Source organism: Sulfitobacter sp. THAF37 (genome assembly GCF_009363555.1).
Lineage (GTDB): Bacteria > Pseudomonadota > Alphaproteobacteria > Rhodobacterales > Rhodobacteraceae > Sulfitobacter.
This window is the reverse complement of sequence record NZ_CP045374.1, coordinates 113,927-170,377: the sequence shown is the minus strand read 5'-3', so window position 1 is coordinate 170,377 and position 56,451 is coordinate 113,927. Positions and strand designations below refer to the sequence as shown.

General features: G+C 60.7%; 50 protein-coding genes, 3 tRNA genes, 3 rRNA genes and 3 pseudogenes (2 of these 59 only partly in view). 24 read left to right on the top strand and 35 right to left on the bottom strand.

From position 1 onward, the window contains the following. The 6 genes in view from FIU94_RS18755 to FIU94_RS18730 are tightly spaced (at most 27 nt apart) and all read right to left on the bottom strand, a layout consistent with a single transcriptional unit that may run on beyond the window. On the bottom strand, nucleotides 1-564 hold the 5' portion of the coding sequence (locus FIU94_RS18755; protein WP_172975960.1) for a fumarate hydratase C-terminal domain-containing protein. Its footprint begins 102 nt before the window's first position; the window shows 564 of its 666 coding nt (coding positions 1-564); the start codon lies at nucleotides 562-564; its stop codon lies beyond the left edge, outside the window. Between the two features lie 27 nt (nucleotides 565-591). Further along, on the bottom strand, nucleotides 592-1,551 hold the full coding sequence (locus FIU94_RS18750; protein WP_152467340.1) for a fumarate hydratase: 960 nt from the start codon (nucleotides 1,549-1,551) through the stop codon (nucleotides 592-594). Then, nucleotides 1,548-3,302: an L-aspartate oxidase gene (locus FIU94_RS18745; RefSeq protein WP_152467339.1), complete on the bottom strand. Its 1,755-nt coding sequence runs from the start codon at nucleotides 3,300-3,302 to the stop codon at nucleotides 1,548-1,550. Before FIU94_RS18745 ends, FIU94_RS18750 begins: the two co-directional genes overlap by 4 nt. After that, nucleotides 3,302-3,643 carry a succinate dehydrogenase, cytochrome b556 subunit gene (gene sdhC / locus FIU94_RS18740; RefSeq protein ID WP_152467338.1) on the bottom strand — a complete coding sequence of 114 codons (342 nt, stop codon included), beginning with the start codon at nucleotides 3,641-3,643 and terminating at the stop codon, nucleotides 3,302-3,304. The genes FIU94_RS18745 and sdhC overlap by 1 nt, the downstream gene beginning before the upstream one ends. Beyond that, entirely contained in the window at nucleotides 3,640-3,972 is a 333-nt protein-coding gene (locus FIU94_RS18735; RefSeq protein WP_152467337.1) for a succinate dehydrogenase, read from the bottom strand. The genes sdhC and FIU94_RS18735 overlap by 4 nt, the downstream gene beginning before the upstream one ends. Next, nucleotides 3,969-4,673 (bottom strand): succinate dehydrogenase/fumarate reductase iron-sulfur subunit, encoded by a 705-nt coding sequence (locus tag FIU94_RS18730; RefSeq protein ID WP_152467370.1) that lies wholly within the window; start codon nucleotides 4,671-4,673, stop codon nucleotides 3,969-3,971. Before FIU94_RS18730 ends, FIU94_RS18735 begins: the two co-directional genes overlap by 4 nt. A 187-nt stretch (nucleotides 4,674-4,860) precedes the next feature. Between FIU94_RS18730 and FIU94_RS18725 the strand changes: the two genes are divergently transcribed. Both FIU94_RS18725 and FIU94_RS18720 read left to right on the top strand, forming a co-directional pair. Then, a complete protein-coding gene (locus FIU94_RS18725; RefSeq protein ID WP_152467336.1) occupies nucleotides 4,861-5,475 on the top strand; it encodes a glutathione S-transferase family protein in 615 nt (204 codons plus the stop codon). Further along, nucleotides 5,468-6,295, top strand: a complete 828-nt coding sequence (locus FIU94_RS18720; protein ID WP_152467335.1) for a nitroreductase family protein — start codon at nucleotides 5,468-5,470, stop codon at nucleotides 6,293-6,295. The genes FIU94_RS18725 and FIU94_RS18720 overlap by 8 nt, the downstream gene beginning before the upstream one ends. Here FIU94_RS18720 and FIU94_RS18715 read toward each other — a convergent pair. The 3 genes from FIU94_RS18715 to FIU94_RS18710 all read right to left on the bottom strand — a co-directional run bounded on the left by FIU94_RS18715 (nucleotide 6,292) and on the right by FIU94_RS18710 (nucleotide 9,705). Beyond that, on the bottom strand, nucleotides 6,292-7,896 hold the full coding sequence (locus FIU94_RS18715) for a thiamine pyrophosphate-binding protein (protein WP_368407148.1): 1,605 nt from the start codon (nucleotides 7,894-7,896) through the stop codon (nucleotides 6,292-6,294). The genes FIU94_RS18720 and FIU94_RS18715 overlap by 4 nt on opposite strands. A gap of 168 nt (nucleotides 7,897-8,064) precedes the next feature. After that, nucleotides 8,065-8,436 carry a zinc-binding dehydrogenase gene (locus FIU94_RS21205; protein WP_368407152.1) on the bottom strand — a complete coding sequence of 124 codons (372 nt, stop codon included), beginning with the start codon at nucleotides 8,434-8,436 and terminating at the stop codon, nucleotides 8,065-8,067. A 363-nt stretch (nucleotides 8,437-8,799) separates the two neighbouring features. Then, on the bottom strand, nucleotides 8,800-9,705 hold the full coding sequence (locus tag FIU94_RS18710) for a LysR family transcriptional regulator (RefSeq protein WP_152467334.1): 906 nt from the start codon (nucleotides 9,703-9,705) through the stop codon (nucleotides 8,800-8,802). 91 nt (nucleotides 9,706-9,796) lie between these two features. Here FIU94_RS18710 and FIU94_RS18705 point away from each other — a divergent pair, with 91 nt between their 5' ends. Both FIU94_RS18705 and FIU94_RS18700 read left to right on the top strand, forming a co-directional pair. Next, nucleotides 9,797-10,996, top strand: a complete 1,200-nt coding sequence (locus FIU94_RS18705) for a pyridoxal phosphate-dependent aminotransferase (protein ID WP_152467333.1) — start codon at nucleotides 9,797-9,799, stop codon at nucleotides 10,994-10,996. Further along, nucleotides 10,993-11,223, top strand: a pseudogene (locus FIU94_RS18700) (aldehyde dehydrogenase family protein); the annotation flags it as partial. The gene FIU94_RS18705 and the pseudogene FIU94_RS18700, both read left to right, overlap by 4 nt. Before the next feature lie 47 nt (nucleotides 11,224-11,270). On the opposite strand, the gene FIU94_RS18695 reads toward FIU94_RS18700, so the two are convergent. Further along, the gene (locus FIU94_RS18695) at nucleotides 11,271-11,981 is read right to left on the bottom strand and encodes an IS6 family transposase (protein WP_152467325.1); all 711 of its coding nucleotides are present in this window, start codon (nucleotides 11,979-11,981) and stop codon (nucleotides 11,271-11,273) included. A gap of 36 nt (nucleotides 11,982-12,017) precedes the next feature. On the opposite strand from FIU94_RS18695, the pseudogene FIU94_RS18690 reads away from it, so the two are divergent. The 9 genes and pseudogenes from FIU94_RS18690 to FIU94_RS18650 form a co-directional block, all read left to right on the top strand. After that, nucleotides 12,018-13,067, top strand: a pseudogene (locus tag FIU94_RS18690) (IS3 family transposase); the annotation flags it as partial. A gap of 610 nt (nucleotides 13,068-13,677) precedes the next feature. Continuing rightward, nucleotides 13,678-15,137: ribosomal RNA gene (locus FIU94_RS18685) — 16S ribosomal RNA — on the top strand. Between the two features lie 291 nt (nucleotides 15,138-15,428). Further along, a tRNA-Ile gene (locus FIU94_RS18680) sits at nucleotides 15,429-15,505 on the top strand. A 21-nt stretch (nucleotides 15,506-15,526) separates the two neighbouring features. After that, nucleotides 15,527-15,602: transfer RNA gene (locus FIU94_RS18675), tRNA-Ala, on the top strand. A 43-nt stretch (nucleotides 15,603-15,645) separates the two neighbouring features. Then, a complete protein-coding gene (locus tag FIU94_RS18670) occupies nucleotides 15,646-16,503 on the top strand; it encodes a glycosyltransferase family 2 protein (RefSeq protein ID WP_152467331.1) in 858 nt (285 codons plus the stop codon). Nucleotides 16,504-16,923: 420 nt separating this feature from the next. Continuing rightward, nucleotides 16,924-19,757 (top strand): 23S ribosomal RNA (locus FIU94_RS18665). A gap of 88 nt (nucleotides 19,758-19,845) precedes the next feature. Next, nucleotides 19,846-19,960, top strand: a 5S ribosomal RNA gene (gene rrf, locus FIU94_RS18660). Together the 16S, 23S and 5S rRNA genes with 3 tRNA genes alongside form the textbook arrangement of a ribosomal RNA operon. A 57-nt stretch (nucleotides 19,961-20,017) precedes the next feature. Continuing rightward, nucleotides 20,018-20,094, top strand: a tRNA-Met gene (locus tag FIU94_RS18655). A gap of 190 nt (nucleotides 20,095-20,284) precedes the next feature. Beyond that, nucleotides 20,285-20,419, top strand: a pseudogene (locus tag FIU94_RS18650) (integrase core domain-containing protein); the annotation flags it as partial. A gap of 88 nt (nucleotides 20,420-20,507) precedes the next feature. Here FIU94_RS18650 and FIU94_RS18645 read toward each other — a convergent pair. The 5 genes from FIU94_RS18645 to FIU94_RS18625 are packed head-to-tail and all read right to left on the bottom strand — an operon-like array spanning nucleotide 20,508 to nucleotide 24,158. Next, nucleotides 20,508-21,296 (bottom strand): SDR family NAD(P)-dependent oxidoreductase, encoded by a 789-nt coding sequence (locus tag FIU94_RS18645; RefSeq protein ID WP_152467330.1) that lies wholly within the window; start codon nucleotides 21,294-21,296, stop codon nucleotides 20,508-20,510. A 14-nt stretch (nucleotides 21,297-21,310) separates the two neighbouring features. Continuing rightward, on the bottom strand, nucleotides 21,311-22,132 hold the full coding sequence (locus FIU94_RS18640) for an SDR family NAD(P)-dependent oxidoreductase (RefSeq protein ID WP_152467329.1): 822 nt from the start codon (nucleotides 22,130-22,132) through the stop codon (nucleotides 21,311-21,313). Nucleotides 22,133-22,135: 3 nt separating this feature from the next. Next, complete coding sequence (locus FIU94_RS18635) at nucleotides 22,136-23,416, bottom strand: TRAP transporter large permease (protein ID WP_152467328.1); 1,281 nt, start codon at nucleotides 23,414-23,416, stop codon at nucleotides 22,136-22,138. 14 nt (nucleotides 23,417-23,430) lie between these two features. Then, nucleotides 23,431-23,904 carry a TRAP transporter small permease gene (locus tag FIU94_RS18630; protein ID WP_172975958.1) on the bottom strand — a complete coding sequence of 158 codons (474 nt, stop codon included), beginning with the start codon at nucleotides 23,902-23,904 and terminating at the stop codon, nucleotides 23,431-23,433. A 29-nt stretch (nucleotides 23,905-23,933) separates the two neighbouring features. After that, on the bottom strand, nucleotides 23,934-24,158 hold the full coding sequence (locus FIU94_RS18625) for a hypothetical protein (protein ID WP_152467326.1): 225 nt from the start codon (nucleotides 24,156-24,158) through the stop codon (nucleotides 23,934-23,936). A gap of 122 nt (nucleotides 24,159-24,280) precedes the next feature. On the opposite strand from FIU94_RS18625, the gene FIU94_RS18620 reads away from it, so the two are divergent. Beyond that, a complete protein-coding gene (locus tag FIU94_RS18620; RefSeq protein WP_152467325.1) occupies nucleotides 24,281-24,991 on the top strand; it encodes an IS6 family transposase in 711 nt (236 codons plus the stop codon). A gap of 234 nt (nucleotides 24,992-25,225) precedes the next feature. Beyond that, nucleotides 25,226-26,407, top strand: a complete 1,182-nt coding sequence (locus FIU94_RS18615) for a mandelate racemase/muconate lactonizing enzyme family protein (protein ID WP_152467368.1) — start codon at nucleotides 25,226-25,228, stop codon at nucleotides 26,405-26,407. Nucleotides 26,408-26,797: 390 nt separating this feature from the next. On the opposite strand, the gene FIU94_RS18610 is transcribed toward FIU94_RS18615, so the two are convergent. The 7 genes from FIU94_RS18610 to dctP all read right to left on the bottom strand — a co-directional run bounded on the left by FIU94_RS18610 (nucleotide 26,798) and on the right by dctP (nucleotide 35,959). Then, nucleotides 26,798-27,445, bottom strand: a complete 648-nt coding sequence (locus FIU94_RS18610; protein WP_152467324.1) for a DUF1629 domain-containing protein — start codon at nucleotides 27,443-27,445, stop codon at nucleotides 26,798-26,800. A gap of 410 nt (nucleotides 27,446-27,855) precedes the next feature. Beyond that, nucleotides 27,856-28,443, bottom strand: a complete 588-nt coding sequence (locus FIU94_RS18605) for a peroxidase-related enzyme (RefSeq protein ID WP_152467323.1) — start codon at nucleotides 28,441-28,443, stop codon at nucleotides 27,856-27,858. A gap of 69 nt (nucleotides 28,444-28,512) precedes the next feature. Then, nucleotides 28,513-30,813 carry a molybdopterin-dependent oxidoreductase gene (locus tag FIU94_RS18600; protein ID WP_152467322.1) on the bottom strand — a complete coding sequence of 767 codons (2,301 nt, stop codon included), beginning with the start codon at nucleotides 30,811-30,813 and terminating at the stop codon, nucleotides 28,513-28,515. A gap of 64 nt (nucleotides 30,814-30,877) precedes the next feature. Then, complete coding sequence (locus FIU94_RS18595) at nucleotides 30,878-31,618, bottom strand: GntR family transcriptional regulator (protein WP_152467321.1); 741 nt, start codon at nucleotides 31,616-31,618, stop codon at nucleotides 30,878-30,880. 60 nt (nucleotides 31,619-31,678) lie between these two features. Then, nucleotides 31,679-32,854 carry an NAD(P)/FAD-dependent oxidoreductase gene (locus FIU94_RS18590; protein WP_152467320.1) on the bottom strand — a complete coding sequence of 392 codons (1,176 nt, stop codon included), beginning with the start codon at nucleotides 32,852-32,854 and terminating at the stop codon, nucleotides 31,679-31,681. A gap of 46 nt (nucleotides 32,855-32,900) precedes the next feature. After that, nucleotides 32,901-34,862, bottom strand: coding sequence for a TRAP transporter large permease subunit (locus tag FIU94_RS18585; RefSeq protein WP_152467319.1), 1,962 nt, complete (start codon nucleotides 34,860-34,862; stop codon nucleotides 32,901-32,903). 11 nt (nucleotides 34,863-34,873) lie between these two features. Further along, the gene (gene dctP / locus FIU94_RS18580; RefSeq protein WP_152467318.1) at nucleotides 34,874-35,959 is read right to left on the bottom strand and encodes a TRAP transporter substrate-binding protein DctP; all 1,086 of its coding nucleotides are present in this window, start codon (nucleotides 35,957-35,959) and stop codon (nucleotides 34,874-34,876) included. Nucleotides 35,960-36,273: 314 nt separating this feature from the next. Between dctP and FIU94_RS18575 the strand changes: the two genes are divergently transcribed. The 4 genes from FIU94_RS18575 (at nucleotide 36,274) to FIU94_RS18560 (ending at nucleotide 39,925) form a co-directional block, all read left to right on the top strand. Continuing rightward, a complete protein-coding gene (locus FIU94_RS18575; RefSeq protein ID WP_152467317.1) occupies nucleotides 36,274-37,029 on the top strand; it encodes an IclR family transcriptional regulator in 756 nt (251 codons plus the stop codon). Between the two features lie 114 nt (nucleotides 37,030-37,143). After that, a complete protein-coding gene (locus FIU94_RS18570) occupies nucleotides 37,144-37,953 on the top strand; it encodes a CoA transferase subunit A (RefSeq protein WP_152467316.1) in 810 nt (269 codons plus the stop codon). Beyond that, a complete protein-coding gene (locus tag FIU94_RS18565; RefSeq protein ID WP_254702687.1) occupies nucleotides 37,950-38,732 on the top strand; it encodes a CoA-transferase in 783 nt (260 codons plus the stop codon). The genes FIU94_RS18570 and FIU94_RS18565 overlap by 4 nt, the downstream gene beginning before the upstream one ends. Then, nucleotides 38,729-39,925, top strand: coding sequence for a CaiB/BaiF CoA-transferase family protein (locus tag FIU94_RS18560; RefSeq protein ID WP_152467315.1), 1,197 nt, complete (start codon nucleotides 38,729-38,731; stop codon nucleotides 39,923-39,925). The genes FIU94_RS18565 and FIU94_RS18560 overlap by 4 nt, the downstream gene beginning before the upstream one ends. 331 nt (nucleotides 39,926-40,256) lie before the next feature. Here the strand turns inward: FIU94_RS18560 and FIU94_RS18555 are convergent, their stop codons facing one another. From FIU94_RS18555 to FIU94_RS18540, 4 genes are all read right to left on the bottom strand, one after another. After that, a complete protein-coding gene (locus FIU94_RS18555) occupies nucleotides 40,257-41,219 on the bottom strand; it encodes an AbrB family transcriptional regulator (RefSeq protein WP_254702686.1) in 963 nt (320 codons plus the stop codon). A gap of 62 nt (nucleotides 41,220-41,281) precedes the next feature. Further along, a complete protein-coding gene (locus FIU94_RS18550) occupies nucleotides 41,282-42,799 on the bottom strand; it encodes a tripartite tricarboxylate transporter permease (RefSeq protein ID WP_152467313.1) in 1,518 nt (505 codons plus the stop codon). Continuing rightward, nucleotides 42,799-43,272: a tripartite tricarboxylate transporter TctB family protein gene (locus FIU94_RS18545; RefSeq protein WP_152467312.1), complete on the bottom strand. Its 474-nt coding sequence runs from the start codon at nucleotides 43,270-43,272 to the stop codon at nucleotides 42,799-42,801. The genes FIU94_RS18550 and FIU94_RS18545 overlap by 1 nt, the downstream gene beginning before the upstream one ends. 83 nt (nucleotides 43,273-43,355) lie before the next feature. After that, nucleotides 43,356-44,333: a tripartite tricarboxylate transporter substrate binding protein gene (locus tag FIU94_RS18540; RefSeq protein WP_152467311.1), complete on the bottom strand. Its 978-nt coding sequence runs from the start codon at nucleotides 44,331-44,333 to the stop codon at nucleotides 43,356-43,358. 164 nt (nucleotides 44,334-44,497) lie between these two features. On the opposite strand from FIU94_RS18540, the gene FIU94_RS18535 reads away from it, so the two are divergent. Next, nucleotides 44,498-45,172: a response regulator transcription factor gene (locus tag FIU94_RS18535; RefSeq protein WP_152467310.1), complete on the top strand. Its 675-nt coding sequence runs from the start codon at nucleotides 44,498-44,500 to the stop codon at nucleotides 45,170-45,172. Continuing rightward, nucleotides 45,165-47,564: an extracellular solute-binding protein gene (locus tag FIU94_RS18530; protein WP_254702685.1), complete on the top strand. Its 2,400-nt coding sequence runs from the start codon at nucleotides 45,165-45,167 to the stop codon at nucleotides 47,562-47,564. The genes FIU94_RS18535 and FIU94_RS18530 overlap by 8 nt, the downstream gene beginning before the upstream one ends. 43 nt (nucleotides 47,565-47,607) lie before the next feature. On the opposite strand, the gene FIU94_RS18525 is transcribed toward FIU94_RS18530, so the two are convergent. The 4 genes from FIU94_RS18525 to FIU94_RS18510 all read right to left on the bottom strand — a co-directional run bounded on the left by FIU94_RS18525 (nucleotide 47,608) and on the right by FIU94_RS18510 (nucleotide 51,685). Next, nucleotides 47,608-47,868, bottom strand: a complete 261-nt coding sequence (locus FIU94_RS18525) for a hypothetical protein (protein ID WP_152467309.1) — start codon at nucleotides 47,866-47,868, stop codon at nucleotides 47,608-47,610. Then, nucleotides 47,865-48,911, bottom strand: coding sequence for an FIST N-terminal domain-containing protein (locus FIU94_RS18520; protein WP_254702684.1), 1,047 nt, complete (start codon nucleotides 48,909-48,911; stop codon nucleotides 47,865-47,867). Before FIU94_RS18520 ends, FIU94_RS18525 begins: the two co-directional genes overlap by 4 nt. Nucleotides 48,912-49,097: 186 nt before the next feature. Then, nucleotides 49,098-49,799 carry a response regulator transcription factor gene (locus FIU94_RS18515; RefSeq protein WP_152467307.1) on the bottom strand — a complete coding sequence of 234 codons (702 nt, stop codon included), beginning with the start codon at nucleotides 49,797-49,799 and terminating at the stop codon, nucleotides 49,098-49,100. A gap of 110 nt (nucleotides 49,800-49,909) precedes the next feature. Further along, a complete protein-coding gene (locus FIU94_RS18510; RefSeq protein WP_152467306.1) occupies nucleotides 49,910-51,685 on the bottom strand; it encodes a PQQ-dependent methanol/ethanol family dehydrogenase in 1,776 nt (591 codons plus the stop codon). 200 nt (nucleotides 51,686-51,885) lie between these two features. Here FIU94_RS18510 and FIU94_RS20955 point away from each other — a divergent pair, with 200 nt between their 5' ends. Genes FIU94_RS20955 through FIU94_RS18500 form a run of 3 tightly spaced genes read left to right on the top strand, consistent with a single transcriptional unit; the run spans nucleotide 51,886 to nucleotide 53,684 of the window. Further along, on the top strand, nucleotides 51,886-52,029 hold the full coding sequence (locus tag FIU94_RS20955; protein ID WP_172975957.1) for a hypothetical protein: 144 nt from the start codon (nucleotides 51,886-51,888) through the stop codon (nucleotides 52,027-52,029). Beyond that, entirely contained in the window at nucleotides 52,026-53,003 is a 978-nt protein-coding gene (locus FIU94_RS18505; RefSeq protein WP_152467305.1) for an ABC transporter substrate-binding protein, read from the top strand. The genes FIU94_RS20955 and FIU94_RS18505 overlap by 4 nt, the downstream gene beginning before the upstream one ends. A gap of 6 nt (nucleotides 53,004-53,009) precedes the next feature. Next, nucleotides 53,010-53,684, top strand: a complete 675-nt coding sequence (locus FIU94_RS18500) for an ABC transporter ATP-binding protein (protein ID WP_254702683.1) — start codon at nucleotides 53,010-53,012, stop codon at nucleotides 53,682-53,684. On the opposite strand, the gene FIU94_RS18495 is transcribed toward FIU94_RS18500, so the two are convergent. The 5 genes in view from FIU94_RS18495 to FIU94_RS18475 are tightly spaced (at most 34 nt apart) and all read right to left on the bottom strand, a layout consistent with a single transcriptional unit that may run on beyond the window. Next, nucleotides 53,624-54,160 carry a tetratricopeptide repeat protein gene (locus tag FIU94_RS18495; protein ID WP_152467304.1) on the bottom strand — a complete coding sequence of 179 codons (537 nt, stop codon included), beginning with the start codon at nucleotides 54,158-54,160 and terminating at the stop codon, nucleotides 53,624-53,626. The two genes, FIU94_RS18500 and FIU94_RS18495, sit on opposite strands and share 61 nt — an antisense overlap. Nucleotides 54,161-54,194: 34 nt before the next feature. Continuing rightward, nucleotides 54,195-54,986, bottom strand: coding sequence for an ABC transporter permease (locus FIU94_RS18490; protein WP_152467303.1), 792 nt, complete (start codon nucleotides 54,984-54,986; stop codon nucleotides 54,195-54,197). Further along, entirely contained in the window at nucleotides 54,983-55,699 is a 717-nt protein-coding gene (locus tag FIU94_RS18485; RefSeq protein WP_152467302.1) for an ATP-binding cassette domain-containing protein, read from the bottom strand. The genes FIU94_RS18490 and FIU94_RS18485 overlap by 4 nt, the downstream gene beginning before the upstream one ends. Then, entirely contained in the window at nucleotides 55,696-56,145 is a 450-nt protein-coding gene (locus FIU94_RS18480) for a hypothetical protein (protein ID WP_152467301.1), read from the bottom strand. Before FIU94_RS18480 ends, FIU94_RS18485 begins: the two co-directional genes overlap by 4 nt. A 17-nt stretch (nucleotides 56,146-56,162) precedes the next feature. Then, nucleotides 56,163-56,451, bottom strand: partial view of a YVTN family beta-propeller repeat protein gene (locus FIU94_RS18475; protein WP_152467300.1) — the 3' portion only. 671 nt of this gene lie beyond the right edge of the window; only the last 289 of its 960 coding nucleotides appear in the window; its start codon lies off the right edge, out of view; its stop codon occupies nucleotides 56,163-56,165.

Below are 56,451 nucleotides of genomic sequence, written 5' to 3'. Positions count from 1 at the left end.
ATTTTCCCGCTCGAACAGGCAGTCGCCATTCTTGTCCGACGCGACGATGAAGGGGCCCATCTGGTTGCATTTGATGACCCACATGGCCTGTGCAAGACCCAGTTCCTCGTTCCAGTGGACCGCTTCGACGTTTTCGACCCCGCGGCCCAGCAGGGCACCGGTGCCGTAGCCCACCGTGGACAGGTAGATCGCGCCATTGGGAACAAAGTAGGACTTGTAGTCCTTAGACGACATCCCGCCCTTGCCGATGATCAGCTTGGCGCCTGATTTCTCCATCCACTCCGGCAGCCATTTGGAAAAGCGGAAGGACGCGGTAGCGGTCACTGCTCCCATCTCGAAGCTGCCGTCGGCGTTGATCCGGGCGGCGGGCGAACAGTGAAAATTCGCCGCCGAGTCGCCCGGCAATTCCATGGGGATGTTGGCCTTTTCCTCCAGCGCGCGTTTGTAGACGCCTTCGCGGCCGGTATACATCAACCCGTCGAGATAGACGATGTCGCCCAGTTGCAGGTCATCGAGTTCCTCTTGCGTCGGCGTGGTGCTCAGGCGGATCTTACGTGGGCTCATGATGGGCCTCCGGTGTCAGGTTTTCGGTCATTCCGCAGCCTCCATCGCCGGGGCGTCCCATTCCACCGTTTCACGACGCTGGTAGTCGGTGAACCAGTCCGGGTCGGTGCGGTACTCCACCCGCCCGTCGGGAAACACGCGGGCCACGGCCCGGCGCGAGGACAGGCAAAAGGCGTGTACCGACATCTGCATCCCGCCGGTGTGGCAATAGCCCACCTCGATGTTGCAATCGACGACCATGGATTTGCCGACGAAACCCATCGCGCCCATGCCGATGGAATTGCCCAGCTCCTTGAACTCGCGCTCCAGCTCGGCAATCTTCGGGTCCGAGTTTTCGCTGCCCACCGTGCGCAGGCAGGCGGCGCGCTTGCCCAATACCATGCAGGTATCTTTGCAGCCGCCCAGCCCGATGCCGATGATGGCGGGCTGGCAGGCCAGCCCCCGCTTGCCAAAGGCCACGAGACTGTCGAGGTAGAACCGCTTGATCCCCTCGATCCCGTCCGACGGGAAAAGCATCCGGTAGTCGGTGCCAAAGAGCCCGCCCTTGTGGACGGTGATCAGGTCGATCCACTCGCCACCCGGCTCATACCCGTATTCGATTTCGGGGGCGCCGATACCGACGTTGTTGTTGTGATCGGTGCGCCACAGTGGATGCACCCGATTGGGCCGCAGCGGCACGCCGTTGGTCGCGTTCGCCGTGGCACGTCGCAGGGCTGCCTCCAGCGCGATGGGTCCGCCCTCAATCCGGGTGTCGTTGCCCATCTTGACGTACCAGCGCGGCGTGCCGGTATCGCCACACATGGCGCGGCGGTCCTCCTTCGCCGCCTCGTAATTCTCAAGCATCGCCTGCAGGACGAAGGACGACAGATCGCCGTCCTCGGCATCGGCGGCGGCCTTGAGACCGTCGAGGTAATCCTGCGGGATTTCGATGGCGGCCTTGTCCATCAGGGTTTCCGCGGTCTTCTGGATGATGTCTATCGGGATCATTCGGCAGCCTCCACCAGGGATAGGGGTTCGTTTTCGGGCAATATCGTCTCGCCCGGTCTGACGATCGTGAATTGGACCGCTTCACGGCTGACATCGAGCGTGCCGCCGGTCTGCCGTGCCACGGTGAAATAGCTGCTCTCCATCGCGCCGCTGTCGGGAAAGTCCTCCCGGAAATGCGCGCCGCGCGAATTTTCGCGCGCCAGCCCCGCCTTCGCGATCACCTCCGACACTTCGCAGAGCGAGGCCATGTTCAGCCAGTCATGCCAGGTCAGGTTGAAAGCCAGATTGTCACCCGCCACCCCGGCCTGCAACAGCGCGTCGTGGATTTCCGCGATCCGGGTCAATCCGCGTGCCAGGCCGGTTTGCGTGCGCATGACGCCCACGTCTTCCCACATGGCGTCCTGCAACTTGTCGCGCAGCGGCTGGATCGGGGCGATCCTGTTCGTCAGGGGCCGCATGGCACGGGCGATTTCTGCCTCCAGCACAGCCTCGTCCGGGTCACGAAGCGCGCCCATGCGCCTGATGTCCGCCCCCATCACATCGCCCGCGACACCGCCGTAGACTGTTGAATTCGCCACCCCGTTGCCGCCAAGACGGTTCGAGCCATGCGCGCCGCCTGCGTCCTCTCCCGCGACATAGAGCCCTTCCAGGTCCGTGCGCGTGTCCGGGTCGACCACGACGCCGCCCATGAAGTAATGCGCGGTCGGCACCACCTCCACCTTGCCTGCTGCGAGGTCGAAACCGCTGTCGGCGCAGCGTTTGACCATACCGGGAAACTTTGCGCGGACGTTTTCCGGGCCAAGATGCGCCATTGAGATATAGACGCCCCCGTGTTCGCTGGTGTTCGACTTGCGCATCTCGGCAAAGATGCCGCGGCTGACCACATCGCGGGTGGCACGCTCGCCCTTGGCATCGTAGTCGAACATAAAACGGTTCTCTGCCCCGTTGAGCAGTTGCCCCCCCGCACCGCGCAGCCCTTCCTCCAGCACGGTGCCGGTCATCTTGGTGTGGTTCCCGGCCAGCAGGCCGGTGGGGTGGAATTGCACCATTTCCATATCCCGCAGGGGCAGTCCCACGCGCAGGGCCATGGCAAGACCGTCCATCGTCTTGTCCCCGCTGGGGGTGTGATACTTGTACATGGTCGGCCCGCCGCCGGTGCCCATCAACACCGTCTTGGCCCGCACGAAGCGGAACTTGCCGCTGCGCATGTCGATCATCAGAACACCCGCAAGCGCGCTGCCATCGGTGGTCGGGATCAGACCGATGGCCCGATGCTCCTGCAACTTCTCCACCGGGCGGGACAGGACCTGCTCCATCAGCCGGTTGATGATCTCGATCCCCGTCAGGTCGCCCTTGTGCACGGTGCGGTCCGCCGTCTGCCCGGCAAAGGCCTTCTGGTGCAGCGACCCGTCCGGGTTACGGTCAAAGAAGCAACCGATCTCGTTCTCCAGCTCGCGGATGCGCACCACCGCCTGTTCGCACAGCTTCCACGCCATGTCCTGATTGGGCAGCCATTTGCCGCCGTTGATCGTGTCCATGAAATGCCGCTCAACGGTATCGCCACCGCCCAGAGCGACGTTGTAGCCGCCCTGCACCATGCGCGTGCATCCGCATTTCCCGATCACGCCCTTCACCGCGATCGTGATCTTCGTGCCCGGCGGTGCGCTTTGCTGGGCGTGCAGGGCGGCGAACATGCCCGCGCCCCCCGTGCCCAGAATGAGGATGTCGGTATCGTGTCTTTCGATCTGCATCAGATGGCCCTCATCAGGAAAACGCCCGCGATCAGGGTCGAGGCGGCAACCGCACCGGCGGCGGCGGTCTTCTGGCCCGATGTCCAGGGCAGCCATTCCAGCGCCATCAGGCGCAAACCGCCGGACATATGCGCGGCCAGCAGGAAGACCAGACCGAATTCGGCAAGCTTGACGATGCCCATGTCGGTCCATCGCAGAAACCCATCAAGATGTTCAGGCTGGTTCAGCGCGTAGGACAGCACCCAGAAATGCACCGGCAGGAACAATACCAGCGCCACGCCGGACAGGCGGTGCAGCAGATAGGCGGCCCATAGCGTATGGTTGCGATATCCACGCCTCATGCCGCTGTCACCCCGTAGACCGCCTGCATGCCAAGGACCATCAGCAGGGCGAAGACGCCCCAGGCCACCGCGTTCAGCGCCCCGCCCCGCAGGCCGGCCCATTCCGACAGCACGGTGCGCAGACCGATCGCCCCGTGTACCGACACCGCGGCGACGAATGTGCCATAGACCGCGAACCACAGAATACTGCCCCTGGTCCGGCCAAGGATCTCGGCGGCGGACAGCCCGCCCTGGATGGCATAGATCATCACGCCGATATGCAGCAGCACCAGCGGCGCCATGATCAGCGCAGAAATCCGCTGCGCCATATAAAGGCCAAGCGTCATCACGAGCGCCTCTTGAAGAAGTTGCGCGCGGTCTCCCGCTTCAGACCCGCAATGGCGTTCATCGGGTTCAAATCGTTCGGGCAATGCACCGCGCAGCTGCCCTGGCTGTGGCAATTGTGGCAACCGCCAGCACCCGACACGGCGTCCAGAATCGTCTGTTTGTCCGCATTCTTGCTGTCGTTGTAGACGGTCCAGGCCCGTTGCAGCGCAGCGGGGCCCAGGAAATCGGGATTGTTCGCGACCGTATCGCAGGCGGCGTAACAGACCGAACAGTTGATGCATTCGATGCCCGCCGCGCTTTCGACCCGCGCGGCTTCTGCGGGGTCGATTGCCTCGATCGGGTCGTTGCGGGTCAGGGTTGGGTGATGGACCCCTTCCGCCGCGACCCATTTGTCAAAGAACGGGTCCATATCGGTCGCCAAATCCTTGATCACCGGCAGATTGCGCAGCGGCGCGATTTCAATGTGACCGTCCACCAGCACCTTCTTGACATGGGTACGGCAGGTCCAGCGCGGCGTGCCGTTCACCATCATCGCACAGGAACCGCACATGCCCACGCGACAGGCGTAGCGATAGCTCAGCGTCGGGTCGGCGTACTGCTGGATCCAGGCGACGACGTCCAGCACGGTCTGGTTGTCCTCGACCTTGACGTCAAAGGGCTGAAACGACCCCACGGCGTCGCCGCGCCAGACCGAGACAGACATATGCGTTTCATCGGCCAAGCGTCTCTCCATCGGTTATTGGGTGATTTCGCTGCAATATAGATGATTGATTTTCTAACAAAAAGGAATAAAGGCTTACCCGTTTCTTAAGTACAGTTTACAGTACGCTGACCTTTCCAATCGCCTTTCAAAGACTATGATCACCCCAGATGTCCGGGGAGGAACACAAATGCTGACGCTGTACTTTGCAAAGGGAACCGCCGCGTTGCCGGTCCATATCGCGCTGGAGGAAGCAGGGGCGGACTACGATCTGCGCCAGCTGGACTTTTCGAAGAACGAGCAGACAGAGGCGGCATTTCTCGACGTCAATCCCAAGGGGCGGGTGCCTGCGCTGATCACCGAAAAGGGGGTCCTGACAGAGGCGGCGGCGATCCTCGTCTACATCGGCCAGACCTTCGATGCCGCGGGGCTGCTTCCCGCTGATCCGTTTGAACTGGCGCAGGCTCAGTCCTTCAACATGTATCTGGCCTCCACCGTCCACGTTGCCCATGCGCACAAACAACGCGGGGCACGCTGGGCGGACGACCCCGCGACCATAGAGGCGATGAAGGCGAAGGTGACGCAGAACATGACTGACTGCGCCGAACTGGTGGAGACCCGCTATCTCAAAGGTCCCTGGGTGATGGGAGAACGCTATAGCATCTGCGATCCCTACCTGTTCCTCATGGCGCGCTGGCTGGAGGTCGACGGTGTCGATACGGCGGCCTTTCCGGGCATCAGGGCGCACCGCGAGATGATGGAGGCGCGCCCGGCTGTCCGGGCGGTCCTGAAATATCATGAGTGACCGGCTTTCCACCCTCCTTGCCGCACGTTTTTCGGATGCACCCCAGGCCCCGGAGGACCTGGAGCGGGTCGCGTCCCTTCGGGCCATCGCCGGGCGGGGGTCGTGCCGGTCGTTCGAACCCGATCCGATCCCGCGCGATACGCTCAGAACGCTCGGCGCCATCGCGCTTGCGTCGCCATCGAAAAGCGACCTACAACAGCGCGATATCGTGATCGTCGATGATGCGGAACAAAAGACGCGGCTGCTGGATCTTGTCGCGGACCAGGCCTGGACGGCCGGGGTGCCCTCCCTTGTCGTCTTCTGTGCCAACAACCGCCGCCAGCGCCACCTGCACGACATGCAAGGGCTCGACTTTGCCAACGATCATCTCGATGCGTTCTTCAACGCCAGTGTGGACGCGGGCATCGCGCTGGCAAGCTTCGTCATCGCAGCGGAAGCGGCGGGCCTTGGTTGCTGCCCGATCAGCACGATCCGAAATCGCGCGGCAGAGGCAAGCGATATTCTGGGGCTGCCGGATTATGTTTTTCCCGTCGCCGCACTGGCCATCGGTCGCCCGGCCGCTGCCCCCCCGATCAGCCCCCGCCTGCCGCTGCGGGCCACACTGCATCTGGACCGTTTCAATGAAACGACGGTCGAGGACATCGCGGCCTACGACGCGGACCGCGCCGCCGTGCAACCCTATTCAAAGCAACGTCGGACCGATCTTTACGGCAGCAGCGAAAACTACACATGGTCGATGGACAAGGCCCGCCAGTACAGCCTGCCGGAACGCACCGATTTCGCGCGGTTCATCCGCGGCAAGGGCTTCCGCCTTGATTAATGCGCGGACCCGCTCGGGGCCGGCAGGCCCTCGATCAATACATTGACGCAAGCAGGCTTGCCGCTTTGCACCGCGCGGTCCAATGCCGCATCAAGCTCGTCGAGTGATGTCACGTACTCCCCATGCGCGCCAAGCCCCCGGGCGGCCAGGTCATACCGCGCCCCGCTGAGCCCGCATCCGATCAGCCGTTCGGGGCCGTAATCGCGCAGCTGGATCTGGTGTTCGGCGTTCCAGCGTTGGTCATTGCCGATCACCGCGACAAAAGGCAGACCCGCCCGCGCCGCCGTCTCGAACTCGGCAAAGTGGAAGCCGACCGTGCCGTCCCCCATAAGCGCAAAGATCGCGGCATCCGGCGCCGCAGCCCGGGCGCCCAGAGCGTAACACAGGCCACCCCCGATGGCCCCGGACATTCCGTTCACCACCCGGCGGTCCGCCCGCGTGGCGGCCTGCGCCCACTGGCCGAACTCGCCGCCATCGCAAATCATCACGGAATGTGCCGCCCGGTCGATCTGCCGCTGCACGGCGGCGCACAATTGCGCGGGTGTGATCCGCCCGGACGGCACCGTGTCGGTGGCGCTGAACCCGCGCCGCTGCACATGCGCCGCCACCTCGGTTCGCCACTGGTCGTGCCCCCCCTGCCCGGCCTCTATCAGAACACCGAGACTGTCACGGGGGTCGGCGGCAAGACAGGCGGAAAGCCGATTGCCAAGGTTGCGATGCGCCCGGTCCCGCTCGGCCATGCTGGCCTGAACAACCATCCACCGACAATCAGCGTCGAACACAGCCGCGCTGCCAAACCCGAGGGTAAAGTCGATCCGTTTACCAAGGCAGACGACAAGGTCCGCCTGCCCCAGCGCCTTGCCGATATCGCCAAGCGCCGGGTCCTTCAGGCCACGCGGGCTTTGCATCACGATGACCGGCGCGCCCATCGCCACCTCCAGCGCGGCCAGCCTGTCTGGGGTGCGCGTGGCATTCATGGCGGGGCCGCAAATGATGACGGGCCGCGCCGCACCAGCGATAGCCGCAGCAATTGCCGCCGCATCGGGCACCGACAGGGCCATCGGCTCTTTCGTGACCGCGCGGGGCATGTCGCCATCCCCCACGTCCGCCTCGACCAGGTCGAAAGGCAACGCCATATGCACCGGTCCCGACCGCCCCGACAGCGCCACCCGCATCGCGCGGGCAGTCTCAACTCCGAAATCCGCCGCGCGGGTCGGACGGAACGACAGCTTGGTCACTGGCGCTGTCATCGGCACCTGGTCAAGCTCCTGGAAAGCGCCCCTGCCATCCTGCCCGATGGGAGAATCGCCGGTCAGCAGCAGCACCGGCGTCTCTGACTCAGAGCAGGTGAACAGCGGCCCCAGCGCATTCGCCGCCCCTGCCCCGGCAGTCACCAAAGCCACGCCCACCGTCCCGGTCAGCTGCGCATAGGCTTCCGCCATGAACACCGCCGCCGCTTCGTGGCGGGTGTGGACGATATCTATCCCGGCATCGAAACAGGCGTCGAAGATCGGCATGATCTGGTTCCCCGACAAAGCGAAAATGCGGGTGATCCCAGCGGATGCCAGCGTTTTTACCAATAGATCCGCGCCGCGCATCATGTTCTCTTTCCGTGATCCATACTGCAGCGAACTGACCCGATCCTAACCGTCCCGTCCATCCCCTTTCTGGCAGGGACACCACCGCGGCATGGAGAGGGCAATACGTACACCAACAATCCCGCAATCGGCCCCCGCGCGCTTTATGGATTGATAAGAACCTTGCAGGCTTCAGTTTTGGTGTGAAGCGCGGCAAACGACTGCGGCACGTCTTCGAGGGTCACTGTGTCGGTGACAAGCAGTTGGCGTCGGGGGAAGGGTTGTGCGTTCATGCTGTCGCAGTACGGTCTCGAACTGGGGCATCGTAAAGAAGGCGGACATCTTTATGGTCACTTCCTTGTGCAGGGCGGTAAAGCTTCCGAATGTGTTCGGTTCCACACAGAGGCCGACCCCGACGATCACATCGCGCAGAGCGGCAAGCGCCACGGACAGATCCATCAGCCCAGGCTTGCCCACGCATTCATAAACGACGTCAGGCAGGCCGCCATTGTTCTCAAGTCTCGCGGCGAGGCCGTCATCGGATATCTCAAACCTCGCCGCCATCAGGCACTTTGCCTTCAATGTGCGCACAAATACCTCCGCCAATATCCTGTGAATCAAGGGTGGCGGACGTGTTCTTTTTCATCGACCACTACAACAAGTACTGCGAAGAACACGGCCTGGAGATCGACAAGACCATGTTCGTCTGACGCCGAAAGGGGTGTCCGAAGCTGGCGCTTGTGGAAGCGCGCCTGGCGCAGGTTCGGACCCCCGCACGCGCGCCGCCGCCGCGCTGAAAGGAGATCAGGCAGCGGCGGCGGCGTCTCGTGATCTGTCACGTCAACGAAAACCGTTTGCGAGTTGTGGCGCAACCCAGGTTGATTGAACTGTGCCGTGCTGGCGGGCCCAACCTCAAGGGTCGAAATCTCACGGTGACGCCGCGCAACCGCTCTCGTCCTGTCGCAACCAATCCAGGAAAAATTCCCTTGGTTGATATTTCGCCTCATCCTTTGGCCAGACAAAATAATAGGTTCCGATGCTGGCCTTGCTTTCAGACCAAAGCGCCACCAAACGACCGTCCTCCAACTCGTTTTCGACAAGATAGGTGGGCAGAAGCGCCGCTCCCATGCCGTGGATGGCCGCCTGGACCATCGACGCAAACTGATCGAACAGCATTCCCACAGGGTAATGAATCTCCTGACCAAGCGCCTGCGCCCACCGTTCCCAGGCATCGGGGCGTGTATCCAGATGCAGGAGCGGAAGAGCGAAAATGTCGCTCAGGCTGTTGCTCCGAAGGCTGGCGGCGACTTTGGGTGATGCCACGGGTACGACGTATTCCCGCATGAGTTCGTGATAGGCGACGTCGGTCCAATCCTTCTGACCAAAGTGGATGGCGCCGTGAAAAGGCTCGTTGGCAAAATCGAAGGGCTTCAACCGCGTGCTCAGGTTCACGGTGACTTCGGGATGCCGCGCCAGAAAGTCAGGCAGCTTCGGTGCCAGCCAGCGCACCCCGAACGCCGGGAGCATGGCGATATTCAGCTGTCCCCCTCTGGGGTTCGCCTTCAGGCGCAGGCTCGCGGTTCCGATCTGCTCCAGCGCGGCCCTGACCTGCGTGCAGTAATCGCGTGCGGCGGAGGTCAGCGTGATGCTCTTTTTGTCCCGCGTGAAAAGCGGCGTATCCAGGTAGTCCTCCAGTACCTTGAGCTGACGACTCACCGCGCTTTGCGACACGCCCAGTTCAAGACCGGTTTGCGTCACATTGCCTGTCCGCTCGAACGATTCCAGTGCCCGCAGCGCCGTCATCGGCGGCAGAAACCGCTTCGGATGCGGCATAGGTATGATCCTTTTGCATGATTAATGCGATAATTGTGTTTCACACGGAACCGAACAGCATGTCAAACACCCCCAACATTAGGAGCGTGTAATGCTGACAAAGGCCCATAGAATAGACGGAATGGCGCTTTCCGAGATCGTTGCAATCACGGAAGAGGCCGCGCGGCTGCGGGCTGCGGGTCATGATGTTTTGGCATTAAGCACGGGGGAGCCTGATTTTGCGACGCCTGCGCATATCTGCGAGGCGGCCCAAAGGGCGATGCAAACCGGGCAGACGCGGTACCCCGCTACGGCTGGCACGCCCGCGCTGCGGTCCGCGATAGCTCAGCAGGCCGGGGTCGAACCCGGCAACGTCATCGTCTCGACCGGCGCCAAGCAGGTGTTGTCGAATATCTTCCTGGCCACGCTGAACCCAGGCGACGAGGTGATCGTGCCCGCGCCCTACTGGACGAGCTATTCCGACATCGTCGCGCTGTCCGGCGGGAAAACAACTGTGCTGCCCTGCGGTGCCGACGCGGGCTTCAAACTGACACCCGCGCAGCTGGAGGCCGCGATCACGCCCCGCACGCGCTGGGTCTTGCTGAACTCGCCGTCCAACCCCTCGGGCGCGGTCTACAGCGCCGACGAACTGGCGGCGCTCGGAACGGTTCTGGCGTGCCACCCGCATGTCTGGATCGCCTCGGACGAGATCTACGACCTGATCTGTTATGCGCCCTTCACCTCCTTCCGCGTGGCCTGCCCCGATCTGGCAGAGCGTACCATCGTGATCAACGGCGTCTCCAAGGCCCATGCGATGACCGGCTGGCGCATCGGCTGGGGCATTGCCCCGGCAGAGCTGATCAAGGCCATGATCGCGGTGCAGGGGCAGATCACCTCGGGGGCCTGTTCAATCTCGCAGGCCGCCGCGCTGGAGGCCGTCACCGGGGAACAGGGCCATATTGCCGAACGGCTGGACGCGTTCCGCGACCGCCGCGACTTCGTCGTGGAGGCCCTGAACGCCATTCCCGGCATCACCTGCCCCGTCCCGGACGGCGCCTTCTACGTCTTCCCGTCCTGTGCGGCGGTGCTGGGACAAAGAACACCGGACGGTACGACGCTCGACACAGACGCCGATTTCTGCACCTACGTGCTTGCCGCGACGGGCCTTGCCATCGTGCCCGGTCGTGCCTTCGGGCTGCCGGGGCATTTCCGACTTTCCTACGCCTACGCGCGCGCCGATCTCGAAGATGGCTGCGCGCGCCTGAACCGGGCCGTGCAAGGCCTGACCTCGAACCAAAGGACGACTTCATGAAATACCAGGACATTCTCGACGCCTGCGGCCTGACCGCCGCAGACACCACCGGCGGCACCTTGGCCGTCACCACCCCGGTGGATGGCAGCGAAATCGGCCAGGTTCCGATGCACACGGTCGCCGACGCCAAAGCCGCGATTGCCAGGGGCGTCGATGCGTTTGCCGCGTGGCGCAAGGTACCGGCCCCGCGCCGGGGCGAACTGGTGCGCCTTCTGGGCGAAGGGCTTTGTCAGGTTGTTTCCCAACGGTTGGATCATAAGCTGATGCGGCAGCATCAGGCAACGATTTCGCGGACGTAGCGCGCCCAGAGGCCAAGGGCCTCTGTTCTTGTTTGGCGGTAATCGGCGGCGGTGAGGCGGTGGCGTTTCGGGCGAAAGAGAACGGCAGTTTGATCATGGACGGACAGGAACATCTGGGCGTGTCTGGCTGATTTGAACCGGCCGAATATCTTCTCTCGTCGACGGGTGTGCCGATGTGATGCCTCGCTGCGGTTGTTCAGTCCCTTGTGTGACCGATGATCAGCGCCAGGACAAAGCTCGCGGATCGCAACGCCGTAACTGCGCAATTTATCCGTCACTATGACCCGAGGAGTGCCCCAACGCTTCATGAGTTTCCGGAGAAACTGCTTTGCTGCGTTAGCGTTTCGGCGCGATTGCATAAGGATTTCAAGCGTATCTCCGTTGCCATCGACCGCGCGCCAGAGCCAGTGCTTCTTCCCGCGGATCGGGATCACAACTTCGTCCAAGTGCCACTTGTCAGCGGGCTGATCGCGATCACGTCGGATCTTGGCCGCAATCTGCGTTCCAAATTTCGCCACCCAATCTCGGATCGTCTCATGGCTGACCGTGATGCCGCGTTCTGCCAAAAGATCCTCAACGTCCCGCAGGCTGAGGGCGAAACGGTGGTAGGCCCAAACGGCATAGCCAATGACCGAGCGTGGAAAGCGATACCCCTTCAGGGCCGACGACGGAACAGACAATATCATCGATTTGCGTTAGACTCACAGCCTGCGACAGACAACCTGACAAAGCCCCTCGGGGTGAGCACGAAGTCGATCTACACGTGGAAGGCGCAGTTCTCGCGGCCGGGCAAAGCTCGGGAACGTGAGGACGAACAAGCTGCGGAGATCCGCCAGTTGAAGCGGGAACTGGCGCGGGTCACCGAAGAGCGCGACATCCTAAATTGAAGCCGGATCAGAAAAGGCCTCAGTGGGGCGCATCGCGCGAAGTACGCCGTCCGGGCCATGTGCCGGGTGCTGCGGGTTCATTTCTCCGGCTTCTACGCATGGCTTAAGGAACTGTTAAGCCACCGTGCGCAGCAGGATGCGCGCCAGACCGAGCTGATCCGATGGGCCTGGGCGGACAGCGGCAAGGTGTATGGCTATCGCAAGTTGACGGACGATCTGCGTGATCAGGGCGAACAAATTTCAGAGAATCGTGTGGCGCGCCTGGCGTCTCTGGCCGGGATCTCTGCCCAGGTGGGCTACAGGCGCCGTCCGGGCCGATACGGCGGCAAACCTGCGGTGGTTGCCGAGAACAGGCTGGAGCGACAGTTCAGAACGACCGCACCCGATCAGGTCTGGGTAACCGACATCACCTACATCAAGACCCACGAAGGTTGGCTGTATCTGTGTGTCGTCATCGACCTGTTCTCGCGTCGTGTGGTCGGCTGGTCTGCACAATCCCGCATGACCACGGACCTCGCCCTGCAAGCCCTGTTGATGGCCGTTTGGCGACGAAAGTCCGCCGGCCAAGTCATGGTGCATTCCGATCAAGGTTCCCGGTTCACCAGCCGGGAGTGGCAGACGTTTCTCTGCCGGCACCATCTGGAACCCGGCATGAGCCGGCGCGGGAACTGCCACGACAATGCCGTGGCAGAAAGCTTCTTCCAGCTGTTGAAGCGCGAGCGGATCAGGCGGAAAACCTGTCCAACCCGCGATGACGCGCGGCGGGACATGCTCGAATACATCGAGCTGTCCTACAACCCGAAACGCAAGCACACGAGCAACGGCATGCTGTCGCCCGTTGACTTCGAAACCAGACAGCAGAAACTGAGCGAGGCAGGCGTCTAGGAAGCCAGGGGCACCTCAAACTGCGTAGGACACGATCTCTCAGGGGAGGCGGAAGCCTTTCAGGCGCGGCATCGAAGTAGATGTCCTCATGTCGACCGCCTATCGTCCCACATGCACTATTCGACTTGGCAATGCCCATCAGTCCCCTAAAAATGCATTTTGTTGAAAAAAGGGGTTGCAGGTCCGGCGCGCTTTATCTAAATCCCCCCCTCACCGGCGGCGCTGAGATGCACCGGCGGGGCGCCAGACGGGCCGGACGGAAGCTGAGACGCGGACGGGCGGAGACGAGGCGGATAAGAAATACCAGAGGTAATTGGGCGGGGCGCGCCGAAGAAGTTAGGGCGCATCTCAGTCTCTTTTGTCTCTACGCTCTTTGAAATTGATAGTATCTGAAGAGATATGTGGGCGGTTTGGTTCATTCGATGGATCAACGTCTGTATATCGCGCTACTAGACTTCGGTCGATGATGTAGTGTCAGCTTCACTGTTTGTACGGCTTTCGCTACTTTGTAGCTGAAGCACACAAACAGAGACTGTTCTGCATCTTTCAGTAATGGATGCAGGACGATGTGCAGAGGTTCGACGTCAAGGATATGCTGGTAACAGCATTTCAACTTGAGAGTTTGATCCTGGCTCAGAACGAACGCTGGCGGCAGGCCTAACACATGCAAGTCGAGCGCACCTTCGGGTGAGCGGCGGACGGGTTAGTAACGCGTGGGAACGTGCCCTTCTCTACGGAATAGCCTCGGGAAACTGAGAGTAATACCGTATACGCCCTTCGGGGGAAAGATTTATCGGAGAAGGATCGGCCCGCGTCTGATTAGATAGTTGGTGGGGTAACGGCCTACCAAGTCTACGATCAGTAGCTGGTTTTAGAGGATGATCAGCAACACTGGGACTGAGACACGGCCCAGACTCCTACGGGAGGCAGCAGTGGGGAATCTTAGACAATGGGCGCAAGCCTGATCTAGCCATGCCGCGTGTGTGATGAAGGTCTTAGGATCGTAAAGCACTTTCGCCAGGGATGATAATGACAGTACCTGGTAAAGAAACCCCGGCTAACTCCGTGCCAGCAGCCGCGGTAATACGGAGGGGGTTAGCGTTGTTCGGAATTACTGGGCGTAAAGCGTACGTAGGCGGATCAGAAAGTTGGGGGTGAAATCCCAGGGCTCAACCCTGGAACTGCCTCCAAAACTCCTGGTCTTGAGTTCGAGAGAGGTGAGTGGAATTCCAAGTGTAGAGGTGAAATTCGTAGATATTTGGAGGAACACCAGTGGCGAAGGCGGCTCACTGGCTCGATACTGACGCTGAGGTACGAAAGTGTGGGGAGCAAACAGGATTAGATACCCTGGTAGTCCACACCGTAAACGATGAATGCCAGTCGTCGGGCAGTATACTGTTCGGTGACACACCTAACGGATTAAGCATTCCGCCTGGGGAGTACGGTCGCAAGATTAAAACTCAAAGGAATTGACGGGGGCCCGCACAAGCGGTGGAGCATGTGGTTTAATTCGAAGCAACGCGCAGAACCTTACCAACCCTTGACATCCTGTGCTAACCCGAGAGATCGGGCGTCCACTTCGGTGGCGCAGTGACAGGTGCTGCATGGCTGTCGTCAGCTCGTGTCGTGAGATGTTCGGTTAAGTCCGGCAACGAGCGCAACCCACATCTTTAGTTGCCAGCAGTTCGGCTGGGCACTCTAAAGAAACTGCCCGTGATAAGCGGGAGGAAGGTGTGGATGACGTCAAGTCCTCATGGCCCTTACGGGTTGGGCTACACACGTGCTACAATGGTAGTGACAATGGGTTAATCCCAAAAAGCTATCTCAGTTCGGATTGGGGTCTGCAACTCGACCCCATGAAGTCGGAATCGCTAGTAATCGCGTAACAGCATGACGCGGTGAATACGTTCCCGGGCCTTGTACACACCGCCCGTCACACCATGGGAGTTGGTTCTACCCGACGGCCGTGCGCTAACCTTTTGGAGGCAGCGGACCACGGTAGGATCAGCGACTGGGGTGAAGTCGTAACAAGGTAGCCGTAGGGGAACCTGCGGCTGGATCACCTCCTTTCTAAGGATTTTCCTAGCATCCTGAGCTTGCTCTCGATCGTGGAAAACTTAGCAGGACAGTAATCAAAACTGTCCATATTCAGGGCATCGCAAGATGACCCTTCGGACCGAGCCGTCCTCATATCTCTTCAGAAAGTGCCTCACGCAGTGAGGCGCGTCGCCCTGACAGGGTATCGCGCAGCGATATCCCGGGAAGGGTTGCAATGCGGGTCCGACCCGCCTGGCGCAGCTCGCGCATTGCTTCGCAATACGCTGTTTGCGCGACGTCGATTTTGCCTGGGCAAAATCAACTGGGTCGGTAGCTCAGGTGGTTAGAGCGCACGCCTGATAAGCGTGAGGTCGGAGGTTCAAGTCCTCCTCGACCCACCAGTATCCCGAAAGGGTTTTGATGGGGCCTTAGCTCAGCTGGGAGAGCGCCTGATTTGCATTCAGGAGGTCAGGAGTTCGATCCTCCTAGGCTCCACCATCACTTCTTGTTATTCGCTGGTCATCATGACTAGAAAGAGGACATGAAGATATGTGCGATCACAATGGTTTACCGAGACTACTGGGCGTTATCACAATGGTACGCGCATTATTCACGGCACCTTGGTTCGGATAACCTGTTCATTGTGGCTCACGGAGCTGATCCAAGGATCGCCACAATTTGCCCCCGGGCAAATGTGATTGCGGTTCCCAGGACAGACCTGGCCGGTTTCGACAGAATGCGAGGGCAGCTGCTCAATAGCATTCAGGATGGATTGGGTGTCATATATGACTGGGTGATCAGAACCGACGCTGATGAGCTGATCTGCATTGATCCGGCGCATTATGCATCGTTCGCCGATTTGTTCAGGTCACATCGCCGGTACAACGCCTTGTTTGCCCTTGGGCTGAACATCGCTGAAGATGTTGAGGATGGCACAATGAAGGCGACAGACGCCGCGCTGACAAAGCGTAGCAATGCAGTTTTCTCGGGGCATTATAGCAAGGCTTGGGCGGTTAGACGCGGTACGCATCTGGTTCGACACGGAATAGGTCTGACTAAGGACGCGGTGATGGTGATGCCTGAGGGTGTTTATCTGGCGCATCTGAAATACGCCAGCATCGACGCACTTGCCGACGCCAATGCGCATCGGTCAGAAATCGCATCCGGTAAGGAGAATGGCCTACCCGGAAGTGCCTGGTTGCACGCGGATAAAGATGCCATGAAGTTCTTCGACATGTTTCAGAAAGCCGCCATGACCGAATGGAGCGCAGCAAAGGCGCAAGCCTACGCGGCCATCGCGAATGACCCGGTTCGTGATGAGACCCAAAAAGTGCTCAGAGCCAGATCGGCTACGTTCGATAGTCGAACGGTACTGCCAGAATGGTTCAAATACTGCTGATTAGATCAGCAAGCGCGCTGCGGCGCGTTTGCTCGTCCAATCGGACGCTGGTGGGTTCCTTCGGGAATGCACCAAATTGACATCGTAAAGAGAGATACAATAACAACACTGTTTGGTTGTCCCGAGTATGGGAGCGACCTCGGTTTGGTGCTTCGGGCTTTGGTCCGGAGCGAGCGTTTGCAAGGCTGTTTCCTCGGCCGACCGATCGTATGCCTTCCGAAAAGAACGTGTTGTCCAAGTCAAGTACACTAACCAGAGGCATGACGCTGCACCCTGCACGGGCTGCGGCTATCAGCGTGTCTCATTGTCCAGACGACAGTCTGGGCGGGAAAGTATGCTTTTGAACCAGGATAAGGATGGTCAGTTTCTTACCAGCTTCTGACCGTCGCGCGAGGCGCAAGTCTTGCTTTTTCTGGATCAAATCAAGCGCGAAAAGGGCGTTTGGTGAATGCCTTGGCAGTAAGAGGCGATGAAAGACGTGATACTCTGCGATAAGCCATGGGGAGCCGAGAATAGGCTTTGATCCATGGATCTCTGAATGGGGCAACCCACCTGATACTGTGTTATTGTTACCCGCTTCGGCGGCGATCAATAATGCGGTAAGACAGGTATTTCTAGACTGAATACATAGGTTTAGAAAAGCAAACCCGGGGAACTGAAACATCTAAGTACCCGGAGGAAAGGAAATCAATTGATACTCCCCCAGTAGCGGCGAGCGAACGGGGACCAGCCGAGCCATGAGTGTGGTTAGAATGCGTTGGAATGCGCAACCAGAGTGGGTGATAGTCCCGTATAAGAAGCATGATTGGACGTATTAAGTAGGGCGGGACACGTGAAATCCTGTCTGAAGATCGGAGGACCACCTTCGAAGGCTAAGTACTCCTTACTGACCGATAGTGAACCAGTACCGTGAGGGAAAGGTGAAAAGCACCCCGACGAGGGGAGTGAAACAGTACCTGAAACCGAACGCCTACAATCAGTTGGAGGGTCCTTGCGGCCTGACAGCGTACCTTTTGTATAATGGGTCATCGACTTGGTCTCACGAGCAAGCTTAAGCCGTTAGGTGTAGGCGCAGCGAAAGCGAGTCTTAATAGGGCGTCGAGTTCGTGGGATCAGACCCGAAACCGAGTGATCTAGGCATGGCCAGGTTGAAGATAAGGTAACACTTATTGGAGGACCGAACCCACATCCGTTGAAAAGGATCGGGATGAGCTGTGCCTAGGGGTGAAAGGCCAATCAAACTCGGAGATAGCTGGTTCTCTGCGAAATCTATTTAGGTAGAGCGTCATCCGAATACCCTCGGGGGTAGAGCACTGGATGGGTAATGGGGCCCCACAGGCTTACTGATCCTAACCAAACTCCGAATACCGAGGAGTACTAGATGGCAGACACACGGCGAATGCTAACGTCCGTCGTGAAGAGGGAAACAACCCTGACCTCCAGCTAAGGCCCCTAATTCATGGCTAAGTGGGAAAGCAGGTGAGACGGCCAAAACAACCAGGAGGTTGGCTTAGAAGCAGCCATCCTTTAAAGATAGCGTAACAGCTCACTGGTCTAATTAAGCTGTCTTGCGGCGAAGATGTAACGGGGCTCAAGCCATGAGCCGAAGCTGAGGATGCATTTATTGCATGGTAGCAGAGCGTAGTGTGACATAATTCCATGTCTCCTTACTCCCCTCGGGGATATTGGAGACGCGGAGTTTTCTGTGAAGCCGGCGCGTGAGCGATCCGGTGGAGAGATCACTAGTGAGAATGATGACATGAGTAGCGACAAAGAGTGTGAGAGACACTCTCGCCGAAAGTCCAAGGGTTCCTGCTTAAAGCTAATCTGAGCAGGGTAAGCCGACCCCTAAGGCGAGGCCGAAAGGCGTAGTCGATGGGAACCAGGTTAATATTCCTGGGCCAGATGGAAGTGACGGATCTCGAGGGTAGTTCATCCTTACTGGATTGAATGGGCTGCTTAGAGGTCCCTGGAAATAGCTCCATCGCTAGATCGTACCCTAAACCGACACAGGTGGACTGGTAGAGAATACCAAGGCGCTTGAGAGAACTATGTTGAAGGAACTCGGCAAAATACCTCCGTAAGTTCGCGAGAAGGAGGCCCGGTTCCTAGGCAACTAGGGGCTGGGGGCACAAACCAGGGGGTGGCGACTGTTTATTAAAAACACAGGGCTCTGCGAAGTCGCAAGACGACGTATAGGGTCTGACGCCTGCCCGGTGCCTGAAGGTTAAAAGGAGGGGTGAGAGCTCTGAATTGAAGCCCAGGTAAACGGCGGCCGTAACTATAACGGTCCTAAGGTAGCGAAATTCCTTGTCGGGTAAGTTCCGACCTGCACGAATGGCGTAACGACTTCCCCGCTGTCTCCAACATAGACTCAGCGAAATTGAATTACCTGTCAAGATGCAGGTTTCCCGCGGTTAGACGGAAAGACCCCGTGCACCTTTACTACAGCTTCACACTGGCATTAGGCCGAACATGTGCAGGATAGGTGGTGGGCTTTGAAACCGGGACGCCAGTCTCGGTGGAGCCTCCCTTGAGATACCACCCTTGTTCTGCTTGATGTCTAACCGCGGTCCGTTATCCGGATCCGGGACCCTGTGTGGCGGGTAGTTTGACTGGGGCGGTCGCCTCCTAAATCGTAACGGAGGCGCGCGAAGGTTGGCTCAGAGCGGTCGGAAATCGCTCGTTGAGTGCAATGGCAGAAGCCAGCCTGACTGCAAGACTGACAAGTCGAGCAGAGTCGAAAGACGGCCATAGTGATCCGGTGGTCCCAAGTGGGAGGGCCATCGCTCAACGGATAAAAGGTACGCCGGGGATAACAGGCTGATACTGCCCAAGAGTCCATATCGACGGCAGTGTTTGGCACCTCGATGTCGGCTCATCTCATCCTGGGGCTGGAGCAGGTCCCAAGGGTACGGCTGTTCGCCGTTTAAAGAGGTACGTGAGCTGGGTTTAGAACGTCGTGAGACAGTTCGGTCCCTATCTTCCGTGGGTGTAGGATACTTGAGAGGAGTTGCCCCTAGTACGAGAGGACCGGGGTGAACGATCCACTGGTGGACCTGTTGTTGCGCCAGCAGCAGTGCAGGGTAGCTATGATCGGACAGGATAACCGCTGAAGGCATCTAAGCGGGAAGCCCCCCTCAAAACAAGGTATCCCTGAGAGCCGAGGTAGACCACCTCGTCGATAGGCCAGAGATGTAAGCGTGGTAACACGTTCAGTTGACTGGTACTAATTGCTCGATAGGCTTGATTTGATCCAGTAGAAGCAAGATTCTACCAATCAATCAAAAGCATACACAGACATTAGCTGTACTGACTTGGAGTTTTAGAGGATTTGTTCGGTTTGGTGATCATAGCACGAGCAAAACACCTGGTCCCATCCCGAACCCAGCCGTTAAGTGCCGTAGCGCCGATGGTACTGCGTCTTAAGACGTGGGAGAGTAGGTCATCGCCAAACCTAACAAGTCCTCTAATCCGTATCTCTCTTCGATGTACACATATACCGACTTAGTGGCGCGGGATGGAGCAGCCCGGTAGCTCGTCAGGCTCATAACCTGAAGGTCGTAGGTTCAAATCCTACTCCCGCAACCAACTTATCCTGCGAAGCGCCCTCCGGGGCGCTTTCGCATGTTGGGCATTCGCCAAGCGCGGCTCTGCTAGCCGCCATCGTGGCGTCGTTGATATGCGATGACCTGCTCACCTGAAAAGTCCTCGGTTTGAGGTTCCCGGCTGAAGTCGTCGATGACACAGAGGATGCAGAACCGGCGGCCATCAGCGAGCGCATGCCCGCAATCTGATCGCGGCATGGCGCGACGACTACAACCATCACCGCCCCCACTCGAGCGTCGACGGGCTCACTCCGTGGGAGTATCACCAACGGTCAAGAGAGGACCAAACCCTGAACAGAGCTAACTGAAAAATGCGGACTCTCAGGGGAGCAGGTCAAGCGGTTTCAACAACCTGACAATGCCCTACCGTTTGAATGGGTTGCGCTGAGAGCGGGGTCACGCGGAATCGCCGCCATCGATGGGGATGATCGCGCCGGTAATATATCCACCGGCAGGCGAGGCCAGCAATAGCGCAAGGCCCTTTATCTCATCGGGTTGGGCGGCGCGCGCCATTGGGACGCTGGCGGTGAAACCGGCCTGTATAGCGGGATCTTTCAACCGACCGCCGCCGATGTTGGTGACGAAGGGACCCGGTGCGATGCCGTTGACCCGCACGCCATAGGGACCAAGCTCACGAGCAGCCATGCGCACGAGATGCGCGGCCCCCGCTTTGGCGGCGTGATAGCCGTAGCTGGGCATCGGGTTTGTGATCAGGGCCGCGATCGAAGTCGTCACCACGATTGAACCCGATTTTTGCGATTTCATATGACGGGCGGCGGCGGCCATGGTCCCGAAAGCGCCGTCCAGATTGATCGCCATGCAGGTTCGCCAGGCGTCCATCGATGCATTTTCGATTTCTCCCTCGGGCATGGCGTAGCCGCGCCCGCCGGTGACTCCTGCATTGGCAAAGACCACATCCAGCCTTTTGTGGCGGTCGACGACCTCTGCCATGACGCCTTCGACCGCCTGGCGGTCGGACACGTCCAGAAGCGCGGTCGTGACCTCCCCGCCCCTAGCTGAAAGTTGCGCCGCGGCAGCTTCCAGCCCGGGACCGTCCACATCGCTCAACACCACGGTGGCATCGTTGTCGGCCATCGCTTCGGCAATGGCGTAACCGATACCGCTCGCGGCACCTGTGACCACGATGACTTTGCCGGCAACGTCAAAGATCTGATTGCTTCGCATGAACTGCCTTTCGCTTAATCGGGGCGGCCCAGCATCCGGCCGCCGTCGATGACGATGTGCGTACCGGTCACATAGGCCGAGTTGGCCGAGGCCAGAAACAGTGCCAGGCCCTGGATTTCCCGCACCTGCGCCACCCGGTGCGACGGCGCATTGCGCAGGAAGGCAGCTTCCAGCTCAGGCGACGTCAGGGGCGTAACGAACGGTCCCGGACAGACAGCGTTGACGGTGACGCCAAAGCGCGCCAGCTCCATCGCCGACTGACGGACCAGTTGGTTGATCCCGGCCTTGGAGACGCCATAGGCAGATCCGACCAGCCCGCCCGGCACGAGCGAAGAGACCGACGAGATCGCCACAATTCGTCCATAGCCTTGGCGCTTCATGTGTGGTGCCGCGGCTCGGATGGTGGTGAAGACTGACGTCAGATTGGTATCCAACACCTGGTCCCACAGCTCATCCGGAATGCCTTCCAATGCGCCTTTGGGGTCGCGCTCGCCGTCCAGCGTCATGAAGCCGGGGCCGGCGGCAATCCCGGCATTTGCAAAGACGATGTCGACCCGTCCCGCCCTGTCAACTACAGCGTCGATTGCGGTCCGCAGACCGGCACGGTCGGTCACATCCACGGCCACTCCCGAGACTGTGCCACCCTGGTCGGCCAGCCGACTGACAGCTTCGTCCAGCGTCGCTGGATCGCGATCGATCAGCGTCACTTGTGCGCCGTTGGCGGCCAACACCGCGGCGAAGGCATAGCCCAGGCCCGAAGCCGCCCCGGTGACGATGGCCACCCTGCCCTTGATGTCGAACAGCTCTGATGCAGAAAGTTCTTCTTGTACTGACATTACTTAGAACCACCCCCGTGTTAGGATCATTGCCACAACCAGGACGACGTCGGCGGCCACGAACGCCGCTGCGCCATAAAAGATGGTTTCGAGCCGGACACTATCACGGACCACCGAGTGGATGACAAAGATGTTCAGACCCACAGGTGGCGTAATCATCCCGATCTCCAGCAGTTTTGCGAGAAGGATGCCGAACCACAGAAACTCGATTCCCTGCGCCCCGAGCAAAGGCAGGACCAGCGGCAAAGTCAGGAGCATGGCGCCGATGGGTTCCAGGAACATTCCCAGGAACACATAGACCAGCGAAATCACCAGCAGGAGCACAAAAGCCGATACGCCCAGATCACCGATCCAGCCACCGAGCGCCATGGAGAGGCCGCTGAGTGCGATCAGCCTTGTGAAAGCATTGGCGGCAACCGCGATTATGAAGACGCTGGCCGAGCTCAGCACAGTGTCCAGCAGGCTCTGCTTTAAGGCGTCAATCGACAGGCTGCGCCGGGCAAAGCCAAGTGCGACCGTCAACATCGCGCCGGTGGCGCCGGCTTCGGTTGCGGTGAAGACGCCGGAAAACAAACCGCCAAAGATCAGGAAAACCAGCAGAAGCGTTGGCCAGATGTCGATCAGCGACCGCAGACGCTCACCTTTTTCCACCGCCGGCGCGCGCGGGAACATGTCCGGACGGGTCCAGGCGGCAATGAGGATCACCAGCACGTAGGCCGCTATTGTTACGCCGCCCAGAAGCAGGCCGCCGAGGAACAGGGCGGTGATCGAAACCTGAGACTGAATCCCGTAGAGGATCAGCAGGATGCTGGGTGGGATCAGCGCACCCAATGTCCCGCCAGCCGCGATGGCCCCGGTTGCCATGCCCAGATTATAGCCGCTCTTGTGCATTTCCGGCACTGCGATACGGCCCATGGCGGCAGCGCAGGCAACACTGGATCCTGTGACCGATGCAAAGCCCCCGGAGCCGAAGATGGAGGCGATGGCCAGACCTCCGGGCAGCCAGGACAGCCAAGCCCGCGCAGCGCGAAACAGGTTACTGGTCAGCCCTGAATGGAAAGCGACATATCCCATGAACAGGAACATCGGCACTGAACTGAGGGTCCAGTTGGCGGCAAAATGATATGGCACCGTTGTCAACACGCCGAGTGCAGGCCTTTCACCCAGGATCATCCAGATCCCGCCGACCGAAACACCCAACAACGCCATCGCGATCGGTATGCGCAGCGCGATCAGAACCACGACGAGGCCGAGTGAAATCGAACCGATGGCAAGCGGTGTCATGTGTCTTTTCCTGTTCAGAAGTTGGAGGGGTCGAAGCGGCGATAGCGGAAGATCCGCAGCAGCAGCGCCAGGCACATCAGCGCGAAGGAAACCGGCAAGATCCAGTAGCTGGGCCAAACCAGAAGTTTGTGCGTCCCGGATTCGACGACCGCGTTGATCGCAGTCTTCTTGATCGCCTCGCGGCCGCTGACATAGGTCATCAACCCGTAGATCCCTAGCGAGAACAGCATGCCCACAATCTTCAGCGTGTCTTGCGCGGGCGCAGGCATCAGGTCAGTCAACACGGTCGCTTCGATATGGCGGTCCTTAAGTTCCGCATAGGCGATTGGCAGGAAACTGAGCGCAACCATGTAGTAGTGGCTGACGATTTCGGCCGTTCCGGGCAGCGACTTTGAGGCGACAACCCGGAACAGCACGTCGGCACTGACATGGAGCATCATGAGAAGAATTGCTACAGCAGCGATGACAACGGTCAGGCGGCCGATCATGCGTCCTGTCATATTCATGGCCGGGCGACCTAGTTCCCGTATGCGGTCATGTCGACCTGCGACCAGATCTCACGGTAACGCAGTTCGGCAAGGGTATCGCGATCGGTGCCGTTCTCGGCGATCAACTTCTCCCATTTCGCGACGAGCGCCTTGTAGCGGTCGATCTTTGGCGCCGCGTTCTCGATACCCTTTTCTTCAAGCAGCGTGTCGGCGTTGCTCAGGTAGTCTTCGATGAAGGCCTCCCGCTTGGCCATGACCTCTGCGTCGGGTTCAAGAAAGCGTATCCCGGCTTCTTCACCTTTGGTGCGGGCTGTCTCTTCGTTCTCGACGGCTTTGTCAGGTTGTCTGTCGCAGGCTGTGAGTCTAACGCAAATCGATGATATTGTCTGTTCCGTCGTCGGCCCTGAAGGGGTATCGCTTTCCACGCTCGGTCATTGGCTATGCCGTTTGGGCCTACCACCGTTTCGCCCTCAGCCTGCGGGACGTTGAGGATCTTTTGGCAGAACGCGGCATCACGGTCAGCCATGAGACGATCCGAGATTGGGTGGCGAAATTTGGAACGCAGATTGCGGCCAAGATCCGACGTGATCGCGATCAGCCCGCTGACAAGTGGCACTTGGACGAAGTTGTGATCCCGATCCGCGGGAAGAAGCACTGGCTCTGGCGCGCGGTCGATGGCAACGGAGATACGCTTGAAATCCTTATGCAATCGCGCCGAAACGCTAACGCAGCAAAGCAGTTTCTCCGGAAACTCATGAAGCGTTGGGGCACTCCTCGGGTCATAGTGACGGATAAATTGCGCAGTTACGGCGTTGCGATCCGCGAGCTTTGTCCTGGCGCTGATCATCGGTCACACAAGGGACTGAACAACCGCAGCGAGGCATCACATCGGCACACCCGTCGACGAGAGAAGATATTCGGCCGGTTCAAATCAGCCAGACACGCCCAGATGTTCCTGTCCGTCCATGATCAAACTGCCGTTCTCTTTCGCCCGAAACGCCACCGCCTCACCGCCGCCGATTACCGCCAAACAAGAACAGAGGCCCTTGGCCTCTGGGCGCGCTACGTCCGCGAAATCGTTGCCTGATGCTGCCGCATCAGCTTATGATCCAACCGTTGGGAAACAACCTGACAAAGCCCCCCGATGTCATGCGGCAAATCAGTGTAAACTTGCGGTGCCATAGCAGGTGCCCTCCCTGAACTTCAGCCCAATCGACAAGAAGCGTTGACTTGCCTCGCTGTGTATTGCACTTTGCATACAATCTACAGTAAAGCAAGGGAGGAATCTTTACGCATGGGTACGAGCAGCAAGATCAGGGGTATGGAGATCATCCATGTCCCGATGTCGGGAGCAGGCGGAATCGCCCGGTGGAACCCGATATTTGTCCGCATCACGACCGAAGACGGGCTAACAGGTATCGGAGAGGTTGGCCTGGCCTACGGTGTGGGGGCGGCCTCTGCGATCGGCATGCTCGAAGCTCTGGGTGAAGCCTTTGTCATCGGCGCCGACGCCATGGCGCACGAAGCCCTGTGGGAACGCATCTATCGCCGGTCCTTCTGGGCCGAAGGCGGCGGTCCCGTGGTCATCGGCGCGATGAGCGCCATCGACACCGCGCTCTGGGATATCAAGGGCAAGGCACTCGGCCTGCCCGTCTGGCGCCTTCTGGGCGGTGCCGCTGCACGCCCGCTGCGCTGCTACGCCAGCCAGATCCAGTTCGACTGGTCCGAAACCGGCCGCAAGGACCTGACCAACCCCTCCGCCTATCGTGACGCCGGCACCAGGGCCGTGGCCGATGGTTATGACTGTGTTAAGGTCGACCCGGTCATGATCGGCAAGGAAGGCAAGATCGACGACAACGTCCGTGGCATGTTCACCGCGGCCGAGCTGGATCTCTACGTCCGCCGGATGGAAGCGGTGCGCGAGGGTGTCGGCCCCTCGACCGGCATCATCCTCGAACTGCACTCCCTGCCCAGCCTCTCCGGCGCCCGCCAACTGATCGAAGCTTGCCGTCACGTGGGCCTCTATCTGGTGGAAGAACCGGTGCACTATGCTAACCCAAGCGCCCAGATCCACCTGTCGGAAACCTTCCCCGAGACGCGCTTTGCCGCCGGCGAACGGCTTTATACAAGGTGGGGGGCCGAACCCTACCTGTCGTCGAATGCCATCGACATGCTGCAGCCGGACTTCGGTCTGGTCGGCGGGATCACCGAGGGCAAGAAGGTCTGTGATCTGGCGCATCTTTACGACATCACCGTTCAGGGCCACGTCTGCGGATCGCCTGTCGCGACGGCAGTGGCCCTGCATGTGGAAACCGCGATCCCGAACTTCGAGATCCACGAACACCACGTCTATGCCCGCCAGCCCGCCAACCGCGATCTCTGCACGATCGACCTGCAACCCAAAGACGGAGTGATGAGCGCCCCTGACGCGCCGGGGCTCGGGATCGACTTGGTCGACACGGCGCTGGACGCGGCCAACGCCCGCCGGGTCACGGTCGGCTGACAGACAAGCGTCGGCCGTGGCCTCTCAACCGGCCGACGTTCCCCCGACCGCCCGCTCGGAAGGTGCAGGTCGCTGAAAGGCCCTTGTGTTTCCCACGCCAGGGCCTTTTGGTTTTGGTGGGGTGGGTGGTCGTCGGCTTCTAGGCCAACTTGACTGATGCTGCGCGGCGCGCGAGCGGCTCCTATGCGCGGATTGCCGTCTTTGCAAAGTCTTCAGTAGTGACTCTGTTCGCCGTGCAAACGTTATTATTCTGTTGTTGATCAGCCAACTTTGACACTGCTGTCGCTATTCGCAAAGCACGTATTTTCTGGTGGCAGGTGCGTGGGGATTGGATGAACTCACATATTGCATTTAACAATCCGACCCTCGACGCAAAGCCGGAAATGGATCTTACTCCTGGGAGGTTTCGCCAAAGTGGAAGTTTCCCGGGCTGGCGGCTTCAATCGCTGCCTGGAACACATCATCACAGAACCATTCTGACGTGTTTGCATCCCGCCAGACGTGAAGGTCGGTCGTGAACCCTCTGACGTTCTTAACCCATTTGTGGCTCTGTGACGCCGACACGTATTTCTGCGCACCTTCCAGACGCGGATTTTTCACTTCGATCACTTTAGACCGGGCGAGGTCTATGGTTTCGACTTTCGCAAATACATTCGCGAGGTAGTAGGGTTCAGACAGTTCGGCCTCATCTGCCAGGGACCAGAAATTCGGAATCTGCACCAATTCCAAACCATCCCCAGCATGCGCACGAAAGACATCTGCCAGCTTGTCCCCCACGGCTTGCAGGCCGGTGAAATGCCCCGCACCGATGGAATTGAAATAGTCCGGCAACGCGTCGTTCCCCAACTCTGTCACCGCCCAATGCGTTGCCACCTTGTCCTTCAGGTCATCCGGCAACGGCCCGAGCGGAAAGCGATCCGAATCCGTCGGATACCAGCGCACGGCCCCCTTTTTTGGGCGGCGCATCTTTTTGTTTTCCGACCATCCGAACCCGCCCGCCATCGCGTCGGGATGGACGCCAAATCGATAAACTGCCATCAGTCACCTGTTGAAGTATCTAGCTGTTGGAGAAATTGGACGGCTTCGCCGAGCCGAGAGTCCAAAACGTATTGTTTTGCATCGAGTTGTAAAAGAGGTACGGCGGCATCTGATGAGGCAACTGGAGCGATCCAGAGGATTGCCAGAAATGCCCCGCACGTCGGACGTTGGTCGACGGTGCAGCCAATTCCCGCTTCCAACCCCACCTCCGTGAATGCGGCTGTGCCGTGATGACAAAGATCATGTTCGTTTTGGGCTCGGAGCAGTCGTTGCATAGTCCCGTCCGAACGGCAGCTCCGTCCCTACAGCAGACGTACAAATAAATGCCCCCGCAAAATCTGCGGGGGCACTGCCGATTTGATAACCATTTTGCGCATGGGGGAACCTCGGCCCCAAGCCCTTCCAACAGATCAGGCCGGAACCGGCATATCCCGACCAAGGGCGTAGAATTCGTCGTTCGGCCGCAGCGACGTGATATTGGCGATCCGGTTTGACATGCCGAAGAAGGCCGAGATCATGCCGATGTCCCAGATATCGTCTTCGGTAAAGCCATGCTCGGCCAGCAGGGCAAAGTCCGCGTCGTTCACCTCCTGCGCGCGGGCCGAAACCTTCACGGCATAGTCGATCATCGCCTTCTGGCGCGGTGTCAGGTCGGCCTTGCGATAGTTCGCCGCCACCTGGTCGGCGATCAGCGGGTTCTTGGCCCGGATGCGCAGGATTGCCCCATGGGCCACGACACAATACTGGCATTGGTTCATAGCACTGGTGGCGACCACGATCATCTCACGCTCGGCCTTGGTCAGATTGCCGGGCTTGTCCATCAGCGCGTCGTGATAGGCAAAGAAGGCGCGGAATTCATCCGGCCGACCCGCAAGGGCCAGAAAGACATTGGGGACAAAGCCGGATTTCTCCTGCACCTCGCGGATGCGCGTGGCGATATCCTCGGGCATCTCGTCCAGCGACGGTACGGGGAAGCGGCTGATAGGTTTGGTGGTCATGTGTCTACCTTTCATGAATAGAGTGCAATTCCGGCCGGGCCGGAGGGCATGGGCGCCGCGCAGCGACGATCATTCGGCGGCCGGGACAATCCAGCGTTCGGGGTGGTGGCGGTCCTCCTGCCGGGGCAGGTTTCCGCGATAGGGTTCGACCCGCACGAGGCAGGTCTGCGCCGCGCAGCCCTGGCTGAACTGCGAGGCGGGGATGTCCCGCGTCAGGATGTTGGGATTGCCGGACATCTCAAGCCCATCCTCCAGCGCGAGCCAGGCACCCGTGGGCAGGCGCACCACGCCCGGCGCGAGGTTGCCGTCGACTGTGAGGCTCGCCAGGCACCGCCCGCGGGTGTTTGAAACCAGCAGGCAAGCGCCGTCGGTCAGGCCAAGCCTTCCGGCATCAGCGGGCGCCATCTGCAACTGTTCAAGGCCGTCGCGTTTCATCTTGAGGCTCGCCGGGGCGGCCTCAAGCTGGGAATGAAGCCGTCCGACCGGCTGCGGGGTCAGCATGTGAAACACATCCGGCGCGGTGCGATCCGCCCCGTCCAGCCATTCGGTCGGCGGCAGCCAGCTGGGGACGGGGGGGCAATCTTCATATTCGCGTTCGGCCAGCAGATCGCTATGAAGCAGGATCCGCCCGGTCGGCGTGGCAAGGGGTGCGGCCTCGGGGTCAGCCCTGAAATCCGACAGGTAGGTCGCGCCCGACTGGACCGGCATCGGGGCGTCACCCTCGGCCCAGAAGCTGTCGAAATCTGGCATCTCGAACCTCAGACGGTCCTGCGCGTCTGCCCGGGTGAGGTCATAGATGTGGCGCAGCCAGCTCATCTCGTCCCGGCCCTCGGTAAAGGCCTCGCCGACGCCGAGCCGTGTCGCAAGGGCCGAGAAAATCTCGTAGTCAGACCGCGCCTCGCCAAGAGGGGCGATGGCCTGCTGCATTGCAATCATGTGATCCGAGCGCCGCGATCCCGCAATATCGTTCCGTTCAAGCGAGGTGCTGGCGGGCAAGACGATGTCGCCCCGCTGCGCCGTTGCCGTCCACATCGGGTCCTGCACGATGATCGTCTCGGGGCGCTGCCATCCTTCCATCAGCCGGGTGAGGTCCTGATGGTGGTGGAACGGATTGCCCCCCGCCCAGTAAACAAGGCGGATGTCGGGATAATGCCGCGTCTGTCCTTCGTAGTCGAATGGCGCGCCGGGGTTCAGAAGCATGTCGCTCACCCGTGCGACCGGTATGAACTCTCCGGTCGGATTGACACCCGCCGACATCGCGGGGGACTTGCCGGTTCCGAAGGGTGCGCCGACACAAGCCAGCGATCCGAACCCGAAGCCGACGCCGCCGCCCGGAAGGCCGATCTGCCCCGCCACGCAGGACAACGCGACCGCTGCCCAGTACGGCTGTTCGCCGTATTGCGCACGTTGCAAACTCCAGCTGGCCAGAAGCATGGTGCGCTTGCGGGCGATATCGCGGGCCAGCGACCGGATGCGATCCGCCTCAATCCCCGTGATACCTTCGGCCCAATCGGCAGACTTCGTGACGCTGTCGCCCTGCCCGCTCAGATGCGCGAGGAATTCCTCCACGCCCGAGGCAAGCCGGTCGATCAGGGCCCGGTCGTGCAACCCGGCCGCCACGATCTCCTGCGACAGGGCCAGCATCAGGGCGGTGTCGGTGCCAGGACGGATCGGCCACCAGTCGGCGGGCACCCAGTCGGGCAGATCGTCGCGACTGGGTGACACCAGAACGATGCGCGTACCACGATCCACCAGGTCCTGAAGATAGCCCTCAAGCCGATGCCGCGCGACGCCCCCCGCTTCGTTCTGCGCGGTGCGCGGAGAGAGCGCGCCAAAGATCACGACGATCTCACTGTTCTCGACGACAGTGTCGAGCGTGGTTCCCCTGCCCTGGCAGGCATGCGCCTCGCCCAGGATGTGACGCAGGATCACCGGCCCCGCCGCGATCGAATAGGTATCCATGTGGCCGACATATCCGCCGGCCAGCCCCAGCATCCGCTTGAGCAGCGTGGCGGCATGGTGAAACCGTCCCGCGCTGGTCCAGCCATAGGACCCGGCAAAGATCGCCTCGTTCCCGTAGGTGTCGGCGACGCGGCGGATCTCTCCCGCGACCAGTTCCTCTGCCTCGTCCCAGGTGACGCGGACATAGCTGTCTTCAGCCCGGCCCCTGCGGTCGCGGCGCTCCAGCCAGCCGCGACGGACCACCGGGAAGGTCAGCCGACGCGGTGAGGTCGCCCAGTCGGCGACCGACCCGATGATCTCGGACGGGTTCGGGTCCTTTTGGAAGGGCCGGACAGCCGAGATCCGGTTGTCTTCCACATCAAGGTCGAAGGCGCCCCAATGGCTGCTGTGACGTATCGTCTTTCGCATGATCCTGTTGTTCCCGGTTGTGTTGCGTCCGTCGGTCTGGCCTAGGCCGACCGTGCGCCGCTGATTATTTCGGTGGAACTGCCTCTTTGAGGCTTTGCATGAACCGGTTCTTGCCGTTCTGGATGTGATCCCGAAGGATCTCGCAGGCATCGTCGACGCGATCCTGCGCGATCATCTCGATAATCTGCCGGTGGCCGTTGCACGACCGTTCGAGGACTTGTTCATCATGTTTGAGCAGGTGCCGCAGGGCCGCGAACCGCCAGCGGAAAATGTCGAACGCCCGGCCGATATACCGGTTGCCCGCATGAGTCACGAAGGCGTCGTGAAATTCGGTATCCAGTGCCGCGAACTCGTCCCGCTGCCCCGCCGAGACAACCGTTTCGATCCGGGCGGTCACCTCGCGCAGATTGGCCAACAAAGGCTCTTTGGCCAGGTATGCCGCTTCGCGCAGGGCGATGGTTTCGATATGGATCCGGAAGGCGGTGATTTCCTCCGTCTCTTCGTCGTCCATCGTGAAGACCCGGACGCCCCGATAAGGTTCGGAGCTGAGCAGCCGTTCGGTTTCGAGAATACGAAAGACTTCGCGCAGCGGGGTTCGGCTGACATTGAACTCCTGCGCCAGGCGCGCTTCGTTCAAAGGCTCGCCAATCGCGAAATGTCCCTCGATGATGGCTTCGCGAAGGCGGTCCGCCACCAACTGAACGGTTGGCTGACGTTTGATATCAAGAATCCGGCGTTTGCTGTCGTCCACGCTGGCCTTCTCCTCCTGGCTGCCCTCATTTTTGTATACAATGTGCTGGTTCATGGCAAGGATCCTGTCATTACGCCGCGCCGCTGTCCCGTGGATATGACGACCGGGGACCCATCAAAAGCGGCTCACCAGCTGTTCCGAGAACGAGAACATCTGCCGCAACATGTCGGGGCTCTGGGATGCGCGGCGCATATGGGCAAGCCATTCCTCACGCTGATGTCCAGGTGCCATGTGAAAGACGACCTGCTTGTTCTGCGATGCACGCGGCGATGCGATTTCAATAAACTTTCGCCGACGGTCATCCGAGTATTCGGTCAGGATCGCACTGTCGCGGCCATCGTTGATGACCTGGCCCAGAACCTCGACCACCGCCATGCTGTCCAGCACCCCGCTGGTCAGTCCCAGCCCGCCCGTCGGGTTGGTGATATGCGCAGCGTCCCCGGCAAGAACGATCCGCCCGTCCCGCATCGTATCGGCGCAGCGCTGGTGCATCCGGTAGGGCGAATGCTGCTTCAGCGTCCACGCCCCGTCCCCCGGTAGCAGCGTCTTGAATTTCTCGGCAATCCGGTCGCCGACCGTTTCCACCGGAAGCGCCTCACTCTCCATGTAGGTACAGCGCCAAAGCCCTTCTGGGTCGATTTTGACGATGACGGCCCCATTCTCGTGATCGACCTGGAAGGTGGTTGCGGTGTAGCCCTCGGCTTCGAAATCGAAATAGATGTTGGTCGCGACAAACCGCTCGGGCCAGGTGATGCCAAAAAAGTTGGTCTTCATCACGCGCTCACGAACCACGCTCGACGCGCCGTCGCAGCCAACCAGCCAGCCGCCTTCGACGACTTCACCCTCGGCACCATCGTCGAGTGTCACTCGAACACCGGCTTGATCCTGCGCGATGTCTTTGACGCGTGCAGAAAAGCGCACGGTGACATTCGGCAGCTCTGCCAGTTTGTCCAGGACCACCAGCGCGATCTTGTCCTGTCCCACATGCAGGCTCATCGGATAGTCCGATACCTCTTTCATGCAGTCCATGCTCATGTGCAGGAACTCGCCCGTATCATGGACCAGCCAGTCCAGCGCCGTTTTGACAATGCCAATACCCTTGAGCTGCTCAAGGATGCCGAGGCTGTCGAAGTGTTCCAGGATCGGCGCCGGATAAGCCAGCGCGCGCGGGCTGTCGTTTGGACGTTCCTCCGCTTCAAGCACGGTGACCTCGATGCCTTTCTGGCCCAGACCAAGCGCCGTCAGAAGACCGACGGGCCCGCCGCCAACGATAATTACAGAGTCTTTCATGCCGAACCTTTCGATTTCTGTTCATGACGCGGACGAAACCGCATTCTTACATCAGGGAGGGAAGCCAGAGCGCCAGCGCGGGGAACGCGATCAGCAGCACGAGCTTGAAGACGTCGGCCGCCACAAACGGCAGGACGCCACCATAGATTTGCCGGATCGTGATTTCCGGGGCGACGCTCTTGAGGGCGAAGAGGTTCAGCCCGAAGGGCGGCGTGATCACCCCGAGCTCCACGATCACCACCATGACGACGCCCCACCAAATGACATCGTACCCAAGCGACGACACGATCGATGCCGTGACCGAGGCCGTGACCATCATCACCGCGATGGAATCCATGATTGTGCCGATGACCAGAAAGGCCAAGCAGATCAGCGTCACGACAACCCAGGCCGGCACAGGCAGACCACCGATAGACCGCGCGGCAAGTTCCGGCAGGCCGGTGGCAGAGAAGAAGAAGGTCGAAGCGAAACCACCGATGATCAGCATATAAATCATCGAGGTGGTGGCAGTGACCTCCGCCACGATCTCGGGCGTGTCGCGCAGCCGGTAGGATTTGCGCAGCACCAGCACCAGGGCGGCGAAAACAGCGCCGACGGCGGCGGCTTCGCTCGCCGTGAAGATCCCGGCAAACATACCGCCAAAGATGACCACGAACATGGTGACAGCAGGCAGGGCGCGCCCCCCACACTGCAGGATCTCGCGACCGCTCCAGTTGGCCCCGAGCGGCGCACTTTTGGGCGAGGCGGCGAGGAACAGGAAGACGGCAGCGACATAAAGCACGATCGTGATCAGCGCGGGGATAAAGATCGCCGCGTACATCAGCCCGATAGACTGCTCGGTCATCATGGCATAGATGACGACGACAGTGGACGGCGGCACAAGCTGGCCAAGCGTGCCGCCGGCGGCGATCACGCCGCTTGACAGCAACGGCGAATAGCCACGGCTCTTCATCTCCGGAAAGGCCGCTTTGCCGATCGTCGCGACGGTCGCGACGGAAGATCCCGTCAGCGCGCCAAACCCCGCGCAGCCGCCGATGGTGCCAAGCGCGAGCCCCCCGCGAAACGGTGCCGAGATTGCCGAGGCGAAGTTGTAGATATCCGCCGCCATGCCAGACCGCACGGCAAGCCCGCCCATGATCAGAAAGAACGGAACGACCGCGATGTCATAGCTCGACAGCAGGGCCGTGGTTTCGCCGCCAAGCGTTGCGATGGCGCCTTCTGCCCCGAAGATGAGCGCGATGCCTAGCATTGAACACAGCGTCAGCGTCGCGGCCACCGGAACAAAGGTGAAGATCAGCACCCAGATCAGCGCAATGATCGCCAGCATCGAGGCCACCATATTCGTCATGAAGAAGCCCCCGAAGCTCAGCGCGATCCAAGTGAACAGGGCCAGGATCAGACCACCGGGGACGAAGACCATTGCAATCGCCACAGGCCAGCGGGAATGCGCCTCAAGCGCAAGGCGCAGGGCGACAACCAGCTGCGTGGGGGTGGTCAACAGAAACAGGACCGCGACGGCGGCATAGAAGGGCCCGACCGGAATTTCGTTCAGGATCGTGTAGGTTCCCCGGCTCAGGGTCGACTCTGCCTGAAGCGTCACGCCCCAGAAGACCAGAATGAGCGCGCCCAGATAAAGCACAGCCCCGATCCCGCGCAGGTAGCGCACCGCACGGGGCGACAGAATTCCCGCCAAGACATCCACCTCAAGCGTCGCGCGCTGCGACAGTCCGGCGGCCAGAACCGCCGCAATGGACACGGGAAAGGTGGTCGAAAATATTTCGTTGATCCCTGTGAGAGGAGAGCTGAACAGCCCCCGCATCACGATCACGTCTAGTGTCTGGATCAGCGCAGTGATCAGGATCGCGACAACCCCGATCAGGGCGATCAGCCGGTTGAACCCGGCCAATCTGTTATCAATGCGGGCCAGCAGCCCGTCGATTTGGCGACCATGATGCTCCGACCCGTACAATTCGATGTGACGGTCACGCACGTCGGTCGGAAGTGCCACGGCCGCCTCGCTCACTTCAGGTTCGCCTCATAGCTTTCCATAAAGGCGTCATAGGTCTCTTGGACGCCGTCGCCGTTTTCGAGCCATTCCTCGACAACAGGCGAGATCGCAGCCTTCCAGATCTCGAACTGTTCCGGCGACAGCTTGTGCCAGGTCAGACGACCATCAGCGACCATTTCATCCGAGAACTTCTGCTGAATGCCCGTCTGGGCGGTTGCCATCATTTCGGTTAGCGCCAAGCCGGAGTTCTTGTCGATGATCGCCTTCATTTCTGGAGACAGGCTTTCGTACTTGTCCTTGTTCATGATGATCGCGAAGGGCGTCATCCCAAAGGTGATGTCTTCGATCCCGTGCTTGAGGTAATCGGACCACTTGTAGGTGTACTGCGTGATCTCGTTGCCCGACGACGCCTCGACCACGCCGCGCGAAATCGCCTGGTACCCCTCGGAGAAGGGGATTGAAACCGCCGCGGCGCCTAGCTTGCTCATGGCTTTCACCATGTTGGCATCCTGGGCGCGGACCTTCATGCCCTTGAGCTGCTCAACATCCGAAATCGGCTCACGGCTATAGAAGCGGGTCGGCAGAACCGTGTAGATGGCGAGGATCTTGACCTCTTCGAGCGAGTCATCCAGCAGGCCCTTTTCGTAGGTTTCCGCCAGCGCCATTGATGCGGCCTTCATATCGGTCACTTCGGTCGACGGCAGCGTCGTCACCAGCGTCTTTTCCAGCGGAATACCCGAGATGGGAAGGCCGGCAACGCCTATGTCAGCAACGCCCTGAACCACACGTTCCCAGGTGTTCGTGGCAGTCGCAAAGGGCGGCGGGAAATTGGTGATGGTCATCTCGCCATCAGCTTCTTCATTGATCGCGTCCACCCACTTTTTGTAGGTGAGCTGATACAGTGGGCTATCGTTCGCCTGCCCCGATCCAAAGCGCAGGACTTCTTCGGACTGTGCCCCGCCGGCCACCGCCAGAGAAATAGTCGCGGCCATAACCGACGATGTGATACGTCCAAAATATTTCATTGTTCCTCCTCCGACGGTCCCAAGGCCGTCCCGTTTCGTCGGTGCCCGCCAGTGCGGTGCGTGCGCCGTCACCCACCCGTTTGACGGGGTGGATCCTGGCCTGAAGCCCTTGTCGCCGTGCGGGATTGCTCGCGACCTAGACCGAGACAAAGCTGAACGACTCCTCTTCGTTCAACTTTGTATGCAAAATGCAATAGGCTAAGCCATTCTGTCAAACTTAATGTACGAAGAAAATACAACCACTTACACGGAAGCATAGAAAATTTTCTGAATAGAGATACTTTGTTCTATATTTCAGAACGCCAGTGCATTGCATTCAATAGTGCGCGAGCTCGCCCTACGCGAGGATCATTGCGTTTTCCGAGCGACCGATGGATGTTGCGGAAATGGACAAGGCATTCACCAAAGGCATTCGGCTGATCGAGGCGCTGGCAAACAGCGACCGCCCGCGTGGCGTGACGGACCTTGCCGTCGAACTGGAACTGACCAAGAGCAATGTGCACCGTCTGCTGGCGACGCTTCAACAAAACGGCTTTGTCCAGCAGGTGCCAAACCAGACGGCATATAAGCTGACGATCAAGATCTGGGAGCTGGGGCAGCGTGTGATGGGTCGTGTGGATCTGGTTGGCGCCGCCCGTCCCGCGATGCAGCGGCTGGCCGAACTGACCCACGAAACCGTGCACCTTTCGGTTCTGCAGGGTCTGGACGTGGTCTATATCGATAAGATCGAAACCGATCACCACGTCCGCGCGCATACCCGCATCGGCGCGCGCGCGCCCGCCTATACAATGGCGACAGGCAAGGCGATGCTGGCGCAGATGCCGGATGATTATCTGGACGCTCTCGGCCCCGAGCTGACCCCCTATACTGCGACGACGCTGACGCGTCTGGACGACCTCCGCGCGGACCTTGCAAAGATCAGGCGCCAGGGTTTCGCAATTGTGCCGCAAGGCGAGTGGCGTGATGGCATCGCGGCCTGCGCCTGCGCGATCCTTGGGCCGAACGGTCAGCTTGCCGGTGCAATCGGCATTTCCGGTCCCGACACCAGATTGAAAGCCCGCCAGCTGCGCGAATTCTCACAGCACGTTGTTGCCGCTGCACGGGATACGTCTGGCAGTCTTGGATATTCCGGAGACAGCTGATCTGCGCCGACCGAACGCGCGACCAGATTGACAGTTCTGCATCTTTTGATAGTTTTGGAACATTGGTTCATATTATGGAACACAACGGGCTTCCACGACGCAGGGGATAGATCTATGGCAACCGACGTACTCGCGCTGGCCGCGCAGATCGCACCGGGAAGCGCGGTCGCGGTTCCTGTCGATTATGCCGGCGTTTCCATGGCGATGACACATGCGCTGATCGAACTCGGCACGAAGGATCTGAAGCTGATCTGCGTGCCCACGGGCGGGATGCAGGCGGATATGCTGATCGGTGCCGGACAGGTCCGCGCGGTCGAGACCAGCGCCGTCAGCCTCGGCGAAGCCGGTGGCGCGCCCCGGTTCAATGCAGCCGTCAAGGAAGGCCGCATTGGCCTGCAGGACGCAACCTGCCCGGCGATTCACGCAGGCCTCATGGCCGCCCAGAAAGGCGTCCCCTTCATGCCGATGCGCGGGTTGATCGGCAGCGACCTGCTGCGCAACCGCCCGGACTGGACCGTGATCGACAACCCGATCTCCGACCAGCCCGATCCGATCGTGCTGATCCCCGCGATCCACCCGGACACCGCGATTTTCCACGCCCCGATGGCCGACCGCGAGGGCAATGTCTGGATCGGCCGCCGCCGGGAACTCGCCGCGATGGCCTATGCTGCCCGCCAGACCCTGGTCACTGTCGAACGGATCGTGGAGACGCGCCTGCTTGACGACGAAAAGCTGGCCGCAGGAACCTTGCCGGGTCTTTACGTGACCGATGTCGCCGTTGCCGAAAAGGGCGCATGGCCCTACGGCCTGTGGGGCGAATACCCCACCGACCAGGAAGAGATCGCACGCTACGCAAAGGCCGCGCGCAGCGACGAGGGTTTTGCCGACTACATCGGTGCCCAGAGGGCGGAGGTGATGGCATGAACCACGACATGCCCCCCGCCACGCCACGCGAGATCCTGATCTGCACCGTCGCGACCCTGCTTGACGGGTGCCGCTGCGTGGCCGTTGGTGCCGCGTCGCCGGTGCCTGCCGCCGGTGCCATGCTGGCCCGCGCCCTGCGTGACACTGCCGGGGCGCCGCCGCTCAGGATCTCTGTCCTCGGGTCCGAGGCCCACAACTTCTTTACCAACGGGTCCGCCGAACTCTTCGATGCCGCCGGACAGGGCCGGATCGACGCGTTCTTTCTGGGCGGCGGGCAGATCGACAGGCACGGCAACATCAACCTGGTGGGTGTTGGCGACTACCCGCGCAGCGCACCGCGCTGGCCCGGCAGCTTCGGCTCGGGGTATCTCTATTACGTCGTGCCCCGCGTGATCCTCTACCGCGAGGAACACAGCCCGCGCGTCTTCGTCGACAAGGTCGATTTCATCTCGACCCCCGGCACCAGTGACCCTGAGATTTACCGCCCCGGTGGGCCCTACGCGCTGTTGACCGGCAAGGCGCTGTTCGACTTCGACAAGGACAGGCGCGGCTTCCGTCTGGCGTCGCTCCACCCCGACCATACGCTGGCGGAGGTGACAGAGGCGACGGGCTTTGCCTTTGAGCACGCGGATGACCCGGCCACCACCCCCGCCCCCGATGCGGCAACGCTGCATCTGTTGCGGACCCGCGTGATGGACGAACTTGCCGAAACCTATCCCGCCTTTGCCGCAGAGCTGCGCGCGACCATCCAGACGACCGACAGAAAGGCCACCGCATGACCACGACGCAGACGACCCCATCCGGCTCCCTTGCCGGTCTTCGCGTGATTGATGCCAGCCGCGTGCTGGGCGGCCCCTATGCCGGACAGATCCTGGCCGACCACGGGGCGGACGTGATCAAGGTCGAGCCGCCCACGGGTGACGAAACCCGCGGCTGGGGGCCGCCTTTCAAGGATGACGCCGCGAGCTATTTCATCGGCGTCAACCGCAACAAGCGCGGCATCGCCATCGACCTGCGGCAGGAGACGGGGCAGGAGCTGCTGGGCAAGCTGCTTGAGACAGCGGATGTCTTCATCGAAAACTTCAAGACCGGCACGCTCGACAAATGGGGCCTGTCGGAGGACGAGATCGAACGCCGGTTTCCCCGCCTGGTCCATTGCCGTGTCTCCGGCTTTGGCGCGGACGGTCCGCTGGGCGGGATGCCCGGTTACGATGCCGCGATCCAGGCTTCGGCGGGGATCATGAGCGTCAACGGAGAGCGTGACGGCCAGCCCCTTCGCGTCGGCCTGCCGGTGGTCGACATGACCACCGGCCTGAATGCGGTGATCGGCATTCTGATGGCGATCAACGAACGGCACAGCAGCGGCAAGGGCCAGTTCGTCGAGACGACGCTGTATGACTGCGGGTTTTCCCTGCTGCATCCGCATCTGCCCAACCACTACCTGTCGGGCAAGGTGCCCGGTCCTTCCGGCAACGCGCATCCCAACATCTGCCCCTACGATACCTTCGCCACGGGGACCGACCCCATCTTCCTGGCCGTCGGCAACAACCGTCAGTTCGCCACGCTGTGCCGGATGATCGGTCGCGAAGACCTGCCCGAGGATCCCCGCTTTGCCGACAACAGCCAGCGCAACCAGAACCGCGATGCGCTCAAGGCCGAGCTTGAGGCCGCCATGCTCCCGCACGACTGCGCGCAGCTGGCGGACGATCTGCTCAAGGCCGGTGTGCCCTGCGGCATGGTGCGGTCGATTGATCAGGTGATCGCCGATCCGCACACACAGCACCGCGAAATGGTGGTGGACATCGACGATTATCGCGGCACCGGCAGCCCGATCAAACTGTCGCGCAGCCCCGCCCGCTACGACCGCAAACCGCCCGCCTTTGCCCAGCACAGTGCCGAGGTGATGGCCGAACTGGACCTTGATCCCGCGACCTTCGGTGACGCGCTGATTGAACCCGGCACACAAGACTGACGCCTCCGGCCAGGCTGTAACCTGGGACCATTATCGCTGAGCAGGCCCCGGCAGTCCCGAAAAATCAGCCGTCCACGCGCGTCCGACCGCAGGGCGCGCCATGCACGTGGAACGGGCGAAGCCCCTGGTCTTCTTCGCTGCTGTCAGCCCCGATAGCAGATCCGCGATCTGCAGGCTCTCTTCGTCCAGCTTCGGGCTGTATAGGTAATGGGTCTCCTCTACAGCGGCTTATGCGGCCCCGAAGGGGGCCACGGTCCACTTCAGATCATACTGGATGAATTGGTCAGGAACCCGTTGCGAGGCTGAGGGAAGGCTGCCTTTTTTCCGCGCCTCAACGCTCCGCCATTTTCAGAACAACCGGGACAATGACGACAAGCGCGAAGATCCGGGCAAAATGGTGCACCGCAACGTAGGTGGGATCGTATCCGAGAGACAGGCCGATCGCCGCCATCGCCTCGACACCGCCGGGCGCGTAGGCAATCAGGATCTGGCCCAGTTCAAGCCGCGTCACGGCCTGCGCGAGCAGCGCGAAGGCAAGCGAGGTGACAAGCGATACGCCCACCATGGCGAGTCCCGCAACGGCGTATCGTTTCGCGTCGCGCGCAGTGACGTTGCTCATACGGGTGCTGATGACGGCGCCGGTCACGGCGAAAGCCGCGAAGATTGCCCAAGGCGGGGACGGGCCGTCGATCAGGCCGACGCCATGAAGACCGGCGCTTACAATCATGCCGGCCAACAGGCTGGCGGCAGGTAATCCGACCCGACCGCCCAACAGGCCAAGTGCCGTCGAGACAGCCAAGAGCCCGATGAAGACGGCCACTGACATCGCTGCATCGTCCGCAATGCTCCCACCGGCCGATCCGTTCAGCGCAACGGCGAGAGGTGGAACCGCCACCGCCAGGAACACAAGGCGGACCAACTGCAAGATCATCACGGCCTTGGCATCCCCGTGTCCTTCACTGGCGATGGCAACGGCGTTCGACATCGTGCCCGGCGCACTGGCGAGCGTTGCCGTCTTCCCATCAAGGCCGAACCAGCGCATGAGAACGACCCGGCCGACAAGGATTGTTGCCACCAGCGACCCAAGGAGAATGACGAGACTCGCGGCCCAGGTTTCGAGCTGGCCGATCAGCCCTTCGTCGACACCTGCCCCAAGCGAGACGCCGATCGTCGCGAAAGCGACGTCGCGCAACCTTGGCGGCAATCCGACGCCGTATCGCGTCGCTGCAACTGCGGCGACAGCCAGCGTACTGCCGATGAGTGCCCCAGCCGGAATGCCAACCAGGGCGGCCAAGGCCGCCCCAGTGAGCGCGGCCGCAAGTGTGACCGCGTATTTTTTCAGCTCACCTGCCATTTTCAGCCATGGGGTGTCACGTCACCTTCCAAGGTGCGTGCCCGGCGAGAAAGCCAGATCGGCAGGATGACGACGAGCGCGGCCAGCACGTAGAGAATTATGCTCTTGTAGTCCTGAACGAGAATTCCCCAATCTCCGCCCGAGATCGACAGGGCGCGCCGCAGGTTGTTCTCGAACAGGCTTCCGAGAACAAATCCGAGGATGACCGGTGCCAGGGAGAAATCCAGCTTGCGCAGAATCCAGCCGAAGAGACCGAGGCCGGTGATCAGCAGCAGGTCGAACGGGTTGCCGACGATGGTATAGATGCCGATAAAGGCGAGGATCGCGATCAACGGTGTCAGGTAGTGCTGCGGGATCGTCAGCATCCGGGCGAAGAGGCCCACCAGCGGCAGGTTGATGACCAGAAGCGCGACGTTGCCGATATACATCGACGCGATCAGGCCCCAGGCCACGTCGGGACGCTGGGTGAACATCAGCGGACCGGGCTGGATGTTGAACATCAGAAGCGCACCCAGCAGAATAGCCGTCGTACCCGAGCCGGGGATGCCCAGTGTCAGCATCGGAACCATGGCTCCTCCAGCCGCAGCGTTGTTGGCCGCTTCGGGTGCCGCAAGGCCGCGGACATCGCCCTTTCCAAAGGTCTTCCCGGTGTCGGAAATCCGCTTCTCGGTGCCGTAAGCAACGGCAGAGGCGACCGACGCGCCCGTGCCGGGCAGGATGCCGATGAAGAAGCCGATCACCGAAGAGCGCGCGATCGTCCACTTGCATTTCACGAGGTCGGCCCACCGGACAAAGCTCTTGTCCACCGGCAGGGATTTCAGCTTGCCGGAAACCTGATGCTCGACCAGCGTCAGCAGTTCCGCCATGCCGAACAGGCCGACGACGACGATCAGGAAGTCGATACCGGCGAGGATATCCGGGATCCCGAAGGTGTAGCGCGGCACGCCCGTATTGGCGTCGATCCCGATGGTAGCCAGCATCAGACCGATGGTGGCGCCCAGCAGGGTCTTGACCGTGCTCTTGCCCACCAGCGAGGCGAGCGAAGCGAAGGCGAAGACCATCAAGGCCACATAATCGGCGGGCGAGAAGGTGACCGCGAAACTTGCCAGCAAAGGTGCGAAAAGCGACATCAGGATCACCGCGAAGGTGCCGCCGATAAAGGACGCCACAGCCGACAGCGAAAGGGCGCGTCCCGCATCCCCGTTCCGCGCCATCGGATTGCCGTCGAGCGTGGTCATCACCGCGCCGGCATCTCCCGGCACGTTCAATAGGATCGACGAAATCCGCCCGCCATATTCCGCGCCATAGTAGATGCCCGCCAGCAGGATCAGTGCGGATTCCGGCCCGAACCCAAGCCCGTAGGCAATCGGTAGAAGGATCGCAACGCCGTTGATGGGACCGAGGCCCGGCAAAGCGCCGATGAGCGTGCCGGCGAAACATCCGGCCAGCACGAGAAAGAGGTTGAATGGATCAAGTGCGACACCAAAGCCGGTCGCGAGGCCGGTAAAGACGGCTTCCATCACGAAGCTCCTTCTTCTTGGGAGGAGGGTTGGAGCATGTACTCGATCAGCTCTCCTTCAGGCAGGTTGAGGTCGAGCAGCGTCACGCAGAGCAGATAGCCGCCGATCCCTGCAGCGATGCCGAAGACGACGGATCGAAGGATGCCGGCCCCCAGCATGGCGCACAGTGCCGTGCCGAAGAGGATCGTGGCGAGAATGAAGCCCAGCGGTTCATAAAGTTCGGCATAGGCGCAGAGCATGACGATGGTGGCGGCAAGCCGGAACCAGGTCTGACGGGCCACGTCCATTTCCGTCATGTCCGGCTTCCACAGGATCATCAGCAGGCAGGCAATCGCCACCAGCGATAGGATCTGCGGCCAGCTTTCCGGACCAAGCGGATCATATTGAAAGGGGGCTTTGATGGTGGTGAAAGCAATGACCGAATAGGCCAGCGTCACGATCAGAAGCACCCCGGCAAAAATGCGGTCGACCATGTCGGGTCTCCTCGGATTCATGGGGTGATGTCGAAAGAAGTCCGGCCCGCAACACTGTGAAGCGGGCCGGTGGTGTCTTGCGGTCAGTTGCTGAGCAAGCCTGCTTCAGTCGCGATCTCGCGCAGGCGCTGCACGCGCTCTTCGATCGAAGCCTGGAGTTCGGCGCCGGCCATGTTCAGCGGCAGAAGGCCCTTTTCCTTCTGAACGGCGGCGAATTCCTCGGTCGCATAGGCGGCCTCGAAAGCGTCCACCCACTTCTGGTAGTCCGCGTCGGAGACGTCGCCGCCCATGTAGAAGCCGCGCAGGATCGTCCATTCGACGTCGTAGCCCTGTTCCATGGCGGTCGGGATTTCGGCGAAGGGCGCATCGAGGCGGTCGGGCGACATGACGGCGAGAACGCGCATCTGGCCGGATTCGATGTGCGGCACCATTTCGCCCACATCGCCCATGTAGACCTGGATCGACCCGCCGAGGAGCGCCGCGATGGCATCACCGCCGCCGTCGAAAGCGACGTAGCGCATATCCATCGGTGACGCACCGGCTTCGCGCAGAAGCAGCGCCCCCTTCATCCAGTCCTGCGAGCCGACCGAGCCGCCCGCACCAACCACGACAGACGCAGGATCGGCGGAGAAATCGTCCATCAGACCCTTAAGTTCCTGGTAGTCGCTGTCAGCGCGCACCACGACCGCGCCGAAGTCCGCCCCGGCGGTGCCGACCCAACGGACATCCTTTTCGGTGAAGTCACCGTATTTGCCGGTCACGATGTTCAGAAGCGACCCGGTTGAAAAGGCGACGATGGCCGACCCGTCATCCGTGCGGGTGGTGTTGAACAGGTTGTAGGCCACGGCGCCGATGCCACCGGGCATGAACGTCACCTGGACGGGGTCGGCGATGTGGGGCTCAAGCCCGGTCTGAGCGACCCGGCAGGTCAGATCGAAACCGCCACCGGGGTTGGCCGGGGCCACGCATTCCGGTCTGTCAATCTGGCTCTGTGCGAAAGCGGGTGCGGTGAAGGCGGTGGCGGCGGCAACGATGGTCGCGCCAAGGCGTGCGAATGACATGGATGTCCTCCCTTTTTGAATCGCTCCGGGTCCTCCCCCGGACAGTCGGGTTATCCAGGACGTGCCTGAGTACGTCCTGACGCGAAACTGACAGGATGCTGACCTGACATCGAATGCACGCTTCTCGGCTTTCCCTGCATGGTCCGCGTTGCTAAATTCCCTGCATGAGAATGCTACTTGTCGAAGACAATGACGACTTGGCGGAGACGATCATTGATCGCCTGCGCGCCGAGGGGCATTCGGTCGATCACGAGCGGGACGGTAACGAGGCGAACGAACTGCTGCGCCACTTCAAGTTCGACATCGTCCTGCTGGACGTGAACCTTCCGGGACGCAGCGGATACGAGGTTCTGCGGTCTTTGCGCAACCGATCTGACGAAACTCCGGTGATCATCCTGACCGCACGCAGCCAGATCGACGACCGCGTGATCGGGCTCGATGCGGGGGCCGACGACTACATGATCAAGCCTGTCGATTTCCGCGAATTGTCGGCGCGATGCCGCGTGCTGGCCCGCCGTCGTGCGGGAAAGGCCAGCAACATTTTCTCGGCTGGGCCGCTGGTGTTTGACCGGGCCGCAAAGCAGGCAAAGATCGACGGCAGGGACGCCGGGATGCGCGCCCGAGAGGTGCAGCTTCTGGAAATCATGATCGACAACATGGGCCGGATGCTTACAAAAGAGGATGTCGCAGACCGGCTTTACACGTTTGAGGAAGCCCCTAGCCTCAATGCCGTCGAACAATTGGTGACGCGGCTCAGGCGCAAGCTTGAAGGGACCCCTTTGGTCATCAAGACGGCCCGTGGTCTAGGCTATATGGCCTATCTCGCGGAAGATGACTGAGACGGGCGGCCATTCGCTTCAGCGCCGGCTGCTGGTGACAATGGCGGCGGGCTTCGCGATCCTCGTCCTGCTGATCTCGGTGCTGCTCTGGACCTACGCGAGGGCCGCCGCGAACCGGTCGCACGACCTGTTGCTGGCGGGCACTGCACTGTCGATCCTTGAGCGCGTGTCTGTCGGTCCCGAAGGGGCCACGGTCGATCTGCCGAGTTCAGCTATGGAAATCCTGTCGCTCAATCCGGTGGACAGAGTGCAGTATAGTGTTTCCCTACCGGATGGGCAGGACCTGACCGGAGAACCGGATCTTCCGGCGCCGTCCGGGCTGACCCCCTCCGCGACGCCGGTTTTCTTCGAAGAAGAGTATCTCGGTGCCGACTTCCGCTTCGTCATTCAATCGCGTCAGCTCAGCGCATCGGAGGGGCGTCAATGGGTCGTGGTCCAGGTCGGGCAGTCCGTCGAGTTGCGCAACGCGCAGCAGCGTTCGTTTTTCGTGACCGGCCTGATCGGGCTTGCAGGTCTTTCGCTCATCGGTCTGGGTTTCGTCTGGGTTGCGATCCGAACCTCGCTGGCTCCTTTGCGTCAGATCGCTGCCGATCTGGCGCAGCGCGAACCGGCCGATCTTGGCACGGTGGTAGGTACGCCTCCCCGGGAAATCAGGGGGCTTTTCGATGCGATCAATGGTTTCATCGAAAGGTTAAGCCGAAGCCGCGCGCTGACCGAGACCTTCATCGCCGATGTCGCCCACCAGACGCGCACCTCGCTGTCCGCCTTGCAGGGTCATTTGTCGCTGGCCGTCGATGCGGATAACACGGAACAGATGCGGTCCCGGCTGGCAAAAGCGGACAGACAGGCGATGCGCACGGTGCGATTGACCAATCAGCTTCTGGCCAACGCAATGGTGATCCACCGATCCGACCGATCCAGCCTTCAACCGGTGGCCTTGAGACCCCTGGTCCGCGACATGCTTGCCGAAACCCTGCGCGACAGCCGCATGCGGCGCATTTCGCTCTCCTTGATCGACGACGGTATCAGGGAGGGTGAGGACATGATCCTCGGGGATCCCGTCTCGATCCGCGAGGCCTTGAGAAACCTGATCGAGAATGCCGTTCGGCACGGTCCACCCGATAACACGGTGACGATTTCCCTGGTCGCATCTCATGCTGTGTTAATTCTGAGCGTCGAGGACGCAGGGCCCGGTATCGCAGAGGCGGACCTGCCGCGTGCGACTGAACGCTTCACCTCTCTGTCGGAAAGCTCAACCGGGTCCGGTCTGGGGCTTTCAATCGTGAAGGCGGTGACAGATGGTCACGGTGCGGATCTGCGACTGGGACGCTCCTCTCTTGGGGGGCTTGGCGTGACGCTGATCTTCAAGCGCCTCATGACGCTTCTTGTGTTGCTGGCCTGGCCGCTATGGGCCAGCGCGCCCGCGCAGGCGGAAACGCTTCTGGTTCATAGCGCGACCGACACCCCGGCAATGACACCTCTGATTGAGGCCTTCGAAGCTCGTATGCCCGGCGTCCAGGTCGAATATGTCGAGTTCCAGACACTCGACCTTTACCGCACGGTTCTGATGGCGGCGGACTCGTCAAGTCCGGACCTGGTCATTTCCTCGGCGATGGATTTGCAGGTCGATCTGGTCAATCGCGGTTTTGCCCGGCGCATTCAGCTTTCTTCCCAGATCGCTCCTCCGTCCTGGTCGGTCTGGCGGTCCGAGGTCTTTGGTTTCACCTTCGAACCCGCCGTGATCATCTACAATAAAGAAACCGTCAGCCGAGACGAGTTACCGCGATCACACCGTGACCTCGCGACTTTCGTGCGCGAGAACGAAGACCGCTTCCGGGGCCGTATCGGGACGTATGACATCGCCCAGTCCGGTATCGGCTACCTTTATGCGACACAGGATAGCCTTCAGGGTCCGCAGGTTCTGCGCCTGTTCGAGATTCTGGGCCGCGCCGACCTGAGGACATATTGCTGCACCTCGGAAATGGTTGAGGCGACGGCGCGTGGCGAACTGGCCTTTGCCTTTAATGCAATCGGGTCCTATGCGGCGGCGGAACTCCAGACCGAGCCCAATCTGGGTTTGCATTTCTTTGATGACTACAACCTGGCTATGACCCGGACCGCCTTTGTCCCGAACGGTGCCCACCGGGCGGACCTGGCCGCGCGCTTCATCGAATTCCTGCTGTCAGGCGACGGTCAAAGGATCATTGCCGAAGAGACACCGCTTATCCCGTTGATCCCGGATCAGAACCAGAAATCGCCAATCGGTCGGGAAATCCAGGAACGTCTCGGGACGTTTCTGCCGATACGGCTGACGCCGGGACTTCTGACCTACCTCGATGAACTCAAGCGAAAGGACTTTCTTTCCGCATGGGAAACCGCGCTGGGGCGGTAGTGGCCGGTCAAATTCTCGCGGCGCGTCTTCAGGAGTGATTTCGTCAGGCTCCGACGGTGACAGAAACTCGAAGATTCGTGTGGCATCCAGCGGTTACGGGATCATCTTGAGGCTCAGGTCGTTCCAGTTCCAGCGTGCGTTGCTGCACCTCGGTTTCAAGCAGTGCCGCACGTTCGAACTGGTGATACGCAAAGCCCGATTGTTCGGTGTTCTGCGCGACCTTGCGCATCAGCGCCTGCGAGATTTTGATCAGCTTCCCGTTCTGCCGTTCGGGCGACTCGGCGGGGTTGATCAGTGAGGTCACCGTTTCATCCCACCTGCTTCCGGCGCGTGATAGAATGCGATCCCGCTCATCGTGTGGTTCACATGCAGGGGACCGATCTGCTCTCCGTAGGTCGAAAACCCTGTCACCCGGTGCGCTTTCAGCACCTGCGATATATGCCTCGCCTGCTGCGACTGTTCCGCTTCGATCCGGCGCAGGATACAATCGCAGCCTATGATGTTCGCGGGTTTCTGCTCGCTGCTGAGGTCATTCAATTCGGTCTCAAGGTGTTGTCCAAGGTCCTGCGGATCAGCGACCGTCAGCACCATGCCTTCGTCGATGGCCGAAAAGAACACCAGTTCCCCGTTGTCGTTGACCTGCTGGATCGCGCGGACATGGTGTTTGTCCCCGATCCGCACCACGACCGGATGGGACGCAAAGGTGAAACGATCCAACTGGTTGGGATCCTTGCCCACCAGTCGCGCATATTCCCGCGCGGCGGGTTCGGCGTTGATCTCCTTGACGATGCGCCGCGTAGGGTCTGCCTCGGTCACCACCATCTGAACCTCGCCCGGCACCAGGTGGTCAAGGCTGAAGACATGTGTGCGGTGGCTGCTGCGGGCCAGCGTCAGTACTGCCGAATTCCCGGCCGCCTTTCCGTTCAAAGCCACCAGCGTTTTTCGGTAGTCCGACCCATCACCAGCAGATCCGCCAAAAACAGGAAAGTTGCGCATCGCCGGCGAGATCGTGGCGGTCAGCGTATCCTCGCCCAACGACAGACCGTCGACGACGAGAAACGCAAAGCTCTCGGCCATGTCAGGGGTCCGGTCCAGCAAAGACGTGCGTTTCAGGGTGATCCGGTCGATGGTCGCCTGCACATCCAGTTCCTGGATGTCCTCGATCAACAGCGAGGTGGTGACAAAACCATCCGATGGAAAGCCGATCCCGACGATCAGGTTTTCTTCGTACCCATTGGCACCCAGTTCTCCGGCAGTGGTACATGCCACCACATCGGTGTCAGGATAGAAAGTTTCCGCCTCGGCGACGACTGCGGCAAAATCCGCATGCGGGCTCACGAATAACATGATCAGGCTGAAGGGTTCAGATCCAAGCTCGGATGCGAGCGCACTAATCGGGGCCGATGTCGTTGCGCCCACCTGTGCCGTGCGCAGAATCCCGGAGGGATCTGCATTTGATGCACCGTCAGATACCTCTGACAACAATTCAGATGCCATCCCTTAACATGCTCCTCCCCGAGCAGGTTGGAACCGTCATTCCGGTGTTGGCAGGTCCTTGGCATAGCGCGCATCCTGCGCCACGAGCACCGCTTGGGTGCGGCTTTGAACCCCGAGTTTGCGCATGATGGCGGTGACATGCGCCTTAACGGTGGTTTCCGCGATCGAAAGGTCAAAGGCGATTTGCTTGTTCAGCTTTCCTTCGCAGATCAGTTCCAGGATGCGGGCCTGTTGGTTGGTCAGCGACGACAGGCGCGTGAGGTTTTCATGACGGCCTTCGCTGCCCCGTCCTTCAACATAGCCGGCTGGCTTGTAGACGTTGCCAGCGGCAATCGCGTTCAACGCATCGCGGAATACCGACCGGGGCGAATGTTTCGGCACGAAACCCCGCGCACCCGCGACGATGGCATTTCCGATTATGGAATTTTCGGCCATCGAAGAGACGATGATGATCGGAACCTCTTCAGCCGCCCGCCCAAGGCGCATCAGACCGTCAAACCCGTTCACATCCGGCAGGTTGAGATCCAGCAGAATAAGCGCAGGTGGCGGTGCACCCTTTATCGTCTTCAGCGCCGCGTCGAGGCTGTTGGCAGTCGCCACGTCCGCGAAGTTGCCGACCGACCTCAACGTCAGTTCCAGCGCGTCACAGAATAGCGGATGATCGTCAACGACAAGCGCCCAGCCCTGCAGCGTGCCGGCCGAAGCCAAATTCGGAGTGTGCGTGGGTCTGGTCAACATGCACCGAGTTTAGCCCGCATCCGACCGCCCCGCCATTAGGCAAAAGGTACTAGGCACAAAAAGCGCCCCCGAAAACGGATTCCGGGGGCGCGATGAATGTTTGGTCCAGATCAGTTGGCTGAAGCCAGTTGCTCAGGCAGGCGGAAGGTCCAGAGGGTGCCACCCTGGTTGAGGTAGTTCACCTTCTTGGCCACTTCACCACCCCAGAGCGGCACAGCACCACCCCACCCGGAGATCACGGTCACATATTGCTCGCCGTCCTGTTCCCAGGTGATCGGCTGGCCGACGATGCCGGACCCGGTCTGGAACGACCACAATTCTTCACCGGTCTCATCGTCAAAGGCGATGAACTTGCCTTCGGGCGTGCCAGTGAACACCAGGCCGCCTGCGGTCGTCATCACACCACCCCACAGCGGGGCATCGTTCTTGTACTCCCACTTGATCTCGCCCGTGTCGGGGTCGATCGCCTTGAGACTGCCGATGTGGTCCTCATAGTTCGGTTTGATGGTAAAACCGGAGCCGAGATACGCAGCACCCTTCTTGTAGGTGATCGGCTCGTTCCAGATGTCCATGCCCCATTCATTGGACGGTACATAGAACAGGCCCGTGACCGGCGAATGTGCCATCGGCATCCAGTTCTTGCCACCCAGGAAGGACGGAGAGGCAAAGACCACTTCGCCCTTCTTGCCGTCCGCCGCAGACGAAGGATCGCCCGGACGGCCCTCCTCGTTATAGATCGGGCGTCCGTTATCGTCGATGCCACTGGCCCAGGAGATATCCTTGACGAAGGGGGTTGCCGAAACGAATGCGCCGTCTTCGCGGTTCAGAACGTAGAAGTATCCGTTCCGGTCAGCGGTCGCATAACGCTGGTTTCCTTCACGGTCGGTATAGGCAACAACCTCGTTGACGCCGTCATAGTCCCAGCCCTCGCGCGGGGTGGTCTGAAAGTGCCATTTGATCTCGCCCGTTGCCGGGTCGATCCCGAGACGCGACGCCGCATAGAGGTTATCGCCTGAGCCGTCGTTTTTCTGACCCGCGTCGCGCAGCCACGAGTTCCACGGCGCGGGGTTGCCGGTGCCGAAGACCAGCGTATCGGTATCCGCGTCATAGGAACCGCCCAGCCAGGTCGCGCCGCCACCGGTTTTCCACATGTCGCCGGGCCAGGTCGCGTTCAGCGTGCCGGTCATCGTGCTCTCTTCGCCATTGAGCGTGCCCATGTGACCTTCGATCACCGGACGCTCCCAGACCATTTCACCGGTTTCCGCGTCACGGGCCTGCACCGACCCGACGATTCCGAACTCACCGCCCGAGTTGCCCGTCACGACCAGACCGTTCACGATCAGCGGCGCGGCGGTGTAGCTGTAACCGGCCTTGTAATCCGCGATCTTCTTGTTCCATACCGTATCGCCCGTCTTGGCGTTCAACGCGACAATGCGTGCATCCAGCGTTCCGAAATAGATGTTCTCGCCATAGAGCGCCGCACCGCGGTTGACGACGTCACAGCAGGGCAAGATGCCCTCCGGCAGCCGCGCGTCGTACTGCCAAAGCTCCTCGCCGGTTTTGACGTCGATGGCATAAAGCCGCGAATAGGACCCGGTGATATACATGATACCGTCATGCACCAGCGGCTGGGTTTCCTGACCACGCTGCTTTTCACCGCCCAGCGAGAAGGCCCAGGCGGGAACGAGGTTCTTCACGTTCTCCTTGTTCAGCGTGTCGAGCGGAGAATGCCGTTGCAGGTGGCGACCCATGCCATTCGTCAATACGTCGCCAGTAGACGCGGTATCATTGGCCAGCATTTCTTCGGTAACGCCCGCGCCATGCGCATCCGCAAAGGCGGATGTCGCCAGCAGGCCGACAACGGCTGCAATTATGAATTTGTTCATTTTTTCTCCTCCCAAAAGCCCCATGCTGGGCATTAGACGCAAAGCGCGCCGCAAGAATGGCGCGAACTCCATCGCAGATACTATTCGCGGAAAAGGTCAGGATAGGTATTGCACAATGGTAGTAGGTTCGGCCTGCGACTTAAGTCGCGCATCAGCGCGCGCAGTTTGCGGCTATTGTGACACCGGCAGGAGCCTGAAAGATGACACTTCATCACGCCACCGATCTGCCAACGCACAGGACCGCCGCCCTTGCCCAGAGCTACGGGCCGTTTCGGGTTATCCCCGATCACATCGCCACGGGCGCAATAACAGCCCCGACCCCCTGGCAGGAGCGATCCGCATGAAAGCTTCGAGAATCCTGGGTTGCCTTCTGGCCCTTTTCACAACACTGGGCGTCGCCAATGCCGAGATCCCGAAACTACGAATTTCGGTCCTGAAATTCGGTACTGTCAATTGGGAGTTGGACACGATCCGACACCACGGGTTCGACACGGCCGAGGGCTTTGAACTCGATGTACAGGGCGCGGCTAGCAGCTCTGCGGCCCGGATCGCCTTTCAGGGCGGACAGGCGGACGTCATCGTTTCGGATTGGCTCTGGGTCGCACGGCAACGGGCGGCAGGCAGGGACATGGTATTCATTCCATACTCGAAGGCCGTTGGCGGACTGCTGGTGTCCCAGGACAGCGACGTACGGACCTTGGCCGATCTGAAGGGCGGCAAGGTTGGAATTGCGGGCGGGCCGCTCGACAAAAGCTGGCTGATCCTGCGGGCCTATTCAAAGCAGACTTTCGGATTTGACCTGAAGGCGGAAAGCGAACAGGTCTTTGGTGCGCCGCCACTGATCTTCAAGGCGGCGCTGGATGGTGATCTCGCAGGTGCGATCAACTTCTGGCATTTCATGGCCAAGATGGAGACCGCGGGTATGCGCAAACTGATCGACATATCCGATGCTGCGCGCGATCTGGGTCTCGACCCGGAAACGCCACTGCTGGGCTATGTCGTCAAGGGTGATCTGCTGCGCGACGCTCCCGGTCTGGTCCATGGCCTTGCCCGGGCATCGCGCACGGCCAAGGATGTGCTGGCGCGTGATGACGCCGAATGGGACCGGCTGCGCGATCGCATGAATGCCAAATCCGATGCGGAGTTCGACGCTCTCAAGGCCGGGTTTCGCGCAGGCATCCCCATATCGCAGACCGTCGACAGGGACGCCGCCGCGCGGATGTTGGAACTGATGCATGATCTCGGGGGTAGGGACCTTCTGGGTCAGGCCAGCACCCTGCCGGACGGCGTCTTCCTCGATCCTGAAACGCCCGGTTAAATCCAGTTGAGCCCTGCTGCCTTCACCTTGCTGGACCTGAAACTGACCGGGCTTGCCTTGCAGAGGAGTCCGATCCTGCAAGACATCCATCTACAGCTTCAGAAAGGCGAAACTCTCGCGCTGGTTGGACCTTCGGGGATTGGAAAAACCTCATTGTTGCGGGTCATCGCCGGGCTGAACTCCGATTTCGACGGGCATTGCCACCTGCAGGGCACCTGCGCCGTGGTGTTTCAGGAACCAACGCTGCTGCCTTGGCTCGACGTTCTGCGCAACATTTGCGTGACCACAGGTGCAACCGCCGCGCAGGCGCGCAAGGCACTCCAAGAAGTCGGACTGGCCGGCCGGGAACGGGATTTTCCCGACCAGCTGTCGCTGGGACAGCAACGCCGCCTGGCCCTCGCCCGCGCCTTTTCGGTCAGACCAGACCTGTTGTTGCTGGATGAACCCTTCGTCTCACTCGATCCGGAGACGGCGGAAGGGATGATGCAGCTACTTGCGCGGATCAAGGCGGATCACGGGCTTACCACGATCATGGTCACCCATGTCGCGGCCGAAGCCCGCAAACTGGCCAGCCGTATCGTGACCTTGGGCGGCAGCCCTGCACGGCTTGTCAGCGACGTTCAGAACAATGGCGCGTATTTCCAGTCATCGGCATCCGGCGTGACCTCATCCAGGTCATAACCAGCGGTTTGAAGCCGCTGCGCAATTTCCAGCCCCTCGCCCGCAGCCTCATCCACCAGCTTGCGCCCCAGCGCCTCGTCCCGGGTCACACCGTGGCCGCGCATCAGTGCGATGCCATAGTTGAACTTGCCCACAGGATCCCCGGCCTCTGCCGCGCGGCGGTCCCATTCGGCGGCAGCGTCAGGGTCGTAGGCCCCGCCCAGACCGTTATTGTCAAGCTGGCTCATCCAGGTCATGGCACCCGTGTAGCCGTCATTCGCGCAGTTGCGGAACAGCGTTCGGGCAGAGATATGGTCGCCCGATTTGGTCAGGGCATAACCCATCGAACAAATCACCATGCCAGTTTCGCCTTTCTCGGCGCGCTCCAGCATGTTTTGCCAGGTCATTTCATCGGGGTTAAGCGTGCCAAAGCCATCGGCCAGACCAGTGCTGGCGGTCATGACACCAAGAAGCAAAGCGGATAAGATCTGTTTCATGCCATATCCTAGCATGTTCGGGAGCGCATGGCGATCAGGTCTTTCGTCCTATACGCGTGCGCGCCGGGTCATAACCCAGCAGCGCCGCCCCGGTGAAGACAAGCGCGGCAAGACAGGTCCACCCCAGAGCCGCGCCATTGAACTGTAGATACAGCGCGAAACGGATCAGTTCGACCGCATGGGTAAAGGGATTCACCGCACAGATGTCATGCAGCAGCTCCGAGCTTTCCGCCATCTTCCACAGCGGGTAAAGCGCGGACGAAAGAAAGAACATCGGGAAGATGACAAAATTCATAACCCCTGCAAAATTCTCCAGTTGCTTGATAAGGCTCGACAGCACCAACCCCAGCGCCCCAAGCATCAGCCCGGCCACCAGCAACGCGGGCAGCACGGCCACATAGCCCCAGCCCGGCATGGTGATTCCGAAAACCGCCGCGACGGCGAGAAAGGCATAGACCTGAAGGATCGAGATCATGGTAGACCCCACCAGTTTGCAGAACAGCAGCCAGCCCCGCGGCAGAGGCGACGTCAGCAACAGCTTCATCGACCCCATCTCGCGGTCATAGACCAGCGACAGCGACGATTGCATGCCGTTGAAGAGCAGGATCATCCCGCACAGACCCGGCACGATATACGTCTCGTAGGTAATGTAGGTCTGATAGGGCGGGATGATGCTGAGGCCGAGAGCGGCACGGAACCCGGCGGCAAAGACCAGCAGCCAGACCAGCGGGCGCACAAGGGCGGCGATGAACCGCTCGCGCTGGTGGATGAACCGCAGCGCCTCGCGCAACACGATGGCGCGGAGCGATGTCAGATAGGCCGTCAAGCCGCCGCCCCTGTCAGCGTCAGGAACCGCTCGTGCAACGTCATGTCACCCGCAACGTCACGGGCCGTGCCCCGGCTCAGGACACGGGCACGGTGCAGAATGATCAGATCGTCCATTGGCTGCACCTCGTCCGTCAGATGCGTGGCCCAGAGAATGGTCTTGCCGCCCTCGGCCAGCCGATGCGCATGCGCTGTAATCGACGCCCGCGCCGCAGCATCAAGGCCCACGGTGGGCTCGTCCAGCAACAGGACCGCAGGATCATGCAACAAAGCCCGCGCCAATTCGGTGCGCCGCCGGTGCCCGCCGTTCAGCGCGCGCGCCTTTTCGCCTGCGCGATCCCGCATCTCCAGCTGGTCGAGTGCCACGTCAATGCGGGCGCCGACGGCACGCCCGGACAAGCCCTGCAGAGCTGCGAAATAACTCAGGTTCTGGCGGACTGTCAGATCAAGGTCCAGCGTGCTTTGCTGAAACACGATCCCAAGGTCGGCCAATGCGGCACGCCGTGCGCGGGCGAGATCATGACCGGCAATTTCGATTTTCCCACCGGGTGCCACAAGGAGCCGCGTCAACAAACCGAACAACGTGGACTTGCCCGCACCGTTAGGTCCGAGCAACGCACAGAACCGACCCGCCCCAACCTCGAACGACACGTCCTCCAGCGCCTGTTTTGCGCCATAGGAATAATTGAGATCGCAAGCGCGCAGCCCGGTCACTTGATGGTGATTTCCAGGCGTTGAGTCTCACCTGTCGTGCCGGGAATCTTGATGTGATAAGACCCGGGCTTGATCGCGACAAAGCCGATTTCCATCTCGCCCGCCTCGTCGAATTCGATACTGTCGAGGCCAAGCGGGCGGATCTCCAGCCCTTCCACCACAATCTCGTCGATCCAGATCGCGCGAAAGAACTCCGGCCCGACAAGCGCCAGTTCCTGACTGCCGTCGCCCTGAATTTCGAATTCATAATATGTGCCGGATTTCAGCTCCCACGCCCCCTCTGACGCAATGGGTTCGCCCGCCGACAGGATGATGGGCGGCAAGTCCTCCTTGTTGCTGCCCGACAACAGCCCCGCCGCACCAAAGCTCGGTGCGTCGTCGTCATCAGCCAGAATGGTGGTGGGAAAAGCCAGAGCCAGAATGGTAGCCAAAGTCGCAAAGCGCATCTCGATATCCTTTCAAATCAGTTGGTCGGGCGGAAGGCAGCACCCCAAGGGAAACGCCCTACCTTGATGGATTTGATCGCCTCACGAGAGGCCACGTCGATCACCGTCACGTCGCCCGACACACCGTTGGTGGTGAACAGCTGCGACCGATCCGCGTTGAAGTCCATGTGCCAGACCCGGCGGCCCACGAGAATGTACTCCTCGACCTCATAGGTTTCGGCATTGACCACCGCGACATGGTTCGACGGCCCAAGCGCGACAAAAGCGTGCGTGTCACCCGCGGTAAACTCGAAGCCTACGGGTTGA

Excerpts from the sequence above, each read along its gene's own strand:
- FIU94_RS18535 (WP_152467310.1), top strand. The coding sequence starts at position 44,498 with ATGAGAATGCTACTTGTCGAAGACAATGACGACTTGGCGGAGACGATC.
- FIU94_RS18600 (WP_152467322.1), bottom strand. The coding sequence starts at position 30,813 with ATGCGAAAGACGATACGTCACAGCAGCCATTGGGGCGCCTTCGACCTT.
- FIU94_RS18510 (WP_152467306.1), bottom strand. The coding sequence starts at position 51,685 with ATGAACAAATTCATAATTGCAGCCGTTGTCGGCCTGCTGGCGACATCC.
- FIU94_RS18745 (WP_152467339.1), bottom strand. The coding sequence starts at position 3,302 with ATGCAGATCGAAAGACACGATACCGACATCCTCATTCTGGGCACGGGG.
- FIU94_RS21205 (WP_368407152.1), bottom strand. The coding sequence starts at position 8,436 with ATGGCGGCGAGGTTTGAGATATCCGATGACGGCCTCGCCGCGAGACTT.
- FIU94_RS18495 (WP_152467304.1), bottom strand. The coding sequence starts at position 54,160 with ATGAAACAGATCTTATCCGCTTTGCTTCTTGGTGTCATGACCGCCAGC.
- FIU94_RS18635 (WP_152467328.1), bottom strand. The coding sequence starts at position 23,416 with ATGACACCGCTTGCCATCGGTTCGATTTCACTCGGCCTCGTCGTGGTT.
- FIU94_RS18640 (WP_152467329.1), bottom strand. The coding sequence starts at position 22,132 with ATGTCAGTACAAGAAGAACTTTCTGCATCAGAGCTGTTCGACATCAAG.
- sdhC (WP_152467338.1), bottom strand. The coding sequence starts at position 3,643 with ATGAGGCGTGGATATCGCAACCATACGCTATGGGCCGCCTATCTGCTG.
- FIU94_RS18645 (WP_152467330.1), bottom strand. The coding sequence starts at position 21,296 with ATGCGAAGCAATCAGATCTTTGACGTTGCCGGCAAAGTCATCGTGGTC.
- FIU94_RS18520 (WP_254702684.1), bottom strand. The coding sequence starts at position 48,911 with ATGTTATTCGTGAGCCCGCATGCGGATTTTGCCGCAGTCGTCGCCGAG.
- FIU94_RS18705 (WP_152467333.1), top strand. The coding sequence starts at position 9,797 with ATGCTGACAAAGGCCCATAGAATAGACGGAATGGCGCTTTCCGAGATC.
- FIU94_RS18565 (WP_254702687.1), top strand. The coding sequence starts at position 37,950 with ATGAACCACGACATGCCCCCCGCCACGCCACGCGAGATCCTGATCTGC.
- FIU94_RS18710 (WP_152467334.1), bottom strand. The coding sequence starts at position 9,705 with ATGCCGCATCCGAAGCGGTTTCTGCCGCCGATGACGGCGCTGCGGGCA.
- FIU94_RS18530 (WP_254702685.1), top strand. The coding sequence starts at position 45,165 with ATGACTGAGACGGGCGGCCATTCGCTTCAGCGCCGGCTGCTGGTGACA.
- FIU94_RS18570 (WP_152467316.1), top strand. The coding sequence starts at position 37,144 with ATGGCAACCGACGTACTCGCGCTGGCCGCGCAGATCGCACCGGGAAGC.
- FIU94_RS18750 (WP_152467340.1), bottom strand. The coding sequence starts at position 1,551 with ATGATCCCGATAGACATCATCCAGAAGACCGCGGAAACCCTGATGGAC.
- FIU94_RS18625 (WP_152467326.1), bottom strand. The coding sequence starts at position 24,158 with ATGGCCAAGCGGGAGGCCTTCATCGAAGACTACCTGAGCAACGCCGAC.
- FIU94_RS18725 (WP_152467336.1), top strand. The coding sequence starts at position 4,861 with ATGCTGACGCTGTACTTTGCAAAGGGAACCGCCGCGTTGCCGGTCCAT.
- FIU94_RS18615 (WP_152467368.1), top strand. The coding sequence starts at position 25,226 with ATGGAGATCATCCATGTCCCGATGTCGGGAGCAGGCGGAATCGCCCGG.
- FIU94_RS18575 (WP_152467317.1), top strand. The coding sequence starts at position 36,274 with ATGGACAAGGCATTCACCAAAGGCATTCGGCTGATCGAGGCGCTGGCA.
- FIU94_RS18610 (WP_152467324.1), bottom strand. The coding sequence starts at position 27,445 with ATGGCAGTTTATCGATTTGGCGTCCATCCCGACGCGATGGCGGGCGGG.
- FIU94_RS18670 (WP_152467331.1), top strand. The coding sequence starts at position 15,646 with ATGAAGATATGTGCGATCACAATGGTTTACCGAGACTACTGGGCGTTA.
- FIU94_RS18620 (WP_152467325.1), top strand. The coding sequence starts at position 24,281 with ATGATATTGTCTGTTCCGTCGTCGGCCCTGAAGGGGTATCGCTTTCCA.
- FIU94_RS18515 (WP_152467307.1), bottom strand. The coding sequence starts at position 49,799 with ATGTTGACCAGACCCACGCACACTCCGAATTTGGCTTCGGCCGGCACG.
- FIU94_RS18730 (WP_152467370.1), bottom strand. The coding sequence starts at position 4,673 with ATGTCTGTCTCGGTCTGGCGCGGCGACGCCGTGGGGTCGTTTCAGCCC.
- FIU94_RS18540 (WP_152467311.1), bottom strand. The coding sequence starts at position 44,333 with ATGTCATTCGCACGCCTTGGCGCGACCATCGTTGCCGCCGCCACCGCC.
- FIU94_RS18590 (WP_152467320.1), bottom strand. The coding sequence starts at position 32,854 with ATGAAAGACTCTGTAATTATCGTTGGCGGCGGGCCCGTCGGTCTTCTG.
- FIU94_RS18505 (WP_152467305.1), top strand. The coding sequence starts at position 52,026 with ATGAAAGCTTCGAGAATCCTGGGTTGCCTTCTGGCCCTTTTCACAACA.
- FIU94_RS18480 (WP_152467301.1), bottom strand. The coding sequence starts at position 56,145 with ATGCGCTTTGCGACTTTGGCTACCATTCTGGCTCTGGCTTTTCCCACC.
- FIU94_RS20955 (WP_172975957.1), top strand. The coding sequence starts at position 51,886 with ATGACACTTCATCACGCCACCGATCTGCCAACGCACAGGACCGCCGCC.
- FIU94_RS18595 (WP_152467321.1), bottom strand. The coding sequence starts at position 31,618 with ATGAACCAGCACATTGTATACAAAAATGAGGGCAGCCAGGAGGAGAAG.
- FIU94_RS18720 (WP_152467335.1), top strand. The coding sequence starts at position 5,468 with ATGAGTGACCGGCTTTCCACCCTCCTTGCCGCACGTTTTTCGGATGCA.
- FIU94_RS18545 (WP_152467312.1), bottom strand. The coding sequence starts at position 43,272 with ATGGTCGACCGCATTTTTGCCGGGGTGCTTCTGATCGTGACGCTGGCC.
- FIU94_RS18695 (WP_152467325.1), bottom strand. The coding sequence starts at position 11,981 with ATGATATTGTCTGTTCCGTCGTCGGCCCTGAAGGGGTATCGCTTTCCA.
- FIU94_RS18630 (WP_172975958.1), bottom strand. The coding sequence starts at position 23,904 with ATGATCGGCCGCCTGACCGTTGTCATCGCTGCTGTAGCAATTCTTCTC.
- FIU94_RS18560 (WP_152467315.1), top strand. The coding sequence starts at position 38,729 with ATGACCACGACGCAGACGACCCCATCCGGCTCCCTTGCCGGTCTTCGC.
- FIU94_RS18715 (WP_368407148.1), bottom strand. The coding sequence starts at position 7,896 with ATGATGCGCGGCGCGGATCTATTGGTAAAAACGCTGGCATCCGCTGGG.
- FIU94_RS18605 (WP_152467323.1), bottom strand. The coding sequence starts at position 28,443 with ATGACCACCAAACCTATCAGCCGCTTCCCCGTACCGTCGCTGGACGAG.
- FIU94_RS18550 (WP_152467313.1), bottom strand. The coding sequence starts at position 42,799 with ATGGAAGCCGTCTTTACCGGCCTCGCGACCGGCTTTGGTGTCGCACTT.